We start from the raw sequence: 42,262 nt of genomic DNA, 5'->3' as shown, positions 1-42,262 counted from the left end.
CAGGGGGGTGAGGGCCGTCTACGCGTACCGAATTCTCGCCCCAAGCTTCTGGAAGCGGCCGACGATGTCTTCGTAGCCGCGGCGGACGTGCTGGATTTCGTGGACGCGAGTCTCACCTTCGGCGACGAGGCCGGCGAGGATGAGGCAGGCACCGGAGCGGATGTCGAGCGCCTGGACATCGGTGCCGCACAATCGCGACGGGCCGATAAAGCGTGCTTCCTGCGAATTCACCGGCTCAATGTCCGCGCCCATCTTCTGCAGTTCAGAGACGTAGCGCAGGCGATCGTTGAAGACACGTTCGTTGATCCGGCTGGTGCCTTCGGCCTGCGTCAGCAACACAGCGAACGCAGCCTGCAGGTCAGTCGGGAAGCCGGGGAACGGCAGCGCCTGAATCTCCAGCGACTCCAGCGCACGTCCGGCACGGACCATCATCGAGTTGTCGCTCCACCAGACCTCGGCTCCAGCTTCGCGCAGCTTGTAGGTCAGCGGCTGCATGTCGTGCTCGTTCACGCGTTCGAGAATGATCTCGCCGCCGGTCACGACGCCGCCGATCGCGAAGGTCCCAGCCTCCAGCCGGTCGGGGAGGATCGACGTGTGGAATCCGCGCAAGCGCTCGACGCCCTTGACCTTGATGTAGGGCGTGCCAAGTCCGCTGATCTTCGCGCCCATCTCGCGCAGCGCGTTGCCGAGCGCGACGATCTCCGGCTCCGATGCCGCGTTGGTGATCGTCGTCTCGCCGCGTGCCAGCGTCGCCGCCATCAGCAGGTTTTCGGTACCGGTATGACTAGGATAGTCCATGTAGAGGTCCGCGCCTTCGAGACGCGGGGCGGTCATCTTGTAGTGGTTGTCGCCGACAAAGACCTTCGCACCCATGCGCTTGAAGCCACGCACATCAACGTCGACCGGTCGGCTGCCGAGCTTGCAGCCACCCGGGGCCGGCGTCTCCATCTCGCCAGTGCGCGCGAGCACCGGGCCGGAGACGAGGAATGATGCACGCATGCGCTCGACGAGCTCAGCCGGCGCGCTGCGCTGCTCAATCTCGCGCGCGTGAATACGGACACGGTGATTCGCGGTGTCGAGGTCGACCTCCGCGCCAAGGTGGCGCAAGAGCTCGACCATGACGAAGATGTCTTCGAGGATCGGCAGGTTTTCGAGAACGCAGGGCTCATCGGTCAGCAACGCCGCCGCCATCATCGGCAGCGCAGCATTCTTCGCTCCACCTACCCGGATGCGGCCCTTGAGCGGGATGCCTCCGTTGGTGACGATTACGCGGGCGGTGTCGTCAGCGGAAACAGTCGTTCCGCGAGTGGTCGATAGCGTCACGTGGAGGCTCCTCTGGGTCGATCATGTCCGCGGCACATGCCACCCTGAGTTTACGGGTTGTCGCTCACGTTTGTCGCCCCGGGTCGTGCCCGGCCATGCTGGCGACGCTGGGCAACACGAAGGCGAACCGCCGCCCGCTGCAGTGACTGCTCGGCGCGTGACAAGTCAAGCGCCTCACCACGCTGGGCCAGCCGTGCCTCGGCACGCTGCCGTGCTGTCTCGGCGCGCTGCATGTCGATCTCAACTACACGCTCTGCCGAGTCGGCCAGGACAATGACGCGATTATTGAGCACCTCAAGGAACCCGCCAAAGACAACGAGTGATTCCTCGCTCGCGCCCTGCTTGACGCGCATCTCGCCTGCGGAGAGTAGCGAGAAGAGCGGAGCATGCTTCGGCAGAATACCGAGCTGTCCTTCTGCGCCCGGTGCGACGACCATGTCGACGCCCTCGGCCTCGTAGACGACGCGTTCGCCGGTAACGATCTCAACGCTCAGCTTTTCCGGCCTTGCCATGCAACCTCCCCGTCAGGGACGAGGGACGGAGGTGATGGATGCGGTTCGCACCCGGCCCCGTCCCTCATTCATTGGCTCTTGATCTAGCCCTCTGCCGCCATGCGCTCGGCCTTCTCGACCGCTTCCTCAATCGGGCCAACCATGTAGAACGCCTGCTCCGGCAGGGAGTCGTGGCGGCCTTCGAGGATCTCGGTGAAGCCGCGCACGGTGTCTTCGCGGGTGACGTACTTGCCGGACTGGCCGGTGAACGCCTCAGCCACGAACATCGGCTGCGACAGGAAGCGCTGGATGCGGCGGGCGCGGGCGACGGTCTGCTTGTCCTCGTCGCTCAGTTCCTCGATACCGAGGATGGCGATGATGTCCTGCAGGTCGCGGTAGCGCTGGAGCACACGCTGCACCTCACGGGCGACGCGGTAGTGCTCTTCACCGACGATCAGCGGATCGAGAATTCGCGAGGTCGACGCCAGCGGGTCGACGGCCGGGAACAGACCCTGCTCGGCGATCGCGCGCTCAAGCGAGACGGTCGCGTCGAGGTGAGCGAAGGCCGTTGCCGGGGCCGGGTCGGTGTAGTCGTCGGCCGGAACGTAGACCGCCTGCACGGATGTAATCGAGCCCTTGCGGGTCGAGGTAATCCGCTCCTGCAACTGGCCCATCTCGGTTGCCAGTGTCGGCTGATAACCCACGGCGCTCGGCATACGTCCGAGCAGCGAGGACACCTCGGAGCCGGCCTGCACGAAGCGGAAGATGTTGTCGATGAAAAGCAGGACGTCGCGGCCCTCGTCGCGGAAGTACTCCGCCATCGTCAGACCGGAGAGCGCCACGCGCAGACGCGCGCCTGGCGGCTCGTTCATCTGGCCGAAGACCATGGCCGTCTTGTCGATAACCCCGGACTCCTGCATCTCGCCATAGAGCTGCGTGCCCTCGCGGGTGCGCTCGCCGACGCCGCAGAAGACCGAATAGCCACCGTGCTCGGCGGCGATGTTGCGGATCAGCTCCATGATGACGACGGTCTTACCGACGCCAGCGCCGCCGAAGACGCCGGTCTTGCCACCCTTGGTAAACGGGGCGATCAGGTCGACGACCTTCATGCCGGTCTCAAACGGCTCAACCGAGGTCGATTGATCGACGAAGTCCGGGGCCGGGCGATGGATGCTGTTGGTCAGTGTAAGGTCGACATCCGGGTTGCCGTCCACCGGCTCACCAACGACGTTGAAGATGCGACCCAGCGTCGATTGGCCGACCGGCACGCGGATCGAGCTGCCGATATCGACCGCCTTCGAGCCACGGCGCAGGCCGTCGGTCGATGACATCGCCACGCAGCGGACCCAGTCATTGCCGAGGTGCTGCTGTGCCTCAAGCGTCAGCGTGTTGCCACCGGGCATATCAACCTCGATGGCGTTGTAGATCTCCGGAAGATGATCTGGCGGAAACTCAACGTCGACGACGGCGCCCTGGACCTGGACGACCTCACCCGTTGCTCCGCGTACGGCTGTCGTTGCCACTCGTTATCTCCTGCCTGCCTGCATTGAATCCGGGATGCCGATCCGCACTCCGCTCGAACGTCCCACTATGACCCGAGTGCCGCGGCACCCGCCGCGATCTCGGAAACCTCGCGCGTAATCGCCGCCTGACGGGCCTTGTTGAGGGACAGCGTCAGCTCGTCGATGAAATCGCGTGCGTTGTCTGTTGCCGCACGCATGGCAACCATGCGTGCCGAGTGCTCGCTGGCCAGCGACTCCAGCATCGCCTGATAGACCTGCACCTCAACGTAACGCGGGAGCAGGGCCTCAAGGACCGTCCGGGGATCCGGCTCAAAGATGAAATCTGCGGTGGCCTGATCAGCCGGGATATCCTCGGGTGGCTCGATTGGCAGCAATTGCAGCGTCTCGGGCCGCTGGGTCAACGTGTTCACGAACTTCGAATAGATGAGATAGACCGCGTCCAGCTCACCCTTGTTGAACGCTTCGGTCGCGACGCCAATGATCGGGCGCAGCGAATCGAGCGATGGGTTGTCGCCGAGTTGTGTGAACTCGGCAACGACGTTCTGATCGGTTCGGGCAAAGAAGTCGCGGCCCTTGCGCCCGACCGTCACGAGATCGGCCGGATGCCCGGACTCCTGCAGGAAGTGAACCGCGTGCCGGATGATGTGCGTGTTGAACGCGCCGGCCTGACCGCGGTCGGCAGTCACGATGATGACGCCGACACGGTTGATCGGGCGCTGCTCAAGCAGCGGGAATTGCGACACATCGACCGACTCACCGGCCACGGCAAGCCCGGCGATGATCGTGCGCAGGCGCTCGGCGTACGGCCGTGCCGCGCGCACCCGCTCCTGGGCGCGACGCATCTTCGCCGCCGAAACCATCTCCAGCGCGCGGGTGATCTGCGCTGTGTTTCGGACTGAGCGAATACGCCGCCGAATCTCTCGTGGGCTCGCCATCGTGTCTCCTTCAGTGTGCGGCCAGCAACCCGCGGCCGGCCTGCCCGATCGCTAGATCGTCACTTCAAGCTGGTCGGCCGAGACGGTCTTGGCGAACTCCTCGGCCGCAGAACGCAGCTGCGCTGTCAGATCGTCATCCAGCGCCTGCTTCTCCTTGATGGAGGGCAGGATGCCCGTACCGCTGTTGCGCAGGTATTCCAGATACTGGCGCTCCCACGAGCGCACGCGATCGACCGGCACGTCGTCAACGAAGCCGTTGGTTGTGGCCCAGATCAGCGCGACCTGCTCCTCAACCGGCATCGGCTGGTACTGTGGCTGCTTCAGCGCCTCGGTCAGCCGCATACCGCGGTCGATCTGGCGCTTCGTCGCCGGGTCGAGGTCCGAGGCCATCTGCGCGAACGCGGCCAGCGAACGGAACTGCGCGAGCTCCAGCCGGAGCGAACCGGCCACCTGGCGCATCGCGCGGATCTGCGCCGAGCCACCGACGCGTGAGACGGAGATGCCGACGTTCAGCGCCGGGCGAACGCCAGCGTAGAACAGGTCGGACTCCAGGAAGATCTGGCCGTCGGTAATCGAGATGACGTTCGTCGGGATGTAGGCCGACACGTCGTTTGCCTGCGTCTCGATGATCGGCAGCGACGTCAGCGAGCCACCACCGCGCTCCTCGTTCAGGCGCGCCGAGCGCTCCAGGAGGCGCGAGTGCAGGTAGAAGACGTCGCCCGGGTAGGCTTCGCGGCCCGGCGGGCGGCGCATCAGCAGCGATACCTGGCGATAGGCCCAGGCGTGCTTGGAGAGGTCGTCATAGACGATCAGGGCGTCGCCGCCCGACTCCATGATCTCCTCGCCCATCGCGGTGCCGGAGTAGGGCGACAGGTACTGCAGTGGGGCCGGCTCGGAGGCCGACGCGGCCACAACGATCGTGTGATCCATCGCGCCGTAGCGCTCAAGAGTCGCCACAATCTGGGCGACCTGGCCCTGGCGCTGTCCGATAGCGACGTAGATGCAGATGACGCCGCTGTCCTTCTGATTGATGATGGTGTCGATTGCCAGCGCCGTCTTGCCGGTCTGGCGGTCGCCGATGATCAGCTCACGCTGACCCCGACCGATCGGGATCATGGCGTCGATCGCCTTGATACCGGTCTGCAGCGCCGTGTCGACGTTCTGCCGGGCGACCACACCGGGAGCGATGCGCTCCATCGGTCTGAACTTGTCGGTCTGGATTGGGCCCTTGCCGTCAATCGGCTCGCCGAGCGCGTTGACCACGCGGCCAACCAGCGCCGGACCAACCGGGACCTCTGCGATACGACCGGTCGAGCGAACTTCGTCGCCCTCTTCAATGCCAGTGTACTCGCCGAGGATGATGACGCCGACCGAATCCTCCTGCAGGTTGAACGCCATACCGATGACGCCCTGCTTGGTGAACTCAACCAGCTCGTTGGCCATAACATCGCTCAGGCCATGGACGGACGCGATACCGTCACCAACCTCGACGACGTTGCCAACGTTGGTCACCGTCATCCCGGCCTCGAATGACTGGATCTGATCCTTGATAATGTCGCGAATCTCGGTGGCGCGTACCGCCATATCGGCCTCCTGCTCCCGCACGACCCGTCCGCGCGGTGTCGTTTTCGTCCTGCTCTGCTAACCGAGCCTCACGCCGCCTCAGCGCGCGAGTTGTGCTCGCATCTGCTGCAACTGTGCCGCGACGCTCGCGTCAATCAGCCGATCGCCAATGCGCGCAATCAACCCGCCGATCAGGTCAGGGTCGGTTGTCGCCCGCAGCTCTATCTCTTTGCCAACAATCTGCTGGAGCTGCGCCCTCACCTGCTCGCGCTCCGCCGCGGTCAGCTCGACTGCGGTGGTGACGTCGGCAATCGCGATCCCCCGTGCATCGAGGATGAGATCCCCATACACGTCGAGCAACTCCGGAAGGGCGCTAAACCGGCGTCGTTGGACAAGCAGATAGGCCAGGTTGCGCGCGTACTGCTGCGTCTCGTTCGGCAGTAGTCGATCGATCGCAGCGCGCTTGGCCTGTTCTGGAACGTTCGGGCTCGTGAGAAACTCCCCGACCACGCGATCGCTCGCCGCATTGGCCAGCGTCGTCAGGTCGGCAAGCCACTGCTCCTGCGTTCCATTCTCGGTCGCCAGGTCGAACACGGCCTGGGCGTACCGCTTGGCTACTCCACGAATCGCCATTTAGAAGCCCCCTCTCCGGTGCCGGTGCAACCAGCTCTCGCTAGTCATCCGTCACCGGCGAGCTACCATTGCTGCCAGTACCACCGGCTTCGGCCAGGGCTTCATCGATCAGCCGCGACTGCGCATCGCGATCGATGTTGGCCCGGACGATCTTCGAAGCCGCCATAACAGCGAGATCGCCAACCTCGCGCCGCAGATCAGCACGCGCCTGCACCGTCTCGGCAGCAATTGCCTCGCGCGCCTTCTCGATCAACTCGTCGGCCTGAACCTGCGCCTGCTCCTTCGAGCGAGCGATGTTCTGATCGCTCACCTCGCGAGCGCGGGAGATCAGCGTCTGCGCCTCGCGGCGCGCTTCCGCCATGATCTCCTCATTCTGGGCGCGGGACTTCTGGAGTTCTTCTTCCATCCGCTGGGCAGCTTCGATGCTCTCGCGAATGCGCTCCTGGCGCTTGTCAAGCATGCCGGTAATCGGCCCCAGCGCGAACTTCCAGAACAGCCAGACGAAGATGAGGAAGGCCAGGATCTGGACGAGCAGATTTGCCCCGTTAATACCTAGTGCGCCCATGAGTCCTCTCGACCTGTATCCCGTCGATCTGCCGACGCGAGGGAGATACCCCAAACCGCCCGACCCATTCGTCGTGCGGCGCGCCGGCTCGCCAGCGTTTCGCTCTGGCGGAGAGGGGAGGCTGAGCCACCCCCTCCGGCCTACGTGCCGCCGACGAACGCCGGCAGGCCACGTTCGGTACTAGAGCACGAACGCAATGATGATCGCGATAACGAAGGCGTAAATCGCGACAGCCTCGGCCAGACCGGCACCGATGATCATCGTTGTGCGGATATCGCCGGCTGCCTCAGGATTGCGACCCAGCGCCTCGAGGGCCTTGCCAACGGCGACACCAATACCGATGCCCGGGCCGATTGCACCAATGCCGATCGCGAGCGCCGCGCCAATTGCCTTCGCGGCGTCAACACCATCCGGTCCGGTCAAACCACTGAACATGCTGTAGCTCTCCTTCTCGCCGGAAGGGCCAGCCCCCCGACCCGGCTCTGCCAATCGATTGGAGTCACCCCACTCGGGGCTCCCCTACGCCCAATAACCCCTTGGGCCGGTTGGCCCGCAGACCCACATGTAATGGAGAGAGCGCCCTCTCTCTGCCGACTAATCTCCCCCGCTTGTGGCGGGTGCCGACGCGTGATACGGCTCTTCACCAGGCTCGTGCGCGTGCCCATGCTCATCGCCACCCCCTGTCGCCAGCGCGATATACGCCAGTGTCAGCAGCGAGAAGATAAGCGCCTGAATGAAGCCAAAGAGAACCTCGAAAAGCAGGAACACGGTCGGCAAGCCGAACATGATGACCGTCAGCCACTTCGTCTTTTCGAGGATTGCGGTAGACATCGCGATCATGATCCCGATGAGCACCTCGCCGGCAAAGATGTTGCCGAAGAGTCGGAACGAGAGCGAGATTATGCGCGAGAGCTCTGACATGACTTCGATCGGGAACATGAACGGCGGATCGGCCATGTGCTTGATGCGACCCCCGACGCCGTGCGCCGCGATGCCGGCGACCTGGACCGAGACGAACGCGATCAGCGCCATCGCCAGGGTCATGTTCAGGTCAGCGTTCGGTGCGCGCAGCAGCGGCGGAGCCGGTTCGTGCTCGGCCTCATCCGTTGCCGACGAAACGACAACGTCGCTACCGGGATGGCCAGCCGAGGCGACGATCGCCGTCGTCTCGCTGCTTTCCTCCCAGCCGCACAGGCTCTTGCACTGAATCGTGCCAACGCCCGGAATCAGGCCGGAGTAATTCGCCAGAATAATGAAGATGAACAGCGAGCCGATGAGCGGGAAGATGCGGCGTCCGACCTGACGGCCGGCTGCGCCTTCAACCACGCTGAGCAGGAATTCGGTCACCATCTCGAAGAGGCTCTGGGCACGACTCGGAACCAGCGTCGCTTTTCGCGCGATCATCGCACCGATGATGATGATGAGGGCCATGACGATGACCATTTGGAGGAAGGAGTTGGTGATGTTGAGCGTACCGAGCGGTCCGAGGTCAAACGACCAGAGCGACTCCGCTTTTACCGAGATGTGGACTTCCACTCAATGTCCCCCTCCGCGCGGCCCCACGCATCACCGGCGCGACCGCGAGCCTGAATCCCCCTGCGACCGAGAGTCTGTCTTCTTCAGCCGCACGCGACCCCGGTTCGGGTCACTGAGCATGGCCAACTCATACAGTGCGTATCCGGCCGCCCCAAGGCCGAGAACAATCCCGGTGAGTGTGAAGATTGGCTTCGTGTCAAGCCAACCATCTAGCAGGACGCCACCCACGATACACAGCAAGAGACTGCCTACGACGGTGAATCCTAGCCCTGAGGCTGCGCCGATCGCTTGCCAGTCTCTTTTAGTCTTCGGGTCCAGCGGGTTTTCCACTATGGCCCCCGCCCCTCACACTCCGTGCAGTGTATCACAATCTACCGTCCGCCAAAACCGCAAACATCAATCGTGGATGGCCTGCGCGGCCCGCGAATCGCTGCGCTCAATCGGCAACGGGCGCTGGTCCCCCTCACGGAGAATCTTCGTTGCCGCGCTGATGAAATCACGAAAGAGTGGGTGCGGTCGAGTCGGGCGCGACTTCAGCTCCGGATGGAACTGCACGCCGACGAACCACGGGTGATCGATGAGCTCCATGATCTCGGCCAGGCGGCCATCCGGCGACTCGCCGGAGACGATCAGGCCACCCTCAGCGAGGGCATCACGGTAGGCATTGTTGATCTCATAGCGATGGCGATGGCGCTCATTCACCAGCTCGCTGCCATATGCTGCTGCGGCGCGTGTGCCCGGCACGAGCTTGCACGGCCAGGTACCCAGCCGCATCGTGCCACCCATCTCGACATCCTTCTGGTCCGGCATCAGGTCTATCACCGGATTATGTGTGCCGGGGTCGATCTCGGTCGAGTTCGCATCTGCGAGACCCAGCACATTGCGGGCGACATCAATCGCCGCCATGTGCAGGCCGTAGCACAGGCCGAGGTAGGGCACGTTCTGCTCGCGTGCATAGCGAGCGGCGAGCACCTTGCCTTCGATACCGCGTGCGCCGAACCCGCCCGGCACGACAATGCCGCAGGCGTGGCTCAGCTGCTGACGCATCTCGTCCTCGGTCAGGAGCTCCGAGTTCACCCAGGTGATGTCGACCGCGACGTCGTTCGCCAGTCCGGCGTGGGTGAGTGCTTCGGAAACGCTCATATAGGCATCGTGCAGCTCGACATACTTGCCGACCAGCGCGATCTCCAGGCGGCGACGCGGTGTCTTGATGTGCTCGACCAGCTCGGTCCACTCGCGCAGATCCGGCTCGTCCGGCCAGGAAAAGTGCTGCGCCAGGTAGCCACCCAGCCCGGCATCCTCCAGCAGCAGCGGTACTTCGTAGATCGTCTCAGCTGTCTGCAGCGGAATGACCGCGTCCTCGTCGACATCGCAGAAGAGCGCGACCTTGGCGACGACTTCCTGCGTCACCTCACTATCGGAGCGCAGCACGATGACATCCGGCTGGATGCCGGCAGCGCGCAGCTCGCGCACCGAGTGCTGGGTCGGCTTCGTCTTCGTCTCGCCGGTCGCGCCGACCTGTGGCAGCAGCGTCACATGAATGTAGAGAACGTTGCGGCGGCCCTCGTCCTTGCGCATCTGGCGGATCGCCTCAAGGAACGGCTGCGACTCGATATCGCCGACCGTCCCGCCGACCTCAACGATGACGACATCTGGCTGATGCTCGTCGGCCAGACGGTGGATGCGGTCCTTAATCTCGTTGGTGATATGCGGAATGACCTGAATCGTCCCACCGAGGTAGTCGCCGCGGCGCTCCTTGGCGATGACAGATGAGTACACCTGACCGGTCGTGATGTTCGATCCGCGTGAGACGTTCTCATCGGTAAGCGCTCGTAGTGGCCCAGGTCCAGATCGGTCTCGGCACCGTCTCAGTGACGAACACCCTCGCCGTGCTGATACGGCGACATCGTGCCAGGATCGACGTTGAGATACGGATCGAGCTTCATGATGGCGACACTGAGGCCACGGGCCTTCAACGTTGATCGGCCAATCGATGCAGTCGAGGATGCCCTTACCGACCGACGACACCACACCACCTGTGACGAAAATGAACTTGGGCACTGCTCTGGTCCTCCGCCCAGACCGCCCCAGCACGCCGCGACCCACCGCGCAGCGTTCGCTGGTAGCTCCTCGACCCCCACAACCAAACACGAGCCCGCACTCGCCAGCTCGGCGACTGCGGGGCCTTACCACGACGTACATCCGCCAGACCACGCGCAAGAGGCGCGCCGCCGGGCGCTACAGACTCAGAATGACCACCTCGGGTGACTCGCCGAGATCGCTCCCCCGAACAACCAGCTTGTCGCGCGGGGTTGCCTCGGTGACGCCCATCTCGGTCAGGAATCGCTCCAGCGGCTCGCGCTCTGCATCACCATTCGCCATGCGGTATTGCATGGGAATGATGATCTTGGCGTCCAGCGAGCTAATAACTTCCACTGCCTGCTTCGCATCCAGCACCGGGCCACCCCCGACGGGCACGATCACGATATCGGCGGCGCTGAACTTCTCGGCCTCGTCCTCTTCGAGCAGATGCCCGAGATCGCCGAGATGCAGCACAACAAGATCCTCAACCTCAAAGAGGTAGGCCGTGTTGCGACCGCGTTCTTCGCCCTTTTTGTCATCGTGATAGGTACGGATTCCGGTGATGAAGACGTCGTTCATCTCGTACTCACCGGGGCCGTCGACGATCTTCGGCTCGTTCGAGACGATCTCGACCGCCGTGTGACCGGGGTGCGCGTGCGAGAAGGTGACGATGTCGACCTTCTGCTTCTCGACCTTGTAGCCGAAAGAGCGCGGGACCGGGTCGGTCAGGATAGTCGCATCACGCGACTTTAAACGGAAACAGGCGTGGCCAAACCACTTGATCTCAGCCATCGTCCCCCAACTTGCCAGGACGCATTTCGAGTGTTCAGGTGGGCCATGCCGATGTTTTCGGGGTGCCTAGACGAGCATATCACACCCTGTCCGGACAGGCTATTGTGCCTCTCCGATCGATCGTTCGGGCCCCTGCTGCGGTGCCGTCTGGGCAACGGGCAGCAGCGTCGTCTCAGTACCGCAGCGTCTCGTTCACGGCACATCAACGTCTTCTGCGTCATCATCCATCTCGCCATACAAGCGATCCAGCACAGGGCGGATGACGTCCCAGCCGTAGCCGCGACGACCGAGGAAGGCGGCGAGGCGGCGGCGCTGGGTTGGCTCGTCGAGCGCGGCGAGGCGCGGTTGGCGCTTGCGCGCGAGGGCGAGTGCGGCGTCTTCCTCGCCCAGGTCGACTTCGGCCAGCACGTCGCCGGTGACATTGCGATCGACACCCTTGGCACGCAGTTCGGCCTCCAGCGCACGGCGACCGCGCGGCGAATGCTCGGTGCGATTCTCGACCCAGAATTCGGCGAAGGCGCGGTCGTCCAGATAGTTCCAACCGCGCAGCCGCTCGATTGCGATGTCGATAGCGCCCGGATCGAACTTGCGACGCCGCAGCCGGTCACGCACCTCGCGCTCCGAGCGCGGTCGGTAGGCAACGAAGACGAGCGCCGCCTCGACGGCGCGCTCCGCCTCGGCTAACGCGGCCAGCTCACGGACGGCCGCGTCGTCAAGCTCAACGCCGCGTTGCAGACCGCGCTGCAGCGCGACGATCGCCGGCAGCGCAAGGGCGAACGTTCCTTCAATAAAGATGCTCACTCGCTCCGGGTCGCGTTGAGTCGGCGTGACCTGCGTGATCGTGCCGGGCTGGATCTCGCGGGGCTCTTGCGCTTGTCGTTGCTGGCTTGTCGGGCGTCGACGCATGGCAGCCATCCAGAGTAGAACGTATGTCCTGATTCTACTACAGACGGATCGGGCACTGAGATCAGGCAACGGCAAAGCATTGCTAGAATTGAGCATCTCCCAGGGGACATGCGGCAGTTCCCCGTCGAAACCCTCGTGCGCGAACGTGTTCGGATGCCACTGAGTGAGCGCGTCATCCTACAGGTTGCCAACGTCGCGGTCATCGACGATCGGGCGTACCGCCGAGTTGGGCACAATTCGGGACTTCATCCTGACCAATCCCGCGCGCATGATCACGCTGACCGGTCTGGGAGGCTGTGGCAAAACGCATCTGGCGCTGGCGACGGCGCGGACGCTGGCGGCCGAATTTAGTGACGGCATCTGGCTCGTCGAGCTGGCCGCCATCACCGACGAGGCGCTGCTCGAAACGTTTGTGGTCGCAGCGCTGGGCATCCTGCCGGCCCGCGATGTCTCCGCGTTCGAGACGCTCGCCAGCTTTCTGCGCCCGCGCTCGGCGCTGCTCGTCCTCGACAACTGCGAGCACCTGATCGATTCCTGCGCGCGATTGTCCGATCAACTGCTGGCAACCTGCCCGACACTGCGCATCATGGCAACCAGTCGTGAGCCGCTCCGCATCGCCGGAGAGCGGCAGGTTCGCATACAGCCGTTGCCACTGCCAACCGAAACGGTCGCGGACATGGAGGGCATCGCCCGCTCACCTGCTGTCCAGCTGTTTGTCGAGCGCGCTCAGGATGTGGCGGCGGATTTTGCGCTCGGGCCGCAGAACGCGACGACGATCGCGGCCATTTGCGAGCGACTGGCCGGCATCCCGATGGCAATTGAGCTGGCGGCTGCGCGCTGCCAGGTGCTGACCGTCGAGCAGATCCTCAGTCGGCTCGACGACGGCCTCCGCCTGCTAACCGGCGGCAATCGAACCGCGCAGGACCGCCAGCAAACACTGCAGGCGACACTCGACTGGAGCTACGCGCTCCTTTCGCCACCGGAGCAGGTTGTCTTTCAGCGCCTGTCCGTCTTCACCGGCGGCTGCGACATTCAGGCCGCCGAGGCGATCGCGAGCGGCACCCACCCGGACACGGGGCACGCCGCCATCTCACCCGACGATGTCCTGCACATCCTGAGTCAGCTCGTGGACAAGTCGCTGATCATCGTCGATCGCGATGGCCCGGTGGCCTGGTACCGCATGCTGGAGCCAGTGCGGCAGTACAGCGCCTGGCGGTTGGCAACGAGCACCGAAGCTGAGGCGATCCGGGCGCAGCACGCGCGCTACTTCGGCGACCTCGCCCGCGAAGCCGAGCCGCACCTGTCCGGTCCGGAGCAACGCGACTGGCTCGCCAGGCTGGAGCGCGAAGCCGACAATCTGCGCGCGGCGCTGCGCTGGGCCGCGGACCATGATCCCACCGCTGCGCTGCAGCAGTTCGTCGTTGCGCTGTTCCCCTTCTGGGAGGCGCACGATCATCTGACCGAAGGCCAGTACTGGCTGACGCTTGCGCTGCAGGCGACCAACGGAGACCGCAGCACCGCTGGGCTGCAACATCGCGCCCGCGCGCTCCACGCTGCCGGCCGCCTCGCCCACCAGCAGCGCGCATTGGCCAGCGCCGAGGAGTTCCATACGCAGGCCCTCGCGCTCTTCCGCGAGCTGGACGATCGACGCGGCATCGCCATCGCGCTGAGCGAGCTGGCGATGGAAGCACGCATTACCAGACGGCTGGACCGCTCATCCGACCTCGCCGAGCAGAGCCTGACGCTCAGCCGCGAGATCGGCGATCCGGACGCGACCGCCTACGCGCTCCTCGAAGCCGGCATTACCTGGAAGGATCGCGGCGACTTCGATCGAGCCAGCCAGTATCTCGAAGAATGCCTGGCGATGTATCGCGAGCAGGGCAATACGCGCTTCATCGCCATTGCGCAGACGATGCTCGGCATGGTCAATCTGGATTCCGGCAATCTGTCAGGTGCAAATGAGCGCCTGTGCGAAGCACTCTCCCTTCATTACTCTGTCAGCAATCGCTGGTTCGTCATTTACGACCTGCAGCTGCTGGCGGCCGTCGCCAACACATCGGGAGAGCCGCGCCGCGCCGCGCAGCTCCTCGGCCTCGCTCGTGGACTGGGCGCCACGCTTCAGGAGGTCATCGAGCCGATCGGTCCCGTCGGAACCGAGGCGGAGATCGCCAGCGCACGAGAACGGCTCGGCAAGGACCAGTTCGAGAAAGCCTGGGCTGACGGACAGGCAATGACCATCGAGCAGGTCATCGAGGGATTCACCGCGCAACCAGACGCAACGGCGAACAGCAAGCGGGTGAGCGATACGCCAACGTCAACGCTCACGCCTCGTGAGCGCGAGGTCGCCGAGCTGCTCACCCGCGGCTTTCGCGACCGCGAGATTGCCGAGGCACTGCACATCGCAACCGCGACCGTCGGCGTCCACGTCCACCGCATCCTCGCCAAGCTCGACGTCCGCTCGCGCTGGCAGGTGGCGGATGCGCTGGCGGCCATGAACGACGTCCCCGATAGCTCACCTCCGATCGACGCCCATCACTAACGCATATTGAGATTCTGTACAAAGGCGAGCTGCATCAGCTTCTGCTTTTTATAGAGTTTCTGGACGCGCGCTCGGCGACATCACTCTAGGATTGATGCGGAGTACGCAACGTCAGACATCGCCATGCAGAAATGCGGACGCGCCCGATTTCTTGTACGAGCGCACCTTCATTGCCGCCCGAATGAGGCAGCATGCAGCAGTACGGTCTCACGGAAGGACGACAACGACCATGCGGGCATCTACAGGAACGCGAGTCATCTGGATCGTCGTCAGTCTCCTCCTTGGTATCGCGCCGGTGTTCACGGCACTACCGGCACAGATCGCACGAGCGGCGGAGCCCTCCTGCGAAGACGTCGGAAATGACATTGAATGTACCTATTCGTATACCGGTGCCGCGCAGACCTGGATCGTGCCGGACTGGGTGACAACCGCGCAATTCGATGTCTATGGAGCCAGCGGCGGAAACATTGGAACGTTCATCTACGGAGGCAAAGGCGGTCACACGAAGGCAGCTTTGCTGGTGACGCCCGGCGACACAATCACGATCATGGTGGGCGGAAAAGGCCAGAACGCCGGTGAGACGAATCTGACCACCTGCCAGCTAGCCTTCACCACTGGTGGATTCAACGGCGGTGGCAACAGCGGCACGCCCACAGGTTCACCACCTTGCCCCGGCGGCGGCGGCGGCGGGGCCTCGGATATCCGCATCGGTGGAACCGATCTCGCCAGCCGTGTCATCGTCGCCGGTGGCGGTGGCGGCGCTGCGAACCTGGCAGCCTTCTGGGGCAACGCAACCGGCGGCGCTGGCGGCGGGGATGTCGGCGAGCGTGGCGGCTATGTCTATAACGGAAACGCCTACGGCGGTCGCGGCGGCAATCAGGATTGTTCGCAGGGTAGCGGGCAGGCAGGCGTCGGCAGCGCCGGCGCAAGCACGATTTCCGGCAGTGGCGGTGGTGGCGGCGGCGGCTGGTGTGGCGGCGCGGGCGGCCATATCGGCAGCAACGGTGACTGGTACGGCGGCGGTGGCGGCAGCGGCCATAGCCCAGGCGGAGTCCCCATGGAGACCGGCGTGAACTCGGGCGACGGCAAGGTCGTCGTCAGATTCAATGCCGGCGATGAAACTCCACCAACGACCACAGCAACATATAGCAATGGCTATGTCCCCGGCACCTGGAGCAACCAGCCGGTCACGGTCACGCTCTCCGGAACGGATAACCGCACCCCGAGTGATCAACTGTACTTCTTCTACGGCGTCGACGATATCGACTGCACCAACCACGGTGTCACCCGTTGCGCCCAGTACTTCAATCCAATCACCATTTCGACCGAGGGCACTCATGCCTTCGACTACCTCGGTCTGGATAGCTCCGGAAATGTTGACCACCAGCACGCAACGATCAACATCGATCTGACGGACCCGACTGTCAACTATTCGGGCAACGCCGGTACGTACCGCGTCGATCAGCAGATCGACATCACCTGCACGGCGACCGATAGTCTTTCCGGTATTTCCAACACGACCTGCCAGAACATCAGCGGTCCGGCCTGGAGTTTCGGGCTCGGGACGCACAGTTACACAGCCACCGCGACTGACCTGGCCGGAAACGTCGCCAGCGACTCAACCGCCTTTACCGTCGGTGTCTCCTACGACAGTCTGGCGAACCTGACCTGTCAGCTCGTCACCCAGCGGACGATATGCAACGCGCTGAACTACAACCTGGCATCGGCCGAATGGGCGGAGGGACGCCACATCGGCTTGCTGCAACAGCATCACCTCAATCTCTACTCCTCGATGGCCAAGGCGCTCAGTGGTCGCATCCTGACTAGCGAGCAGGCTCAATTCCTCATCGACACAGCGGCTCTGTTCTATCCGTCAAGACGCTGACACTCCCCGCCGCCTGAAACGGTTCGGGTACTGGCGAGCGCTCCATTCCGAGAACCGGGAATGGGGCGCTCGCCTCTCGTCGCACTGTTCCCTCGTATGCTCATCTGCGTTGCATGACGCTGCCGGCTGAATCCGCTTCACGATTCCTTGACCGTGGCAATACACACACTCATACTTTCGCCTGCACTCCCCGGAGCGCAATGCCTGACTCGGTGACACCGCCCGCACGCGGCGGCGGTCGCGGTCGAGCGATTCGTACGTTATGACGAGTATTAGGCTGTATGAGGTGGTGGGAATGAGACGATCCGTGATTGGCGCACGGCGCATCTGGATAACTCTCGGAGCGATCCTGATGGTCGCGCCGTTACTGACCACGCTACCTGCGCGGGTCGCAGAGGCTGCCGATCCTGACTGCGTGGAATCCGGCGCGCAAACCATCTGCACCTTCTCCTACACCGGCGCATCCCAAACCTGGACCGTCCCGAACGGCGTCACCGAGGCGCAGTTTGATGCTTATGGTGCATCCGGCGGAAACGCGAGATACGCCGACGACGGTGGCAAGGGCGGACGCGCGACTGCCACATTCTCCGTCACGTCCGGCGACCAGATTGTCGTGATGGTTGGCGGCCAGGGCTCCGGAATCTTTGATGATCAGGGGCAGGCCTGTGGAGATCACATACCACAGGGTGGCTTCAACGGCGGCGGCAACGCCGGAGGCACCACCTGCCCCGGCGCAGGCGGCGGTGGTGCATCTGATGTTCGCATCGGCGGCACAGGGCTGTCAGATCGCGTCCTCGTTGCTGGTGGTGGCGGCGGTGCCGTCAATATCATCGTGTATGAATTCGGGATTCGATACGGTGGAGCGGGCGGAGGGCTCGTCGGGCTGGTTGGTGGTCCAAACGTCACTGAATGGCTATCCGTTCGAGGTCAGGGCGGTAATGCGGACTGCACCTCCGGCAGCGGCCAACTCGGGATTGGCGGTGACGGCGCGAGTAATACAACCCATGGATCCGGAGGCGGTGGCGGTGGCTACTGCGGCGGCTCCGGCGGCCAGACAGCCCCCGACGGTGAAGGCACCGGCGGTGGCGGCGGCAGCGGCTTCGGCCCCGACGGCACCGTCTTCGAGACGGACGTTCGATCCGGCAATGGCCAGGTCATCGTCACATTCGACACGCCCGACACAGTTGCGCCAACGACAACCGCGACCTACAGCAACGGCTACACGCCCGGCACCTGGACCAACCAGGCCGTGACCGTCACCCTGACCGCGACCGACAATGTCGGCGGCAGCGGTGTCGCGGCAACGTACTACGGGCTGACCAACCCACTCTGCGCGCCCGCCTCGCCGCAGGGCTGCTCCGTATACACAGGACCGTTCACCATACCCTCCGAGAGCGGCGCGATCGTGCTGTTCTTCAGCGTCGATGCCGCCGGAAACACCGAGTCGCTCAACACGGTGCTCGTCAGCATCGACCAGACCGACCCCTACGCCGCGCCCACGATCAGCGGCACCGAGGGCGACAACGGCTGGTACACCAGCGCTGTGACCGTCACCTGGAACTGGACCGACGATCTCTCCGATCTGGATACAACTCGATGCCCTGCCACCTCCTCCTCGAACAGCGACGGGGAGGCTTCGATCAGCGCGACCTGCTATGACCAGGCAGGCAACGACTACGAAGCATCCGTGCCGGTCAAGATCGACCAGACACCGCCAGCGGGAAACCCGACTATCTCTGGCACACTCGGGGACAACGGCTGGTATGTCGGTCAGGTCACGGTGACCTGGAACTGGGCCGATGCCACGTCGGGCACAAACTCCTGCCCACCTGTAACGAACGCGCTCGCTGAGGGCCAGTACACCATCACCGCCAACTGCAGCGACATGGCGGGCAATACCGCGACTGGCTCTGTCCCGATCAAGATCGACCAGACACCGCCGGCCTTCGCCCCGACCACCAACGGGACTGAGGGCGACAACTTCTGGTACACCAGCCCCGTGACCGTCACCTGGAACTGGACTGATCCGACCTCCGGCATCAACCCGACAACCTGCCCGACAACAACGCTGGTCACGACTGACGGCGAGCAGGAGGTAATGGAAGCCTGCCGCGATCTGGCCGGCAATGTTGCAGCCGGACGCAGCGTGGTCAGAATCGATCAGACACCGCCGACGGTGACCTACTCTGGTAACGCAGGCAGCTACGGCGTCGACGATCAGATCGAGATCACTTGCACTGCGTCCGACGCTACGTCCGGCATCGCTTCAACAACCTGCCAGAACATCACTGGCCCGGCCGCAAGCTTCGAGCTGGGCACCCACACGTTCTCGGCGACCGCAACGGATAACGCCGGACACACAAGCAGCGCGACAACGACGTTCACCATCGGACTGGACTACGACAGCCTGGCGGCATTGACCTGCCAGATGGTCAACCAGCAAACATGGTGCAGCACGCTCAGCTACTATCTCGCGTCGGCCGAGTGGGCCGAAGGGCGCCACGTCGGCACCCTGCAGCAGCACTACCTCAATCTCTACGCGACGATGGTGACCTCGCTGCGGAATCGCGGGCTGTCCGCGCAGGACGCGCAGACGCTGCTCAATCTGGTGCAGATCCTTCAACCGCCAGTGACACGCGGGCGGTAACAGACGATAGCTCTCACCGTTATGCGTTGATGACAGTCACGACCCCCTCGTCCAAATCTGGGCGAGGGGGTCTTTCCACAAACTCACTTCTCCAGAATATAGACATCTGATATGCGGTCATTCATACTTCCGCTCGCATTATCTCGCGGAACGATCGAATATTGAGTGATGCCCTGCCGAGGAGCAGGCAACACCACCGATGCTCCAATGGAACGGTGCGCTCGAGGATATCTGTCTATTCGGCCTGAGAGCAGTATCTCGTCACCTGACGAGACGCACATCGTAACTTCGTGGGGGTAAGGGAACATGCGGCGAGGAACACCGACTGCACGGCTGACCTGGATCGCAACGGTGACGATTCTGATTCTCGTTCCTCTTCTGGCAGCATTTCCGACTCGGGTCGCCCAGGCGATCGAATCGAACTGTCAGGATCAAGGCACGAGTGTTGCATGTGCATTTGGACACCGGCAGTGTTCAAACATGGATCGTGCCAGTCGGCGTTACTGAAGCAACATTCCGCGTGAGCGGTGCCTCCGGAGGAGGCACCGTTTCCGCAAATGGCGGCAAAGCGCAAGATCTGATCGCGACTGTGCCGGTAACGCCCGGCTCCGTGATCACCCTCATGGTCGGGGGAAAGGGAGAGGACGGAGGTCGCTGCGACAACGAGCAGCCGCGTGGCGGATTTAACGGTGGTGGCAACGGTGGTGCCGGTCTCGGCGTGTTCAACTGTGCCGGCGCTGGCGGCGGCGGGGCTTCCGATGTGCGCATCGGCGGTAGCGATCTGTCTCACCGCGTGCTCGTCGCGGCCGGAGGTGGTGGTGCAGGCACGATTAGTGCATCACAAGGTGACCCGGCAGGTGGCAACGGTGGCGAGCTCGTTGGCGAAGACGGCCATCCATATACCGCAGGAACTGAACCATATCGCGGGCATGGCGGTGATCAGGATTGCACATCCGGTAGCGGGCAATCTGGCGTCGGTTCAACCGGTGCAAACAACGGCATTCATGGAAGTGGCGGTGGCGGCGGCGGTTGGTGCGGAGGTAGTGGAGGCGCAATAGCTCCGGACGACACTCTGTTTGGCGGCGGTGGTGGCAGCAGTTATGCACCAGCGAACGCGGCATTTCAACTGAGCGCCTCAATCGGGAATGGGTTCATTTTCGTCAGTTACCATCCCCTGACGATTGATGCGACCTGCGAGCAAACAAACGACAACAAGATGAACTGCACCTTCCCGTTCACCGGTACCGTGCAGGGCTGGATCGTGCCGGCCGGCGTCAGCGAAGCGACATTCGAGCTCTCCGGTGCTCGGGGCGGCAACACCCCAGTAGCCAGTGGTGGTGCCGGTTTCTTCCTTAGTGCCACATTGGCCGTGACACCCGGCGATACGATCACCCTGATGGTCGGCGGGCACGGAGGCGATGTCATCGATGACTGTGACATCGCCGCCGCCCCGGGCGGCTTCAATGGTGGTGGTGGCGGCGGTAATGGGCAGTGTGCGGGTGCGAGCGGCGGCGGGGCAACCGACGTGCGCATTGGCGGTACTGATCTGTCTCATCGCGTGCTCGTTGCCGCCGGCGGCGGCGGGGCGGCCAACGCCGACGATGCCACGCTCGGGCCGTCATCTGGTGGCCGCGGTGACAGATTCACCGGGGCAGATGGCGGGCCGGCCGACCCCGACTATCCTGCATATCAGGGGCAGGGCGGCAATCAGGACTGCACGACGGGGAGCGGACTTCCCGGAGTCGGGAGCGCTGGCGAGGACGCTGTAACCGTGTCCGGCAACGGTGGTGGTGGTGGCGGCTGGTGCGGCGGTAGTGGCGGCAGGTTGACCCCATCACCAGCGAATCGGATCCACGGCGGAGGCGGAGGCAGCAGCTACGGTCCCGCTGATGCGATCTCCGGCTGGAGTCTCCTGGCCGACGGCTTGATCACGATAACCTTCGACTTCCCGAACGCCCCGATTTGCCTGCAGTCCGGCATTACCGTCATCTGCACCGCCTATCCAATCAATGATTCGCAGACCTGGACGGTGCCGGCGGGCATCACCGAAGCGCAGTTCGAGCTTTATGGCGGATCTGGTGGCTCAACGCTCTCGCCAGGCGGCCTCGGTGGGCAGGCACGCGCGATTCTGCCGCTAACGCCCGGCAGCACGATCACGCTCATGGTCGGCGGGCAGGGCGTTAACGGTGGCGCGTGCTTCACGCAGGACACGCCGGGCGGCTTTAACGGTGGCGGCAACGGCGGCGCGGGGACTGGCGTCTCCAACTGCGCTGGCGCAGGCGGCGGCGGCGCGTCGGATGTCCGCATTGGAGGCAACGACCTGGCTCACCGCGTCCTGGTTGCTGGCGGCGGTGGTGGTGCAGCCAGCCCAGCTTTTGATGACTCAGGAAGCGCAAGCGGCGGCAACGGCGGCGGCATCATTGGCGGTGACGGGCTCAGTTTCGCTGGGGTCGAAGAATATCGAGGTCACGGTGGCGACCAAGAGTGCACTGTGGGTAGTGGACATCCGGGCAACGGTTCTGGGGGAGCGACTAACGGATCACATGGCAGCGGCGGCGGCGGCGGAGGCTGGTGCGGCGGTAGCGGGGGCAGTGTCACTCCGGATCTCTTCACCTTCGGCGGTGGTGGCGGCAGCGGCTACGGCCCGGCCGACATCGCCACCTTGAGCACCGGAGTCCACGAGGGTGATGGCCTGATTGTCATCATCTATGAATTGCCAGATCTGGAGCCGCCGGTCACGACGGCGTCATACAGCAACAGCTACGTGCCCGGCACCTGGACCAACCAACCGGTCATGGTCACGCTCAGCGCCACCGACAACCACACACCGGTCGACCAGATCATCACCTACACTGGCCTCGACAACAGCGGCTGCGCACCGGCAGCGCCGGCAAGCTGCGATACCTACAGCGGCCCGATCACGATCTCGACTGACGGCAACCACACACTGACATTCTTCAGTGTTGACCTGGCCGGGAATGTCGAGACGCCACAGTCGAAGTCGATCAAGATCGACCAGACACCTCCGACGGCATCGCCCTCAATCAGCGGCACTGCCGGGACGAACGGCTGGTACACCAGCGCGATCACGATCAACTGGAACTGGAGCGATAGCGGGGCTGGAATCGACCCCGCCAGCTGCATATCGTCGACGAGTACCGCCATCGAAGGCCAGTACACGCTCAGTGCATCCTGCGCCGACATGGTCGGAAACAGCACCACAGCATCGGCGGATCTCAAGATCGATCTGACACCGCCGACGATCACCTACTCCGGCAATCTCGGAACCTACACGGTCGATCAGCAGGTCAACATCACCTGCACGGCGGCTGACGCAGTTTCCGGCATCGCATCAACGACCTGCGCGAATATCGTCGGCCCAGCCTGGACCTTCGGTGCGGGATCGCGCACCGTCTCGTCAACGGCAACGGACTATGCCGGACTCTCATCCAGCGCCTCGACGACGTTCACCGTTGACGTGACGTACACCAGTCTGGGGAACCTGTCCTGCCAGTTCGTCGGGCAGCCAACGATCTGCACGCTGCTACGCTACTACCTGGATTCGGCGCAGTGGGCTGAAGGACGCCACCAGGGTATCCGGAACGCACTTCTCGACCTGTACTCAACGTTGGTGACCTCGCTGCGCAACCACGGACTGAACGCGCAGCAGGTTCAGACACTGATCGATCTGGCGAACGTAACCGCCCGCCAGTGACACGCGGGCGGTGGTGATCGCATGGGTCGATGCCCACTGACTAGTTGACGCCACTGGCCTACCTGCGTACGCTGCATCGGCGGCGTCGCAGGTGGGCGATGGCGTTGGCCATGACGTGATCAGGAACCCGGGTGAGCCTCGCGGCATCCAGAGCCGAACCGACGGGCAGCGTCCTGCGCAATCGACCGCTGATTACGCTTTTCCTCGGCCATATGACGATCGACCTGTACGCCGGCCTCCTGCCGGTCATGTTCCCGCTGCTGTCGCGCGACTTCGACCTGGACCTGGCGACGGTCGGGCTCGTCGCGCTGGCCTACAGCGAGCGTCGGCTCGATCTCGCAGCCGCTCTTCGGCTGGCTGGCCGATCGCTACGGCACCCGCTTCACCGGGCTGGCCCTGATCTGGACAGCCGTGACCTTCGCCGCCATCGCGATCGTGCCGGAGTTCTGGATGATCGTCGCGCTGGCCGGTGCCGCCGGGCTCGGCTCGGGCGCGTTCCACCCGTTCGGAGCACTGAACGCGGACGCCGTCATCGACGACCGGCGCCGCAACAGCGCCATGTCCGTCTATGCCTCCGGCGGCACGGTCGGCTTCGCCATCGGCCCGCTCATCGGCGTCGGGTTGCTTGCGCTCTTCGGCATCCACGGCCTCGCGCTCATGATCGTGCCGGGCACAGCGATCGCCATCTGGCTGCTGCTCGAGATGCGCAAGATCGCCGTCAAAGGCTCAGGATCGCGACGCGGACGGACGGGCCTGCCTCCCATTCCCTGGTTGGCGCTATCCGCCGTCATCCTCGTCATGATGGCGCGCTCGTGGACGATGAGCAGCCTGCAGGCATTCATCCCCACCTGGTACGACGACATGGGCTATTCGGAGGCGTTCTACGGCTTCCTGGCAACCACGATCACGCTCGCCAGCGCGCTCGGAACGCTCGGATCCGGCTCGCTGGCCGACCGCTACGGTCGTCGAGCGCTCATCGTCGTCTCGCTGATTGCGACGATCCCAGCGATCCTGCTCTTCACCGCCGTTCACCGGTGGCATCGCCTTCCTGACCGGCGCGCTGGTCGGCCTGCTGGCCGCCTCGACCGCGCCGCTCCTGCTGGTCATGGCGCAGCAGCGGTGCAGGGCCGCGCCGGCGTCGCCTCGGGACTGGTCACTCGGGCTGGGCTTCGTCACCGGTGCGATCGGCGTGCCGGTCACTGGCGCGATCGCCGACATGTTCAGCATCCAGACCGCGATGCGCGCGCAGTCGATTGTCATCCTGATCGCGATTCCGATCCCGGCGCTGATGCTGCCAAACGACCCGCGTGCGACCAGATCCAGCAGCGCGGCAGCGAAACGCCTGACAATTACTCCCCGGCGGGTGCAGTACTCGTACCATCAGGCGCGCCGACCCTGCGGCGGCTTCGCGACCGCACAGCCGCTCGATGACGTGGAGCGACATGTCGATGCCGGCCGAGACTCCAGCCGACGACACCACTGGGCCATCATCAACGAAACGCACGCCCTGCCGGACGGCGACGCTCGGATAGGTCGCCCGCATCCGTTCGACGCTGGCCCAGTGCGTCGTCGCCTGACTGCCATCTGCGAGCACGCCGGCCTCGGCCAGCAAACGCGCCGGTGCAAACCGTCGTCGCTCAGTGGCACCGGACGTCGGGCGATCCTCCGCAGTCGTGGGTTGTTCACCTCGCGCCGCGTGCCCTGCCCGCCGGGGACGACGAGGATGTCGATCGGCGGCGCAGACTCGAACGTGTGATCCGGTGTGACGCGGAGTCCGGCGCGCGCCCGCAACTCGCCGGCCTGCTCAGCGACCGTGAACACATCGAACCACGGCTCGCCACTGCCGCCGTTGTTTGCCGCGGTGAACGCCTCGTAGGGCCCGGCGAAATCGAGCAGCTCGACATCCGGAAGATCAATATCCCGACCGTTCGTACCATCTCAGCTATCCCTTCTCCCCAGATCGCAACCCGACCCCGCGCTCGCAGGTCGGCGAAGCAGGCTGACGTGCGGCGCAGTCCTTCGGCGAAGACCGCCGGGTCCTGCCCGATGCCGATGCGCAGATGGTGTTCGTAACCAGATACCGCACCCGGCGCGAGCATCACACTGTACTCACCGGCAAGCCGATCGGCCAGGTCGGTCGATGAAATATCGAGGTTGTAACGCATCAGCGCCAGCAGCCCACCGCGCGGCGGCGTCGAGACCGACATCGGCGTTGTCCGCGAACCACTGCTCGGCCGTCGCCAGGTTGGCTTCCACAATCCGGTGCGTCCGCTCGGTGATGCGGTCGCGATGCTGGAATGCCAATGCGGCCAGCGCATCGTTCAGCTTGCCGGGCGAGAGCGTTATGTAGTCGCGCATCCACCAGCAACGCGCGACGACCTCCGCCGGCGCAGCCAGCCAGCCGATCCGCAGGCCCGGTAGCCCGAACGGCTTCGAGAACGTCCCGACACTGATCGCCTGCCCACCGAGATTGCGCACCGGCGGGGCGAACGCATCGCCACCGGGGACATCCAGCCAGCGATACGCCTCGTCGCACAGCACCCAACCGCCGCGTTCGGCAGCCAGCTCATGCACGCGGGCGAGATCGTCGGACGAGAGCATCGCGCCAGTCGGGTTGTGTGGAGTGTTGACGACGATGAGCTTCGTATTCGGGCGCAGCAACGCCTCCAGCTCATTCAGATCGTAGCGAAATTGTTCTCCGGTCGTAGCTCCCAGAGCGATACATCGCAGCCGATCGCCCGCGGCACGCTGTACAGCTGCTGATATGCAGGATGGACGGCGACAACGTGGTCGCCCGGATCGAGCACCGTGTTGAACGCCAGAAAGTTGGCCTCGATCGCGCCGGTCGTCACCAGCACCTCGTCCGGGCCGGTGTCGCGGTACGTCTCAGCGATCAACAAGCCGCAGCTCAATCGACCCCGGCGCTTCGCTATAGCGGGCGTGTATCAAGCAGCCGCGCCATGCGTCGCCGCCCGCTCGCCCTCCGGCATTAAATCCAGCAGGTCGTTCACCGACATCGGCAAAATGCGCTCTCGGCAATGTCGTACTCAGCACCGTCTCCCACGTCGTCATCCAGCGCTCAAGCGCGAACGTTTTGTTTTCATGGTGTATTGGCGGCCCTCACCCCCGGCCCCTCTCCCAACGCTGGGAGAGGGGGTGTCAGGTATTTAGCGGATTGTGTTATGGACCCCGGCCCGCGGCCCAGAGGGCGCCCCGCCTCCGAGGAGAGGGGGAGACCAGCGCGACGGGGTTGCCTGCCGTTTCGATACGACAGCCGACGCGCCCGAACGAGGACACCCCCTCTCCCAGCATTGGGAGAGGGGGCCGGGGGGTGAGGGCCGCTACTCTACCCCGGCTGCAGCGCGTGCATCAGGGGCTCCATCTCGTAGAGCAGGAAGCCGAGGACGAACATCAGGCCGAAGTAGATCGTGCCGATCGTCAGGCGCTCGCTCATGGGCACGTCGTAGTAGTCGGACGTGTCGCGCGAGCGGAAGACGCGCAACAACTCCGGGACGCCGAAGATCAGGATGATGAGCAGGATCGGGCTGGGCCGCACAATCATCAGCGCCACAAGGCCGACGACGCCAATGGCCCAGAACCAGCGCGAGATCGCGCCGACCGCGCGGCCACCATCGAGCGGCAGAATCGGCAGCAGATTGAACAGGTTGATCAGGATGCCGATGTAGGCCAGCGCCAGAAACAGCCGATGGCCATCGAGCAGATAGATACCGTAGGCCGCGACCGCACCGAGCGACCCGATCACCGGCCCGCCAAGCCCGACATACGCCTCCATGACGGCGTTCTTCGGCAACTGCTTCATGCCGATCAGCGCGCCGAGGAAGGGGATGAAGATCGGCGCTGTCGCACGCACGCCGTAGCGACGCAGCACCAGCACGTGCCCCATCTCGTGAATGAAGATCAGCATGACCAGTCCGACCGCGAACTGCCACGGGAAATAGAGCGCGTAGGCACCAATGCTGACCAGCGCCGAGACGCCGGTGCCGAGGAATTTCACGCCCTTGAGCGCGGCCAGAACGAACTTGAGCTTCGTGACAATGAACAGGATCGCCGCACCGACCGGACCGAGCGCACGCTTCAGCCACGGGTCGCGGCGCGGTGCGCGGACGACCTCACCCTCCGGGCTGACGCGGTAATCCGCCTCATAGACGCTATTTGGATCGTAGGACATGGGCTCTCGTTTCAGCGGCGACCCGGTCCTACGTATCGACCGGGCATAAGTTGAGTCAGAACGACTCAAGTATAGCATCGCGCTCCAGCGCGACCTGTACTCAGTCTAGGCAGCGATGCTGAAATCGGCATGAAGGCGCGGTGACGATTCAGGCACGTGTCTGCAGATGCGACGAAGGGTCACACTGCATCGGAACCGTGATCGCCGCCCGCTGCTCCTTCGACGCGCAATGCGAACCTGCGGAGCAGGTCGTTGAGGACTCCAATCTCATCCGGATCGAGCGCCTCGTTGATGAGCCGCGCTTCGAGCGCCGTGCGATCAGCGGTCGCCGCATGCCAGCGCTCCGCGCCAGTGGCGGTCAACTGCACCGGTCGCCCGCGCCCGTCGGCGGGGTTGGCGGTCGGCTCGATCAGTCCGGCGCGCTGCAACCGCTCCAACCGCACGCTGATCGTTCCGGAAGTCACGCCCAGCGCACGCGCCAGCGCTGTCGGCGTCGATGCATACGGCGCACCACCACGCCGCAACGCAGAGAGCGTCTCCCAATCGCCCAACGTCAGATCATGCCGCGCTGCAATTCCATCCAGCAGCCGATTCATGTCTTGCCCGAGTCGTCGCAACCGCATCCGGACCGCTTCAATGACCGGATCGACGCCCGGCAGCTCAGCCATCCAGGCATCGAACACGCGATCCACCGCATCATGCTGTTCAGCCATGCACCCCTCATCCATCTTGACACTCAAGATACACTATCTTGAATGTCAAGATATGGAGGCGCGTGATGGATGCTACACAAAAGATCGCCGTCGTGACCGGCGGCGGTACCGGCATGGGCAAAGCGATCGCCGGACAGCTGGCCAACTCTGTCAGCACGGTCGTCATCGCCGGGCGGCGCGAGCAGGTGCTCAACGACGCTGCCGCCGAGCTGACTGCCAACGGTGCCGGGCGGGTGCTGCCGTATCGCTGCGATGTCACCGACCCCACTCAGATCGACGACCTTGCGATCTGGCTGCGCGAATCGTTCGGCGGGACGATCGACGTGCTGGTCAACAACGCGGGCGGTGTCGCCTATCTCCCGACGGACGCCTCGACCAGCGATGCCGCCGATTACGCGTCCCGAACTCTGGCGTCGAACCTGACCAGCGCCTGGCTTATGACGTTCGCGCTCGGTCCGATGCTGCGTAGGCCGGGGGGCCGCATCGTCAATCTCAGCTCGATCGCGGCATTCCGGGGTGGTGGCGACATGTACTCCGCGGCGAAGGCCGGCGTCGTCGGGCTGACCTACGGGCTGGCAGCCGAGCTCGGCCCGCAAGGCATCACCGTCAACGCCATCGCGCCGGGGCTGGTGCTGGGAACGGAGTTCTTCGGCGACCGCATGACTGACGAACGGCGCGATCGCACTGTCGGTCAGACGCCGGTCGGTCGGCCGGGCGCGCCGGAGGACATCGCCGCCGCCGTCGCCTACCTCGCCTCGCCTGAGGCCGGCTTCGTGAACGGTGAGGTTCTGCATGTCAATGGCGGCTGGGTGTTCGGGCGCTAGTCTCCAGACACGACGACGCGGAGCGTCTGCATGCTCCGCGTCGCCGACTGTGGTGGGGAAGGGGATGGGTTAGAACAGTCGCCACAGATGCTGGTTGGTCACCTCGTGGTGGAACTGAATCTCGCCAGGCTTGATCATCGTGCCGAGCTGTCGTGGGCAGCGATCGGCTGAGGCCCGCTTCAGCTCAGCGAAACGATCGCGCACCTCCGGACCGAGCATTTCGGCGGTGTGGCTGCTCCCACACAGGTACATGATCGCGTCGTAGATGTTATCCGGCAGGATCGAGCTCGAATTGCGAGCGCCGTTGACCAGCGGACCTTCCAGGCCGGTGCGCAGCAGCGAGTAGATCACCATGTACGGGTTGGCATCCGGCGCGATTGAGCGAACCTCAACGCGAGCCGAGTTCTTGTTGCCAATCGGAATGCGCACCATCGCGCCGCGATCGCTCGGCGACGCCTTGATCTCGTTCGGCGCTTCGAAGGCCGGGTCCAGTCGGCGATAGCCGTTCACGCTCGGATTCAGCAGCAGGCAGAGATCCAGCGCGCTGCTGAGGATTCGGTCGACGAACGTCCAGGCGTACTCGGACATGTTCTCTTCGCCGTCGGCATCCCAGAACATGTTGACGCCGTCCTTCGCCACCGACAGGTTCGTGTGCATGCCGTTGCCGTTCACGCCGGTCATCGGCTTCGGCAGGAAGCTGGCGGTGTAGCCGAGCTTGTTGGCCACCTGGCGGCAGACGAGCTTGTAGAGCATCACCTGATCGGCGGCGATCGTCGCCTCGGTGTAGGAGTAGTTCAGCTCGAACTGCGACGGCGCGACCTCCGGGTGATCCTTCTCATTCTCGAAGCCCAGCGCGCGCTGCACTTCAGCCGATGCGTCGATGAACTCGCGCAGGTAGTCGCTCGGCAGCGAGTGGTAGTAACCACTCTTCGTCACCGGCTCAAACTCGCCCGTCTCGACAAACGCCTGCTCGGCGTGGCGACCCTTGAACAGGATGCCTTCGACCTCGTTGGAGGCGTAGCAGGTCAGCCCCTCCTGCTCCAGCTTGTCCTGCGCAAACGCCTTGAGCTTGGCGCGCATGTCGGCGCGATACGGCGTGCCGTCCTGCTCCTGCACCTCGCCAAAGACCAGCACCTTGCCCGGCCCGAAGGTGTCGGCCGGGAGCCAGTAGAAGGCCGGCCAGTCGATGCCCAGGCGCAGATCGGATTCCTTCTGGCGCGTGAATCCGCGTACAGACGAACCATCGAAGGTGAGATTATCCGGTCCCTTCAGCAGGAACTTCTTATCGTAGTCGAGCATGTGCAGCCGGCCCTCAAGGTCTGAGAATGCGACCGTCACTGCCTTGATGCGTTGCTCATTCGCCAGATAGCGAAGACGCTCCTCCTTGATGGCGTCCGGGTCGCGTCGTGCGACGCGGTCTGCCTTGGCGGCCAGGTTGAGCTCTTCGAGCTCGTCGTAGTGGATGTGGAGAAAATCGCGCAGCCCCTCGATCACCGTCATTCCTCTTCTCGTGTGCCGCGTCTATGGTCGGCCCGACCTCCGACCTGCATCGATTCTGCCGGTGCCACGGCCACGGGTGTATGTGCATTGAAATGAGATCCATGCCGATTCTTTATGCATCGCGCACAAACGGCGTATAACAAGCGCCGCTCGATCTATCGCAACGCGAGGCTGAGGCAGTCCGCTGGCACCATCATCGAACGCCAGACGATCACACTTCGGCAGAATGCACGAAATCTGTTACGCTGGTAGTGGACGTGTGTGCCAACGGAGTGGAGGCCTCCATGCGTTCTACCCACACAACCAAACGGCTGCTCACCATCGGTGGGGTGCTGCTGATTGCCGGTTCGCTGATTTACGGCATCATCGGCCCGCTCGACCATGAGCATCTGCTTGTCATCATGATTGTCTGGATCATCTCCGCCGCGCTCCTGCTGGCCGGCTACGACGGCCACAACGACGACGTGTAATACCGCTGCCCATCGTTTCCCGAGCGGACGGCAAGCGACGTGCGACACATGCCGCATGAGGCCCGCCGAACGCACGAGCCACGACGTTCGGGAGGGTAACAACGATGGCAGGCATCGCGATCCACGGATTTGGACGCATCGGACGCTCGACGCTCAAGGCAGCACTGCGCGACGAGCGCTTCGTCCCGATCTCAATTTCTGACGCCCGCGACACCGGAACCTTCGCGGCGTTGTTCGAGGCAGACACAAACTACGGCCTGTGGCCCGAAGAGGTCACGGCGAAACCAGATGGTTTCGTCATCGGCGGACGCGAGATCACGTACATCAACTCGATGGACGAACTGCCAGACTGGAAAGCGCTCGGCGTCGACCTGGTGATCGATTGCACCGGTCGGACAACGACGCGCGAAGGTGCCCAGGCGCACATCGACCGCGGCGCGAAGCACGTGCTGATCAGCGCCGCCAGCAAGACGCGAGAGGACGCCGACGCCTTCCTGCTGCCGGGCTACCGGGCATGAACCTCGATGAATATGATCCCGATCAGCACCAGATCGTCAGCATGGCGAGCTGCACAACGAACTCATTGGCAACCGTTGTCAAAATCCTGCGTGAGCAGTTCGACCTGCAGCATGGCTTCTTCACCACCGTCCACGCCTACACCAACACGCAGGCGCTCACCGACCAGCCGATGAAGGACGTGCGCGACTCCTGGGCTGCCGCCGAGAACATCATCCCGTCGTCATCCGGAGCCGCCCGCGCGTTGCAGTTTATTTGGCCCGATCTCAAGATCACCGGCAAGGCGTATCGAATTCCCGTTCGCACCGGCAGCATCGCCGAGCTCAACCTGATCACCGAAAAACCGGTGACGGTCGAATCGGCCAACAATGCATTCCGTGAAGCTGCTGCGAAAGCGCCGCTGAAGGGGGTCATGGACGTGCTGGAAGACGAGTGGGCCTCCTCCCGCATCGTCGGCGACAGCCATTCCTCGATCGTCGACCTGCCGATCACGCAGGTCATGGGCGAACACTTCCTCAGCGTCGCCGCCTGGTACGACAACGAATGGGGCTACGCCACCCGCCTGGCCGAAACTGGCGCGCTGCTCAGCAAGTAGCTCGTTAAAACGTCAGAATCGTTACAGAACACGCGGCTCTCGAACTGGGAGCCGCGTGTTTCTATGTCGACGCCCCAGGGGAATGAATCCCCGGGCTGACAGGACGAACACCCTCCGGGGCTGATGAAGGGTTGATTCTTAGCCCAACCGCTGCAGGGATAACACGTCATCACCACAGACTCCACGATGGTAGAATGCTACCGTAGCATCGCCATTACTTACGTTGTCGATGCATTACCAGGGTGCGGCATGAAGACCATCGTATCGACCGTAACGCGAGAGGGCAGGTGACCATCCCTCGAGAGGTCCGCGAGCGATTGGGGCTGGGCACGCCAGATAGTGTCACCTTTGTCCTCGACGAAGAGGGAGTACAGCTACGTCCGACCACCCGAACGCTAGAGACCCTCTACGGCGCGGTGCCGGCTCGCCCCAGCGACGCCGCCACCGACTTCGAGGCCGAGATCGACGAGGCAATGGACGACCTCGTCGATGCGGCCGTCCACAGGCCCGAGCGACCGTGATCTTTCTGGACGCGAACTACTTCGCTTCGGTACCTGATCGAACCCATGACCCCCGCCCAGCACGCGATGGCGGAGACTACTCGCGGACTGTTCCAGGCAATCGAGCGCGGCGAGGAAGAGGTCACGACAACCGAGGTCGTGCTCCACGAGGTCATCCGTATCCTCGCGTCAGGAAGCACTACGCGGTTCCGCCAGCCGAGATCGCCGCGATGCTCGGGCTGATCTCGACTGTCGGCTTCCGGCTGCCACGCGGCGACAAGCGTGTCTATCTCCGAGCGCTAGACCTGTTCGTCACTTTCGAAGCTCGGGTTCGCCGACGCCGTTGTCGCCGCGCGAGTCGAGCGCCTGGGTATCCCGCTCGCGGCGGTGGCGCCGACCGGGCGAAATCCCAGCATTGCGCGCTGAGTCTGGCCCCTCCGCCTGACCCGGCAAGCAACTCCGGCGCGTCGATCCGCATCATCAGCACCTCCAGCAACTGCCGCGTCGCCGACGCGAAGAAGGAAGATACAGGCACGCTGAAGGGTGTAACGCCCCACACGGCCAGAACGGGCATCTGCGGACCGTCACGGTGCGACGTGTGGAGTCGGATCACGCCTTATAATCAACGATGCAAAGCGAATCGAGGTAGCCGAGATGAATCACCAACAGCCGGAACACCACGACACGACGCCAGCCACGTGTCCGGCGATCGAAATCCCGCCGATCGAGCCGCCGACGCCGGAGAGCTCGCCCGGCGCAGAGCACTCTTCGGGGAGATTGCCCAGATCCGAGAACGCATCGGCCCGATTGGGATGAACGCTGTTGACCTCATTGACGCGGACTTCTGAGCTCAACGACGGCGGCCAGTAATCAGCGGATCATCGTTCTTGACGCATCCGTCGCTGTGAAGTGGTATCTGCAGGACGAGGATCTGTCGGCTGAAGCAGCGACGGTTGGCGACGATCTCGCTGCCGCGCGGATCGCCGTCTTCGTGCCTGATCATTTTCCAGGTCGAGGTCGGCAACGCGATTCGTAACGCTTCGTCCAAACAGGTTGACGGTCGAGACCGCCCGGCAGGCGATGACAGCGCTCGCAGCACTTCCGGCCCATACCGTACCCATCGATGATCACAGTTCTTCCGGCATTCGACGCCGCGGTGCGTCACGGTTGCGCCCTGTACGACGCTCTACCTCGCCCTCGCCAACAGGTTGACCTGCCCCTTCGTCCACGCCGACCGACGACTGCACAACACCCTCGCCGGCCGCTTCGAGCACGAGCTCTGGATCGGACTACCGCCAACGTAACCGACAGCGACCTTATACGCTGCCTTCTGAACCGGGGCGATACCCGCCAGGCCATGCGGGACGGATGACTGCTCAACGTCGGGCTCTTTATGCATGACCCCATACCCATGCACCGGAAGATAGGTTTCACATTCGTGTTCTTTGCGAGCGCATATTTACTACCGAGTGCGATCAGGGCTGGCCGACTCCCATCTGCAAGACCGACGAAGCCCGCCAGGTCTCGCGTTGATAGCGACGATGGCGTAGGTAGTCATGAAACCATCGAAGAAAAGAGCGCGTCACGAAAGCCAAGCGCCATGTCAAGATCATCGTAATCCATGCATGCCTCGTGTCTAAGAGACTCGATTGAGTCAAGCACGAGGAATGGACGAATACGCCAGTCAGCGTCTGAATCTTGAGTCTGTTACTGACCATCTCGCGCAGTAAGAATAAGATCACTCGCAAGATCAGGATGCATGCCGCCTGCAATGAACAGACATCTCCTGCGGCCAGAAGCCATCCAAGTCGCTCAATAGGAGTCAAACTGGAACCGCGACGGAACAGTGATCCGGTGCGTCGCGCTCGCTCGGAGTGCATTCTGGAACTGGCTATCGAGCAGAACGCGGCTCAGCGTCTGGCAGCAAGGAAAGTCGCTATAAGTCGCCTGCGATCAGGGCATTCAAGTCGCTCGTTAAGCTGTTGGATCCCGTTTACTGCTGACACGGTACTCACCAGCCGACAGCCTCCCAGAAAGCGTCGATGGCCCCATACACGAACCCGCGTCAAGGAACGATAAACTTACGACGAACTACAGCACCGCTTGCGCTGCTTCGGGATCACGGTGGCTGAATCTGAATAGCATTCTCTCCGAATTCGAACCCTACGACTCCAACGATTGATAGCTTCCTTCAGTTGAGCTCGCCGCGCGGTCTTACGAGCAATACCTCCAGCACTTGTCGCGTCGTCGGCTTGGCAGAGGAGCGCTTCGTCAATGCGGCAGATCCGGATTCAGACCAGTTCTTTATCGGGCTCCTGACTACGCACGGTGTAGCGTACCTGCCCAGCCGCTATACTCATGTCAGACGGCGTCAGAGGAGGAACGCATGAAGCACCATGCAACTGACCACGACCTCCACACGACCACCAATTCGGGCGTCGGCGTTTCACGATCGGCGAGGCCGACCGCGGAGGAACTCGACCGGCGCAGAACCGTCATCGAGCGACTTCTCCGGCGTCGTGAACGGATCGAGCCGATTGGCATCGAGCCGATGAGCTTCACCATATTGCGGAGGCCGACTCCGAACCGCGACGTTGAGCGCGCCGCGACCCCAGCTCGTCGTCGATGCGACGATCGCGGTCAAATGGCTCTTCGACGACGAGGAGCACACGGCTCCTGCGCTCGATATTCAGCATGGTCGACCCACGATTCATCGAAGAAGTCGATGTCATTTCAACACTTGACCAGCGACCAAATCTTCTCGAGCTTTCACCCAGTGAGTTTGAATCGCTCATCAGCAATCTGTTTGAAAAGATGGGTCTGGAAACTCGGCTCACGCAGGCATCGCGCGATGGTGGAGTAGATTGCGTCGCCTTCGACCCGCGACCGATATTCGGCGGTAAAGTCGTTATTCAGGCCAAACGATACAAGGATACCGTTGGCGTGAGCGCTGTCCGCGACTTGTACGGTACCGTACAAAACGAAGGTGCCTCGAAGGGCATTCTTGTGACGACAAGTGGTTATGGTCCCGCTGCGTACGAGTTCGCTGCAGGGAAACCTCTGGAACTGCTAAGCGGAAGCCATCTCTTACACCTTTTGGAGGAATACGCCGGGATCGAGGCACGGATCTTTACTCCAACAACATAGTCAGGACGGCCCTATAGACCCTCCACCCCGCATCAACAACACCTCCAGCAGTTGCCGCGTCGTCTGCTTGGCGAAGGGCAGCGTTTCCTCGGAGGGGCGGACGCCGACGCAGCTGGGGCAGCCGTCCTGGCAGGGGCAGGCGCGGACGTGGTCGAGGGCGGCGCGCAGCAGGAGGTCGTGAGCGTCGTACAGCTTTTCGGCGAAGCCGATGCCACCCGGCACCTTGTCGTAGATAAACACGGTCGAGGAGTCGGTGAACGGCGACTTGATCTGGGCGTAGACGCCGAGGTCACGCGGGTCGCACATCAGGTAAAGCGGTGCGATGTTGCCGATCAGATTGGCAAGGCCGGCCAACGCGCCATTGAGCGTCGCTTCGTGCATGCGCTCGGAGAGATAGCGCGGCAGGCTCAGCCAGTAGGCCGACGTGTGCATCTGCGACTCCGGCAGGAACACCTTGCCCCAGCCGAGGTTCTCGTGCGTGTGCATGCGGATCTTCTTGTACTGCGTGACGATCGCGCCGACCATCACCTCGCCGTGCGCGCGCTCCGACTCGGCCGGACCTTCCGAGAACTGCTCGATCACCTCGACACGGACCGACAGGCTGGCGTCGGTATAGTGCTCGACGTTCACCGGGCGCATGTAGGCCTTCTTCTGCTCCCAGTCCAGCTCATCAACGTGGTACTGCTGGCCATCGTGGATGTAGATCGCGTCGGTGTGGACGAGCATCGGGGCCGAGAAGGCATCGACCTCGCCGATGACACGGGGACGGCTGCGATCGCCATTGTCGATGATGACGACGTTGTCGCGGGCTGCCGTGCGCAGTGAGATGTCCTCAGCCGGGTAGGTGTCGGACATCCAGTGCCAGGTGCCGCGCACCTCGTGGAGCAGTCGCGCATCGGTCAGATATTCCAGCGCATCGGTCGGCTCGTAGTGGCCAAACCACTCCCCGCGCTTGAACGGCAGCTCGAACGCCGCGCACTTGATGTGGTTGACGACGATCAGCAAGTTGTCCGGGTTGATCAGCCCGTTCTCCGGTGAGCCCTCGAAGAAGTACTCGGGGTGCTGCACCATGAACTGATCCAGCGGCGAGGACGACGCGACCATGATCGCCGCCGCGACGCCCTCGCGACGACCGGCCCGACCCGCCTGCTGCCAGGCGCTGGCGATCGTGCCGGGGTAGCCGGTCATGACGCAGGCGTCGAGCGACCCGATATCGACGCCGAGCTCCAGCGCATTCGTCGAGACAACCCCTTTGATCCGGCCATCACGCAGACCCGCCTCAATCTCACGACGCTGGTGAGGGAGGTAGCCGCCGCGATAACCACGGATCGCGCTGCTCTGACCGATCTTTGCCGGCAGCGCCTCGCGCAGGTAGGTCAACAGCACCTCGGCGGTCGTGCGAGCGCGGGCGAAGACGATCGTGTGGACGTCGGAGCGGATCAGCTCGCTGGCCAGCCCGCTCGCCTCCAGCACGGCAGAGCGACGGATACCGAGCGCGCGGTTGACGACCGGCGGGTTGTACAGCACGAACTCGCGGCGACCGCGCGGCGCGCCATTGCGGGTGATGACCTCGACGTCCGCCTCGATCAGCTTACCGGCCAGCTCGCCCGGGTTCGCGATCGTCGCCGAGGCCAGGATGAACTGCGGGTTCGAGCCATAGTGTCGGCAGATGCGCTTCAGGCGGCGGATGACATTGGCGACGTGCGAGCCAAAGACACCGCGGTAGCCGTGCATCTCGTCGATGACGATGTAGCGCAGATTCTCGAAGAGTTGATGCCAGCGCGTGTGGTGCGGCAGGATGCCGGAGTGCAGCATGTCCGGGTTGGAGATAATGATGTGGCCGGCCTGGCGGATCAGCTTGCGCTCGGCGGCCGGGGTGTCGCCGTCGTACGGGTACGTTTTGATGTCAACCTCTGCGGCGTCAATGATCGACTGCAGACCGGCGTACTGATCCTGCGCCAGCGCCTTGGTTGGGAAGAGATACATCGCGCGGGCGGTCGGGTCGGCCAGCAGCGTGTTCAGCACCGGCAGGTTGTAGCACAGCGTCTTGCCGGAGGCCGTCGGCGTGACGACGACGGTGTGGCGGCCCTTCTCGATCGCGTCAAACGCGTCGGCCTGGTGGCTGTAGAGCTGGGTCACGCCGCGCGCCGCCAACGCCTTTACCAGCCGCGCATCGAGCGCGTCCGGTAGCGGTGCAGTGACAGCCTCCTGAGCCGGGAGCGTGCGCCAGGCAGCAATACACGGCGCATAGCGCGGCTCACGATTCAGCCGATCAAGAAAGCTGTCGAGCGACATCCGGTTCCTCCGCAGACCATTCAGCCTCGCACGCATGTTCTAGATGAGGAGTATATGGTGTAACACCCAGGTGCCTCAAATCGTATACAGAGTGAGGGGGTGGAATGGCAGGCGATACGGCGAATCGATCGGCAGGTGGGCTGGAATCCACCAACGCCGTTCGTGACGACGATGTGGCGCTGGTCGCAGCGGCACAGCGCGATCGCCTGGCATTCGCGCCGCTCTACGAGCGCTACGCCGAACGCCTCTTCCGCTACGCCTGTGCTCGGACAGGCAGCGCGTCGATCGCCGAGGACATCGTCGCCGATGCGATGCTCGCAGCGATGAACCGCATAGCGCAGTTCGACCCCAACCGTGGATCGTTCGCAAGCTGGCTGTTCACCATCGCGACAAACCAGATCGTCGACCAGCAGCGGCGTAGCAATCGACATCGCCAGACGATTGAGCGAGCGCATCAACCTTCGCCCCCGGCCGATGATGCACTGACGACGCTGGTGCGCCACCAGGACGCGCAGCGCATTCACGAAGCGCTGAACAATCTGCCGGAAAGCGACCGCGATCTGGTCCTGTTGCGGTACTGGGCCGAGTTAACCAGCGCTGAGATCGGACGCGTCATCGGCATCTCGCCCGGCAACGTCCGGGTGCGGCTGACGCGCATTCTTAGCAAGTTGGCGCAACTTCTTGAGGTTGACCAATGAACCAGCAATACGACGACATGCCGGTCAATCCCCAACTTGACGCGCAACTGCGCAGCATCGCACACGCCGTGCGACTGGATCCTGCACGCGACCGCCGCATTCGCGACCGCATCGGCCTGCCGATCAGCACAGGTTCGCAGGGTAGCACCGCCGGACACGAGACAGGCAAGCCCATGTCAGCGATGCCCCCGGGCCCTGCAACTCGTGACGACCTGCCTCCGCGCCGCATGCGGCCGTGGTTGGAGCTTGTGGCCGGCATCGCCGCGATCGCCCTGGTCGGGATCGTTCTCGTTGCAGTGTTCGGCAGCTCGGACGGTTCCCAGCCAGCAGCGCCGGGCGTCGGCGCATCACCGACGACGGCATCGCCAACCGTCACGGTGGAACCAGCGACGCCGACGATCATCCCGCCAACATCGACGGCTGTGCCGGAGCCAACGGGGACCCCGCTCGCGCCAACCGGCTACACGCATGCCGACTTCTGGCAGACCGGCATCAACTCGTGGGGCGGGCTGCGGGTTGGGCCGGATGGCGCGGTGTATCAGGTCGATACCAGTGTCCGCACCCTGCATGTTTTCGCGCCAGACGGAACCGAGACCGGCACCATCGCCTATGGCACGACGGGCGCGCCGATGAGCACGCGCGATGATGTGGCCGTCGCCGACGACGGCACGATCTACATCCTCGATCGCAATACGACACCACGCATCATCGGGTACGCGCCCGACGGAACGGTCGTCACCGAATGGGGTGGCACCGTGAGCATGGATGCCGGGAGCATCTTCCAGGCGGTCGCGATCGCGGTTGATTCCCACGGGTATATCTACGTGGCAGACGAAGATTCACGCGTACAGAAGTTCACAACTGATGGCGAGTTTGTCGAGGCTTGGACCCGGGCCGGTGACAACCTGTTCCCGACTGACATCCGCAAGATCGTCGTACACGACGACTCGCTCTACGTCCTGGCCAACGGCTACCAGCACCCCGATCCGGTCAGCGTGATCATGCGCTTCGACCTGGACGGCAATCTCATCGGTGAGCCACTCACCTTCGACCGTGGCGAAGATGGTCGCACTCCTGCTCCGATCTCGTTTGACGTCGGGCCATCCGGCACGGTCTTCATCACATTCGCGTCGTCGCTTGATATCGCCGAGATGACGATGGATGGTGAGGAGCTTGCGCGCTGGTCGAAGGTGGGAAACCCAAATGTGCCAGGAAGCGTGCTCGAAATCGCCTGCAACGACGATGGACGCGTCTACGTCGCCGACCCGCAGCGCGGGATGATCGAGGTGTTCAGACCGGTGGCTCAGTGAGCGGTTGGGTCATGTGCCTTCGACAAAAGTCAGGAACTGGCAGGTTGAGTTGCGCTGGCGAATCGGCAGGATGGCCTGATATTCGGGCGAGCTGTACCAGGCGCGCGCCTGCTCCATCGACGGGAATTCCAGCACGACGATGCGCTGCGGGCTCCAGTCGCCCTCAACCGTCTCGTACGCGCCGCCCCGCACGATGAACTTCCCGCCGTAGCGTTCGACTGTGCCGGGGGTCTGGGCCGTGTATTCCTTATACCCATCGGGGTCGTCAACATGAACGTTGACCAGAACGTAGGCTGCCATACAGGGCTCTCCTGTGGACGGTGCGTCACCGCGAGCCGGACCAGCCAGTCCCTCGCGGTGACGCGTTCGATCTACGCCTCGCGCTTGCCGAACAGCTTGCCGGCCAGCCCCTGCAGATCGTCCATGAAGCTGCCATCGTTGTTGGCATCCAGGTACTTGCCAACCATGTCCATCATGTCAGGATTGGCGGACGCGGCTGCATCCTGCTCGGACTTCAGCATGTCCGAAAGACCACTGCTGGAGGTGAGGTTCTTCTGCTGCTTCTGCTTGGCGAGCATGCCGAGGACCAGCGGTGCAGCGAACTGCAGCAGCTTCGCGATCGTCGCCATGTCCAGCCCGGTCGTCTTGGCCATGCTCTGCTCGACCGACGACTGGTTGTCGCCGAGCGCGTGCTTCAGAATGCCGGCCCCGTCATCGAGATTCGGGTTGCTCAGGTAGCTGGGAAGGTTGTCGATCACGCTGCCATCGTGATCCTTCTCAATGGCATTGAACAGCGAATCGGCCCCTTCCGGGGACGAAGCATTTCGCGAGAGAGCCGCCATCAGCAGCGGAATCGCCGCCGAAAGACCGTTCTGCGCCGCGCCCTGATCGGCGTCGACAGGCAACGCCTGCCCGGACTGTTGCGCGGCACCGGCTACTTGCTGCATAAGCATTTCGGAGAGTGATGCCATCGAATACGCACCTTTCTTCTCATCATCCAGCGCGGGAGTGCACCGCGCTTGTTCAGCAATAATACTCCGATATCGCACGATATTCGTAATGCGCTGCAGAAATGCGGATGATAGTCCTGAATATCGTCACGACCATTGCCCTGCTGGTGACTGTCGATCAACGAAAGGCGCAACGATGCTCTCGGGTCCCCGGGTGATACTCCGCGCGATCGAGCGCGATGATCTGCGACGGTTCTGGGAGTTCAACAACGATCTGGCAGTCGAGCTTGCCGGCGGTGGCGATCCGCCGATGCCTCAAGCGTTCGCGCGCGTCGAGGCCGAGTTCGAGCGCCGCTGGGCGGAGGGTGGTCGCGACGGCACCGTCTTCGCTATCCAGGCGGAAGGCCATGTCATTGGCCTGTGCCAACTCTCCAACGACAACACGATCGCACGCACGACCGAGCTGGGCATCTCCATCGGCGATCCGCACTACTGGGGGCAGGGCTACGGACGGGAAGCGATCGGGCTGCTGCTCGACTACGCGTTCCGCCATCGCAACGTGCAGCGCGTCTGGCTCTGGTGCCACGCAGCCAACGAGCGCGGCATCCGCGCGTATCGCGCCTGCGGCTTCGTTGAAGAGGGCCGTCTGCGCCAGCACGTCTGGAGCGACGGCCAGTACGATGACGCCGTCTACATGGGCATCCTGCGCGACGAGTGGGAGGCGATGCGGGCAGAGTCGGACTAGCCCACTTCCGCAGCGCGCTGCAACAGCGCCGCCGTCTCCGCATTCGCCGGAACGAACGTCTCGATCGCCAGCTCGGCGAGGGTGATGTCGGTCGCGGTGCCAAATATCGTCGTCGTCGTATAGAACGCCAACTCGCCCAGCGAGGACCGCATCCGCAGAGGGAACGCCACCGAGCTGTGGATGACCGGCTCGTGCCGCTCCGACGCAGCTTCGGACACCGGAAAGGCACGCAACTCCGCCAGCAACGCTTCCAGCACCGGATCGCCCGTCGCCGCGACCTGCTGCCGCAATCGATGCAGCACATGCTCGCGCCACTGGCTCGCGTTGCTGATGCGCCCGGCCAGCCCGTCGGGGTGCATGCTCAGCCGCAGGACGTTGAGCGGCGGGGTGAGCAGCACCTGCGGGCTCTCCGCCAGGAAGATGCCAACCGCCCGATTCGCCGCGACGAGGTTCCAGTGCCGGTCAATCGCCAGCGCCGGATACGGCTCGTGGCCAGCCAGCAGCAGGTCTATCGCCTGCCGAGCGGCATCCATCTCCGGCTCATCGAGCGGCGTCGCGGGATAGACCGGCGCATACCCAGCCGCCATCAGGAGCGCATTGCGCTCGCGCAGCGGCACTTCCAGGTGCTCAGCCAGTCGCAGCACCATCTCGCGACTCGGCTGCGCCCGGCCCGTC

At 63.7% G+C, this 42,262-nt stretch carries 35 protein-coding genes and 3 pseudogenes; 16 read left to right on the top strand and 22 right to left on the bottom strand.

Going from position 1 to position 42,262, the window contains the following annotated elements; all coding sequences use genetic code 11:
• Positions 1 to 18 precede the first annotated feature (18 nt).
• The 12 genes and pseudogenes from murA to M9890_06980 all read right to left on the bottom strand — a co-directional run bounded on the left by murA (position 19) and on the right by M9890_06980 (position 12,349).
• Positions 19 to 1,323, bottom strand: coding sequence for a UDP-N-acetylglucosamine 1-carboxyvinyltransferase (gene murA, locus M9890_07035; protein MCO5176709.1), 1,305 nt, complete (start codon positions 1,321 to 1,323; stop codon positions 19 to 21).
• Positions 1,324 to 1,373: 50 nt separating this feature from the next.
• Complete coding sequence (locus M9890_07030; protein ID MCO5176708.1) at positions 1,374 to 1,835, bottom strand: F0F1 ATP synthase subunit epsilon; 462 nt, start codon at positions 1,833 to 1,835, stop codon at positions 1,374 to 1,376.
• A gap of 83 nt (positions 1,836 to 1,918) precedes the next feature.
• Positions 1,919 to 3,337, bottom strand: a complete 1,419-nt coding sequence (atpD, locus tag M9890_07025; protein MCO5176707.1) for a F0F1 ATP synthase subunit beta — start codon at positions 3,335 to 3,337, stop codon at positions 1,919 to 1,921.
• A gap of 65 nt (positions 3,338 to 3,402) precedes the next feature.
• The gene (gene atpG, locus M9890_07020; GenBank protein MCO5176706.1) at positions 3,403 to 4,272 is read right to left on the bottom strand and encodes an ATP synthase F1 subunit gamma; all 870 of its coding nucleotides are present in this window, start codon (positions 4,270 to 4,272) and stop codon (positions 3,403 to 3,405) included.
• Between the two features lie 51 nt (positions 4,273 to 4,323).
• On the bottom strand, positions 4,324 to 5,856 hold the full coding sequence (gene atpA / locus M9890_07015) for a F0F1 ATP synthase subunit alpha (protein ID MCO5176705.1): 1,533 nt from the start codon (positions 5,854 to 5,856) through the stop codon (positions 4,324 to 4,326).
• Positions 5,857 to 5,934: 78 nt separating this feature from the next.
• Complete coding sequence (gene atpH, locus M9890_07010) at positions 5,935 to 6,468, bottom strand: ATP synthase F1 subunit delta (GenBank protein ID MCO5176704.1); 534 nt, start codon at positions 6,466 to 6,468, stop codon at positions 5,935 to 5,937.
• A 40-nt stretch (positions 6,469 to 6,508) separates the two neighbouring features.
• Positions 6,509 to 7,033 carry a F0F1 ATP synthase subunit B gene (atpF, locus tag M9890_07005; GenBank protein MCO5176703.1) on the bottom strand — a complete coding sequence of 175 codons (525 nt, stop codon included), beginning with the start codon at positions 7,031 to 7,033 and terminating at the stop codon, positions 6,509 to 6,511.
• Between the two features lie 180 nt (positions 7,034 to 7,213).
• Complete coding sequence (gene atpE, locus M9890_07000; GenBank protein ID MCO5176702.1) at positions 7,214 to 7,468, bottom strand: ATP synthase F0 subunit C; 255 nt, start codon at positions 7,466 to 7,468, stop codon at positions 7,214 to 7,216.
• Between the two features lie 159 nt (positions 7,469 to 7,627).
• Entirely contained in the window at positions 7,628 to 8,569 is a 942-nt protein-coding gene (gene atpB / locus M9890_06995; protein MCO5176701.1) for a F0F1 ATP synthase subunit A, read from the bottom strand.
• A gap of 396 nt (positions 8,570 to 8,965) precedes the next feature.
• A pseudogene (locus M9890_06990) lies at positions 8,966 to 10,630 on the bottom strand (CTP synthase).
• Positions 10,631 to 10,807: 177 nt separating this feature from the next.
• The gene (locus M9890_06985) at positions 10,808 to 11,443 is read right to left on the bottom strand and encodes an MBL fold metallo-hydrolase (GenBank protein ID MCO5176700.1); all 636 of its coding nucleotides are present in this window, start codon (positions 11,441 to 11,443) and stop codon (positions 10,808 to 10,810) included.
• A gap of 192 nt (positions 11,444 to 11,635) precedes the next feature.
• A complete protein-coding gene (locus M9890_06980) occupies positions 11,636 to 12,349 on the bottom strand; it encodes a RecX family transcriptional regulator (protein ID MCO5176699.1) in 714 nt (237 codons plus the stop codon).
• Positions 12,350 to 12,512: 163 nt separating this feature from the next.
• On the opposite strand from M9890_06980, the gene M9890_06975 reads away from it, so the two are divergent.
• The 7 genes and pseudogenes from M9890_06975 (at position 12,513) to M9890_06945 (ending at position 24,891) form a co-directional block, all read left to right on the top strand.
• Positions 12,513 to 14,888, top strand: a complete 2,376-nt coding sequence (locus M9890_06975; GenBank protein MCO5176698.1) for a LuxR C-terminal-related transcriptional regulator — start codon at positions 12,513 to 12,515, stop codon at positions 14,886 to 14,888.
• Between the two features lie 229 nt (positions 14,889 to 15,117).
• Entirely contained in the window at positions 15,118 to 16,773 is a 1,656-nt protein-coding gene (locus M9890_06970; GenBank protein ID MCO5176697.1) for a glycine-rich protein, read from the top strand.
• 352 nt (positions 16,774 to 17,125) lie between these two features.
• Positions 17,126 to 17,818, top strand: a pseudogene (locus tag M9890_06965) (glycine rich domain-containing protein).
• Positions 17,819 to 18,022: 204 nt separating this feature from the next.
• The gene (locus tag M9890_06960; protein ID MCO5176696.1) at positions 18,023 to 19,420 is read left to right on the top strand and encodes an Ig-like domain-containing protein; all 1,398 of its coding nucleotides are present in this window, start codon (positions 18,023 to 18,025) and stop codon (positions 19,418 to 19,420) included.
• A 451-nt stretch (positions 19,421 to 19,871) separates the two neighbouring features.
• On the top strand, positions 19,872 to 23,135 hold the full coding sequence (locus tag M9890_06955; protein MCO5176695.1) for a glycine rich domain-containing protein: 3,264 nt from the start codon (positions 19,872 to 19,874) through the stop codon (positions 23,133 to 23,135).
• 390 nt (positions 23,136 to 23,525) lie between these two features.
• A complete protein-coding gene (locus M9890_06950) occupies positions 23,526 to 24,566 on the top strand; it encodes an MFS transporter (GenBank protein MCO5176694.1) in 1,041 nt (346 codons plus the stop codon).
• Position 24,567: 1 nt separating this feature from the next.
• Positions 24,568 to 24,891 carry a hypothetical protein gene (locus M9890_06945; GenBank protein MCO5176693.1) on the top strand — a complete coding sequence of 108 codons (324 nt, stop codon included), beginning with the start codon at positions 24,568 to 24,570 and terminating at the stop codon, positions 24,889 to 24,891.
• Positions 24,892 to 25,244: 353 nt separating this feature from the next.
• Here M9890_06945 and M9890_06940 read toward each other — a convergent pair.
• From M9890_06940 to M9890_06930, 3 genes and pseudogenes are all read right to left on the bottom strand, one after another.
• Positions 25,245 to 25,987: pseudogene (locus M9890_06940) on the bottom strand (aminotransferase class I/II-fold pyridoxal phosphate-dependent enzyme).
• Between the two features lie 494 nt (positions 25,988 to 26,481).
• Complete coding sequence (locus tag M9890_06935) at positions 26,482 to 27,324, bottom strand: site-2 protease family protein (GenBank protein ID MCO5176692.1); 843 nt, start codon at positions 27,322 to 27,324, stop codon at positions 26,482 to 26,484.
• Positions 27,325 to 27,503: 179 nt separating this feature from the next.
• Positions 27,504 to 28,037, bottom strand: coding sequence for a MarR family transcriptional regulator (locus M9890_06930; GenBank protein MCO5176691.1), 534 nt, complete (start codon positions 28,035 to 28,037; stop codon positions 27,504 to 27,506).
• Positions 28,038 to 28,102: 65 nt separating this feature from the next.
• On the opposite strand from M9890_06930, the gene M9890_06925 reads away from it, so the two are divergent.
• The gene (locus tag M9890_06925; GenBank protein MCO5176690.1) at positions 28,103 to 28,861 is read left to right on the top strand and encodes an SDR family oxidoreductase; all 759 of its coding nucleotides are present in this window, start codon (positions 28,103 to 28,105) and stop codon (positions 28,859 to 28,861) included.
• A gap of 69 nt (positions 28,862 to 28,930) precedes the next feature.
• On the opposite strand, the gene M9890_06920 is transcribed toward M9890_06925, so the two are convergent.
• Entirely contained in the window at positions 28,931 to 30,361 is a 1,431-nt protein-coding gene (locus M9890_06920; protein MCO5176689.1) for a glutamine synthetase family protein, read from the bottom strand.
• Between the two features lie 284 nt (positions 30,362 to 30,645).
• Between M9890_06920 and M9890_06915 the strand changes: the two genes are divergently transcribed.
• From M9890_06915 to M9890_06900, 4 genes are all read left to right on the top strand, one after another.
• A complete protein-coding gene (locus tag M9890_06915; GenBank protein MCO5176688.1) occupies positions 30,646 to 30,831 on the top strand; it encodes a hypothetical protein in 186 nt (61 codons plus the stop codon).
• A 104-nt stretch (positions 30,832 to 30,935) separates the two neighbouring features.
• Positions 30,936 to 31,349, top strand: a complete 414-nt coding sequence (locus M9890_06910; protein MCO5176687.1) for a glyceraldehyde 3-phosphate dehydrogenase N-terminal domain-containing protein — start codon at positions 30,936 to 30,938, stop codon at positions 31,347 to 31,349.
• Positions 31,346 to 31,942 carry a hypothetical protein gene (locus tag M9890_06905; GenBank protein MCO5176686.1) on the top strand — a complete coding sequence of 199 codons (597 nt, stop codon included), beginning with the start codon at positions 31,346 to 31,348 and terminating at the stop codon, positions 31,940 to 31,942. The genes M9890_06910 and M9890_06905 overlap by 4 nt, the downstream gene beginning before the upstream one ends.
• Positions 31,943 to 32,229: 287 nt before the next feature.
• On the top strand, positions 32,230 to 32,463 hold the full coding sequence (locus M9890_06900) for an AbrB/MazE/SpoVT family DNA-binding domain-containing protein (GenBank protein ID MCO5176685.1): 234 nt from the start codon (positions 32,230 to 32,232) through the stop codon (positions 32,461 to 32,463).
• Between the two features lie 638 nt (positions 32,464 to 33,101).
• Here the strand turns inward: M9890_06900 and M9890_06895 are convergent.
• Together M9890_06895 and M9890_06890 are read right to left on the bottom strand one after the other, a co-directional pair.
• On the bottom strand, positions 33,102 to 33,296 hold the full coding sequence (locus M9890_06895; protein ID MCO5176684.1) for a hypothetical protein: 195 nt from the start codon (positions 33,294 to 33,296) through the stop codon (positions 33,102 to 33,104).
• A 1,592-nt stretch (positions 33,297 to 34,888) separates the two neighbouring features.
• Positions 34,889 to 35,086, bottom strand: a complete 198-nt coding sequence (locus M9890_06890) for a hypothetical protein (GenBank protein MCO5176683.1) — start codon at positions 35,084 to 35,086, stop codon at positions 34,889 to 34,891.
• Between the two features lie 50 nt (positions 35,087 to 35,136).
• On the opposite strand from M9890_06890, the gene M9890_06885 reads away from it, so the two are divergent.
• Positions 35,137 to 35,589, top strand: coding sequence for a restriction endonuclease (locus M9890_06885; GenBank protein ID MCO5176682.1), 453 nt, complete (start codon positions 35,137 to 35,139; stop codon positions 35,587 to 35,589).
• Here the strand turns inward: M9890_06885 and M9890_06880 are convergent, their stop codons facing one another.
• Complete coding sequence (locus tag M9890_06880) at positions 35,590 to 37,884, bottom strand: DEAD/DEAH box helicase (protein MCO5176681.1); 2,295 nt, start codon at positions 37,882 to 37,884, stop codon at positions 35,590 to 35,592.
• A 104-nt stretch (positions 37,885 to 37,988) separates the two neighbouring features.
• On the opposite strand from M9890_06880, the gene M9890_06875 reads away from it, so the two are divergent.
• Both M9890_06875 and M9890_06870 read left to right on the top strand, forming a co-directional pair.
• Complete coding sequence (locus M9890_06875) at positions 37,989 to 38,582, top strand: RNA polymerase sigma factor (GenBank protein ID MCO5176680.1); 594 nt, start codon at positions 37,989 to 37,991, stop codon at positions 38,580 to 38,582.
• Complete coding sequence (locus tag M9890_06870; protein ID MCO5176679.1) at positions 38,579 to 39,892, top strand: hypothetical protein; 1,314 nt, start codon at positions 38,579 to 38,581, stop codon at positions 39,890 to 39,892. The genes M9890_06875 and M9890_06870 overlap by 4 nt, the downstream gene beginning before the upstream one ends.
• Positions 39,893 to 39,901: 9 nt before the next feature.
• On the opposite strand, the gene M9890_06865 is transcribed toward M9890_06870, so the two are convergent.
• A complete protein-coding gene (locus M9890_06865; protein ID MCO5176678.1) occupies positions 39,902 to 40,192 on the bottom strand; it encodes a DUF1330 domain-containing protein in 291 nt (96 codons plus the stop codon).
• Positions 40,193 to 40,263: 71 nt separating this feature from the next.
• On the bottom strand, positions 40,264 to 40,863 hold the full coding sequence (locus M9890_06860; GenBank protein ID MCO5176677.1) for a DUF937 domain-containing protein: 600 nt from the start codon (positions 40,861 to 40,863) through the stop codon (positions 40,264 to 40,266).
• A 175-nt stretch (positions 40,864 to 41,038) separates the two neighbouring features.
• Here M9890_06860 and M9890_06855 point away from each other — a divergent pair, with 175 nt between their 5' ends.
• Complete coding sequence (locus tag M9890_06855) at positions 41,039 to 41,587, top strand: GNAT family N-acetyltransferase (GenBank protein MCO5176676.1); 549 nt, start codon at positions 41,039 to 41,041, stop codon at positions 41,585 to 41,587.
• Here M9890_06855 and M9890_06850 read toward each other — a convergent pair.
• The coding region (locus M9890_06850) for a hypothetical protein (protein MCO5176675.1) at positions 41,584 to 42,262 on the bottom strand (679 nt) is incomplete at its 5' end. The genes M9890_06855 and M9890_06850 overlap by 4 nt on opposite strands.

It is taken from the genome of Thermomicrobiales bacterium (assembly GCA_023954495.1).
In the GTDB taxonomy this organism is placed as follows: Bacteria; Chloroflexota; Chloroflexia; order Thermomicrobiales; family CFX8; genus JAMLIA01.
The sequence above is the reverse complement of the archived record's forward strand: the minus strand, read 5'-3'. Positions and strand labels throughout refer to the sequence as shown.

Coding starts and splice junctions, on each gene's coding strand:
- M9890_07030 (MCO5176708.1), bottom strand. CDS start 1,835: ATGGCAAGGCCGGAAAAGCTGAGCGTTGAGATCGTTACCGGCGAACGC.
- atpG (MCO5176706.1), bottom strand. CDS start 4,272: ATGGCGAGCCCACGAGAGATTCGGCGGCGTATTCGCTCAGTCCGAAAC.
- atpA (MCO5176705.1), bottom strand. CDS start 5,856: ATGGCGGTACGCGCCACCGAGATTCGCGACATTATCAAGGATCAGATC.
- atpH (MCO5176704.1), bottom strand. CDS start 6,468: ATGGCGATTCGTGGAGTAGCCAAGCGGTACGCCCAGGCCGTGTTCGAC.
- atpF (MCO5176703.1), bottom strand. CDS start 7,033: ATGGGCGCACTAGGTATTAACGGGGCAAATCTGCTCGTCCAGATCCTG.
- atpE (MCO5176702.1), bottom strand. CDS start 7,468: ATGTTCAGTGGTTTGACCGGACCGGATGGTGTTGACGCCGCGAAGGCA.
- M9890_06985 (MCO5176700.1), bottom strand. CDS start 11,443: ATGGCTGAGATCAAGTGGTTTGGCCACGCCTGTTTCCGTTTAAAGTCG.
- M9890_06980 (MCO5176699.1), bottom strand. CDS start 12,349: ATGCGTCGACGCCCGACAAGCCAGCAACGACAAGCGCAAGAGCCCCGC.
- M9890_06970 (MCO5176697.1), top strand. CDS start 15,118: ATGCGGGCATCTACAGGAACGCGAGTCATCTGGATCGTCGTCAGTCTC.
- M9890_06935 (MCO5176692.1), bottom strand. CDS start 27,324: ATGTCCTACGATCCAAATAGCGTCTATGAGGCGGATTACCGCGTCAGC.
- M9890_06930 (MCO5176691.1), bottom strand. CDS start 28,037: ATGGCTGAACAGCATGATGCGGTGGATCGCGTGTTCGATGCCTGGATG.
- M9890_06925 (MCO5176690.1), top strand. CDS start 28,103: ATGGATGCTACACAAAAGATCGCCGTCGTGACCGGCGGCGGTACCGGC.
- M9890_06920 (MCO5176689.1), bottom strand. CDS start 30,361: ATGACGGTGATCGAGGGGCTGCGCGATTTTCTCCACATCCACTACGAC.
- M9890_06915 (MCO5176688.1), top strand. CDS start 30,646: ATGCGTTCTACCCACACAACCAAACGGCTGCTCACCATCGGTGGGGTG.
- M9890_06910 (MCO5176687.1), top strand. CDS start 30,936: ATGGCAGGCATCGCGATCCACGGATTTGGACGCATCGGACGCTCGACG.
- M9890_06905 (MCO5176686.1), top strand. CDS start 31,346: ATGAACCTCGATGAATATGATCCCGATCAGCACCAGATCGTCAGCATG.
- M9890_06885 (MCO5176682.1), top strand. CDS start 35,137: ATGGTCGACCCACGATTCATCGAAGAAGTCGATGTCATTTCAACACTT.
- M9890_06880 (MCO5176681.1), bottom strand. CDS start 37,884: ATGTCGCTCGACAGCTTTCTTGATCGGCTGAATCGTGAGCCGCGCTAT.
- M9890_06875 (MCO5176680.1), top strand. CDS start 37,989: ATGGCAGGCGATACGGCGAATCGATCGGCAGGTGGGCTGGAATCCACC.
- M9890_06870 (MCO5176679.1), top strand. CDS start 38,579: ATGAACCAGCAATACGACGACATGCCGGTCAATCCCCAACTTGACGCG.
- M9890_06865 (MCO5176678.1), bottom strand. CDS start 40,192: ATGGCAGCCTACGTTCTGGTCAACGTTCATGTTGACGACCCCGATGGG.
- M9890_06860 (MCO5176677.1), bottom strand. CDS start 40,863: ATGGCATCACTCTCCGAAATGCTTATGCAGCAAGTAGCCGGTGCCGCG.
- M9890_06855 (MCO5176676.1), top strand. CDS start 41,039: ATGCTCTCGGGTCCCCGGGTGATACTCCGCGCGATCGAGCGCGATGAT.